64 protein-coding genes, 2 tRNA genes and 1 pseudogene are annotated in these 54,991 nt (G+C 72.8%); 55 read left to right on the top strand and 12 right to left on the bottom strand.

Going from position 1 to position 54,991, the window contains the following annotated elements; genetic code table 11:
* Positions 1-106 precede the first annotated feature (106 nt).
* From ACFU74_RS07940 to trxA, 3 genes are all read left to right on the top strand, one after another.
* Positions 107-1,033: an anti-sigma factor family protein gene (locus ACFU74_RS07940; RefSeq protein ID WP_380753477.1), complete on the top strand. Its 927-nt coding sequence runs from the start codon at positions 107-109 to the stop codon at positions 1,031-1,033.
* Positions 1,034-1,206: 173 nt separating this feature from the next.
* The gene (trxB, locus tag ACFU74_RS07945; protein ID WP_380753480.1) at positions 1,207-2,172 is read left to right on the top strand and encodes a thioredoxin-disulfide reductase; all 966 of its coding nucleotides are present in this window, start codon (positions 1,207-1,209) and stop codon (positions 2,170-2,172) included.
* 135 nt (positions 2,173-2,307) lie between these two features.
* Positions 2,308-2,634, top strand: coding sequence for a thioredoxin (gene trxA, locus ACFU74_RS07950; RefSeq protein ID WP_344330044.1), 327 nt, complete (start codon positions 2,308-2,310; stop codon positions 2,632-2,634).
* 93 nt (positions 2,635-2,727) lie between these two features.
* Here the strand turns inward: trxA and ACFU74_RS07955 are convergent, their stop codons facing one another.
* The 9 genes from ACFU74_RS07955 to rpmH form a co-directional block, all read right to left on the bottom strand.
* Positions 2,728-3,345 (bottom strand): GNAT family N-acetyltransferase, encoded by a 618-nt coding sequence (locus tag ACFU74_RS07955; protein ID WP_344330057.1) that lies wholly within the window; start codon positions 3,343-3,345, stop codon positions 2,728-2,730.
* 123 nt (positions 3,346-3,468) lie between these two features.
* Complete coding sequence (locus ACFU74_RS07960; protein WP_380753484.1) at positions 3,469-4,548, bottom strand: ParB/RepB/Spo0J family partition protein; 1,080 nt, start codon at positions 4,546-4,548, stop codon at positions 3,469-3,471.
* Positions 4,545-5,519 carry a ParA family protein gene (locus ACFU74_RS07965; protein WP_380753487.1) on the bottom strand — a complete coding sequence of 325 codons (975 nt, stop codon included), beginning with the start codon at positions 5,517-5,519 and terminating at the stop codon, positions 4,545-4,547. Before ACFU74_RS07965 ends, ACFU74_RS07960 begins: the two co-directional genes overlap by 4 nt.
* Before the next feature lie 258 nt (positions 5,520-5,777).
* A complete protein-coding gene (gene rsmG / locus ACFU74_RS07970; RefSeq protein WP_380753490.1) occupies positions 5,778-6,617 on the bottom strand; it encodes a 16S rRNA (guanine(527)-N(7))-methyltransferase RsmG in 840 nt (279 codons plus the stop codon).
* A 175-nt stretch (positions 6,618-6,792) separates the two neighbouring features.
* A complete protein-coding gene (locus ACFU74_RS07975; protein WP_380753493.1) occupies positions 6,793-7,323 on the bottom strand; it encodes a protein jag in 531 nt (176 codons plus the stop codon).
* A gap of 85 nt (positions 7,324-7,408) precedes the next feature.
* Complete coding sequence (yidC, locus tag ACFU74_RS07980; protein WP_380753495.1) at positions 7,409-8,584, bottom strand: membrane protein insertase YidC; 1,176 nt, start codon at positions 8,582-8,584, stop codon at positions 7,409-7,411.
* Positions 8,581-8,952, bottom strand: coding sequence for a membrane protein insertion efficiency factor YidD (gene yidD / locus ACFU74_RS07985; protein WP_380753498.1), 372 nt, complete (start codon positions 8,950-8,952; stop codon positions 8,581-8,583). The genes yidC and yidD overlap by 4 nt, the downstream gene beginning before the upstream one ends.
* The gene (rnpA, locus tag ACFU74_RS07990; protein ID WP_380753500.1) at positions 8,949-9,377 is read right to left on the bottom strand and encodes a ribonuclease P protein component; all 429 of its coding nucleotides are present in this window, start codon (positions 9,375-9,377) and stop codon (positions 8,949-8,951) included. The genes yidD and rnpA overlap by 4 nt, the downstream gene beginning before the upstream one ends.
* Positions 9,378-9,395: 18 nt before the next feature.
* Entirely contained in the window at positions 9,396-9,533 is a 138-nt protein-coding gene (gene rpmH / locus ACFU74_RS07995) for a 50S ribosomal protein L34 (RefSeq protein WP_030059672.1), read from the bottom strand.
* Between the two features lie 354 nt (positions 9,534-9,887).
* Between rpmH and dnaA the strand changes: the two genes are divergently transcribed.
* The 14 genes and pseudogenes from dnaA to ACFU74_RS08065 all read left to right on the top strand — a co-directional run bounded on the left by dnaA (position 9,888) and on the right by ACFU74_RS08065 (position 26,971).
* The gene (gene dnaA / locus ACFU74_RS08000) at positions 9,888-11,753 is read left to right on the top strand and encodes a chromosomal replication initiator protein DnaA (protein WP_380753503.1); all 1,866 of its coding nucleotides are present in this window, start codon (positions 9,888-9,890) and stop codon (positions 11,751-11,753) included.
* Positions 11,754-12,707: 954 nt separating this feature from the next.
* Positions 12,708-13,838 carry a DNA polymerase III subunit beta gene (dnaN, locus tag ACFU74_RS08005; protein ID WP_380753506.1) on the top strand — a complete coding sequence of 377 codons (1,131 nt, stop codon included), beginning with the start codon at positions 12,708-12,710 and terminating at the stop codon, positions 13,836-13,838.
* Between the two features lie 190 nt (positions 13,839-14,028).
* Positions 14,029-14,925: pseudogene (gene gnd / locus ACFU74_RS08010) on the top strand (phosphogluconate dehydrogenase (NAD(+)-dependent, decarboxylating)); the annotation flags it as partial.
* Between the two features lie 42 nt (positions 14,926-14,967).
* Positions 14,968-16,101: a DNA replication/repair protein RecF gene (gene recF / locus ACFU74_RS08015; RefSeq protein WP_380753509.1), complete on the top strand. Its 1,134-nt coding sequence runs from the start codon at positions 14,968-14,970 to the stop codon at positions 16,099-16,101.
* Positions 16,102-16,280: 179 nt separating this feature from the next.
* Positions 16,281-16,802 (top strand): DciA family protein, encoded by a 522-nt coding sequence (locus tag ACFU74_RS08020; RefSeq protein ID WP_350543082.1) that lies wholly within the window; start codon positions 16,281-16,283, stop codon positions 16,800-16,802.
* A gap of 251 nt (positions 16,803-17,053) precedes the next feature.
* Positions 17,054-19,084: a DNA topoisomerase (ATP-hydrolyzing) subunit B gene (gene gyrB, locus ACFU74_RS08025; RefSeq protein ID WP_380753512.1), complete on the top strand. Its 2,031-nt coding sequence runs from the start codon at positions 17,054-17,056 to the stop codon at positions 19,082-19,084.
* Between the two features lie 122 nt (positions 19,085-19,206).
* The gene (gyrA, locus tag ACFU74_RS08030; protein WP_380753678.1) at positions 19,207-21,747 is read left to right on the top strand and encodes a DNA gyrase subunit A; all 2,541 of its coding nucleotides are present in this window, start codon (positions 19,207-19,209) and stop codon (positions 21,745-21,747) included.
* A 150-nt stretch (positions 21,748-21,897) separates the two neighbouring features.
* Positions 21,898-22,632 carry a DUF3566 domain-containing protein gene (locus tag ACFU74_RS08035; RefSeq protein WP_380753515.1) on the top strand — a complete coding sequence of 245 codons (735 nt, stop codon included), beginning with the start codon at positions 21,898-21,900 and terminating at the stop codon, positions 22,630-22,632.
* Between the two features lie 276 nt (positions 22,633-22,908).
* Positions 22,909-24,303, top strand: a complete 1,395-nt coding sequence (locus ACFU74_RS08040; protein ID WP_380753518.1) for a class I SAM-dependent methyltransferase — start codon at positions 22,909-22,911, stop codon at positions 24,301-24,303.
* A 16-nt stretch (positions 24,304-24,319) separates the two neighbouring features.
* A tRNA-Ile gene (locus ACFU74_RS08045) sits at positions 24,320-24,396 on the top strand.
* Between the two features lie 142 nt (positions 24,397-24,538).
* A complete protein-coding gene (locus ACFU74_RS08050; protein ID WP_380753681.1) occupies positions 24,539-24,886 on the top strand; it encodes a DUF6191 domain-containing protein in 348 nt (115 codons plus the stop codon).
* A gap of 257 nt (positions 24,887-25,143) precedes the next feature.
* Complete coding sequence (locus ACFU74_RS08055) at positions 25,144-25,272, top strand: DLW-39 family protein (RefSeq protein WP_014137031.1); 129 nt, start codon at positions 25,144-25,146, stop codon at positions 25,270-25,272.
* Between the two features lie 190 nt (positions 25,273-25,462).
* A tRNA-Ala gene (locus tag ACFU74_RS08060) sits at positions 25,463-25,535 on the top strand.
* Between the two features lie 149 nt (positions 25,536-25,684).
* A complete protein-coding gene (locus ACFU74_RS08065; RefSeq protein ID WP_380753524.1) occupies positions 25,685-26,971 on the top strand; it encodes a tyrosine-type recombinase/integrase in 1,287 nt (428 codons plus the stop codon).
* 56 nt (positions 26,972-27,027) lie between these two features.
* On the opposite strand, the gene ACFU74_RS08070 is transcribed toward ACFU74_RS08065, so the two are convergent.
* Entirely contained in the window at positions 27,028-27,294 is a 267-nt protein-coding gene (locus ACFU74_RS08070) for a hypothetical protein (protein ID WP_380753527.1), read from the bottom strand.
* A gap of 115 nt (positions 27,295-27,409) precedes the next feature.
* Entirely contained in the window at positions 27,410-27,838 is a 429-nt protein-coding gene (locus ACFU74_RS08075) for a hypothetical protein (protein ID WP_380753530.1), read from the bottom strand.
* Between the two features lie 278 nt (positions 27,839-28,116).
* On the opposite strand from ACFU74_RS08075, the gene ACFU74_RS08080 reads away from it, so the two are divergent.
* From ACFU74_RS08080 to ACFU74_RS08265, 38 genes are all read left to right on the top strand, one after another.
* Positions 28,117-28,365 carry a helix-turn-helix domain-containing protein gene (locus ACFU74_RS08080; RefSeq protein ID WP_380753533.1) on the top strand — a complete coding sequence of 83 codons (249 nt, stop codon included), beginning with the start codon at positions 28,117-28,119 and terminating at the stop codon, positions 28,363-28,365.
* A 308-nt stretch (positions 28,366-28,673) separates the two neighbouring features.
* Positions 28,674-29,006 carry a hypothetical protein gene (locus tag ACFU74_RS08085; protein ID WP_380753536.1) on the top strand — a complete coding sequence of 111 codons (333 nt, stop codon included), beginning with the start codon at positions 28,674-28,676 and terminating at the stop codon, positions 29,004-29,006.
* Positions 29,003-29,614, top strand: coding sequence for a hypothetical protein (locus ACFU74_RS08090; RefSeq protein ID WP_380753539.1), 612 nt, complete (start codon positions 29,003-29,005; stop codon positions 29,612-29,614). Before ACFU74_RS08085 ends, ACFU74_RS08090 begins: the two co-directional genes overlap by 4 nt.
* On the top strand, positions 29,611-29,973 hold the full coding sequence (locus tag ACFU74_RS08095; protein WP_380753542.1) for a hypothetical protein: 363 nt from the start codon (positions 29,611-29,613) through the stop codon (positions 29,971-29,973). The genes ACFU74_RS08090 and ACFU74_RS08095 overlap by 4 nt, the downstream gene beginning before the upstream one ends.
* Positions 29,973-30,170 carry a hypothetical protein gene (locus ACFU74_RS08100; protein ID WP_380753545.1) on the top strand — a complete coding sequence of 66 codons (198 nt, stop codon included), beginning with the start codon at positions 29,973-29,975 and terminating at the stop codon, positions 30,168-30,170. The genes ACFU74_RS08095 and ACFU74_RS08100 overlap by 1 nt, the downstream gene beginning before the upstream one ends.
* Before the next feature lie 219 nt (positions 30,171-30,389).
* Entirely contained in the window at positions 30,390-30,821 is a 432-nt protein-coding gene (locus ACFU74_RS08105; protein WP_380753548.1) for a hypothetical protein, read from the top strand.
* Positions 30,818-31,300, top strand: coding sequence for a hypothetical protein (locus tag ACFU74_RS08110; protein WP_380753551.1), 483 nt, complete (start codon positions 30,818-30,820; stop codon positions 31,298-31,300). The genes ACFU74_RS08105 and ACFU74_RS08110 overlap by 4 nt, the downstream gene beginning before the upstream one ends.
* Before the next feature lie 81 nt (positions 31,301-31,381).
* Entirely contained in the window at positions 31,382-33,007 is a 1,626-nt protein-coding gene (locus ACFU74_RS08115; protein WP_380753554.1) for a hypothetical protein, read from the top strand.
* 26 nt (positions 33,008-33,033) lie between these two features.
* Positions 33,034-33,210: a hypothetical protein gene (locus tag ACFU74_RS08120; protein WP_380753557.1), complete on the top strand. Its 177-nt coding sequence runs from the start codon at positions 33,034-33,036 to the stop codon at positions 33,208-33,210.
* A complete protein-coding gene (locus ACFU74_RS08125) occupies positions 33,207-34,172 on the top strand; it encodes a hypothetical protein (RefSeq protein WP_380753559.1) in 966 nt (321 codons plus the stop codon). The genes ACFU74_RS08120 and ACFU74_RS08125 overlap by 4 nt, the downstream gene beginning before the upstream one ends.
* Positions 34,169-34,660, top strand: a complete 492-nt coding sequence (locus ACFU74_RS08130; protein ID WP_380753562.1) for a hypothetical protein — start codon at positions 34,169-34,171, stop codon at positions 34,658-34,660. The genes ACFU74_RS08125 and ACFU74_RS08130 overlap by 4 nt, the downstream gene beginning before the upstream one ends.
* A gap of 59 nt (positions 34,661-34,719) precedes the next feature.
* Positions 34,720-35,379 (top strand): hypothetical protein, encoded by a 660-nt coding sequence (locus ACFU74_RS08135; RefSeq protein WP_380753564.1) that lies wholly within the window; start codon positions 34,720-34,722, stop codon positions 35,377-35,379.
* Positions 35,380-35,441: 62 nt separating this feature from the next.
* Entirely contained in the window at positions 35,442-36,044 is a 603-nt protein-coding gene (locus ACFU74_RS08140) for a hypothetical protein (RefSeq protein ID WP_380753567.1), read from the top strand.
* A complete protein-coding gene (locus ACFU74_RS08145; RefSeq protein ID WP_380753570.1) occupies positions 36,041-36,334 on the top strand; it encodes a hypothetical protein in 294 nt (97 codons plus the stop codon). Before ACFU74_RS08140 ends, ACFU74_RS08145 begins: the two co-directional genes overlap by 4 nt.
* The gene (locus tag ACFU74_RS08150) at positions 36,331-36,549 is read left to right on the top strand and encodes a hypothetical protein (RefSeq protein WP_380753573.1); all 219 of its coding nucleotides are present in this window, start codon (positions 36,331-36,333) and stop codon (positions 36,547-36,549) included. The genes ACFU74_RS08145 and ACFU74_RS08150 overlap by 4 nt, the downstream gene beginning before the upstream one ends.
* Before the next feature lie 131 nt (positions 36,550-36,680).
* Positions 36,681-37,196, top strand: coding sequence for a hypothetical protein (locus tag ACFU74_RS08155; protein ID WP_380753576.1), 516 nt, complete (start codon positions 36,681-36,683; stop codon positions 37,194-37,196).
* Positions 37,197-37,198: 2 nt separating this feature from the next.
* Complete coding sequence (locus ACFU74_RS08160; protein WP_380753579.1) at positions 37,199-37,504, top strand: HNH endonuclease; 306 nt, start codon at positions 37,199-37,201, stop codon at positions 37,502-37,504.
* Entirely contained in the window at positions 37,501-37,719 is a 219-nt protein-coding gene (locus tag ACFU74_RS08165) for a hypothetical protein (RefSeq protein WP_380753582.1), read from the top strand. Before ACFU74_RS08160 ends, ACFU74_RS08165 begins: the two co-directional genes overlap by 4 nt.
* Before the next feature lie 89 nt (positions 37,720-37,808).
* Entirely contained in the window at positions 37,809-38,066 is a 258-nt protein-coding gene (locus tag ACFU74_RS08170) for a hypothetical protein (protein ID WP_380753585.1), read from the top strand.
* Positions 38,026-39,570: a terminase gene (locus ACFU74_RS08175; RefSeq protein ID WP_380753588.1), complete on the top strand. Its 1,545-nt coding sequence runs from the start codon at positions 38,026-38,028 to the stop codon at positions 39,568-39,570. Before ACFU74_RS08170 ends, ACFU74_RS08175 begins: the two co-directional genes overlap by 41 nt.
* Positions 39,567-39,788 (top strand): hypothetical protein, encoded by a 222-nt coding sequence (locus ACFU74_RS08180; protein WP_380753591.1) that lies wholly within the window; start codon positions 39,567-39,569, stop codon positions 39,786-39,788. The genes ACFU74_RS08175 and ACFU74_RS08180 overlap by 4 nt, the downstream gene beginning before the upstream one ends.
* The gene (locus tag ACFU74_RS08185) at positions 39,785-40,972 is read left to right on the top strand and encodes a phage portal protein (protein WP_380753594.1); all 1,188 of its coding nucleotides are present in this window, start codon (positions 39,785-39,787) and stop codon (positions 40,970-40,972) included. The genes ACFU74_RS08180 and ACFU74_RS08185 overlap by 4 nt, the downstream gene beginning before the upstream one ends.
* Before the next feature lie 2 nt (positions 40,973-40,974).
* On the top strand, positions 40,975-41,661 hold the full coding sequence (locus tag ACFU74_RS08190; RefSeq protein WP_380753596.1) for an HK97 family phage prohead protease: 687 nt from the start codon (positions 40,975-40,977) through the stop codon (positions 41,659-41,661).
* A 124-nt stretch (positions 41,662-41,785) separates the two neighbouring features.
* Complete coding sequence (locus ACFU74_RS08195; protein WP_380753599.1) at positions 41,786-43,279, top strand: phage major capsid protein; 1,494 nt, start codon at positions 41,786-41,788, stop codon at positions 43,277-43,279.
* Positions 43,280-43,341: 62 nt separating this feature from the next.
* Positions 43,342-43,611: a hypothetical protein gene (locus ACFU74_RS08200; protein ID WP_380753602.1), complete on the top strand. Its 270-nt coding sequence runs from the start codon at positions 43,342-43,344 to the stop codon at positions 43,609-43,611.
* 1 nt (position 43,612) lies between these two features.
* A complete protein-coding gene (locus ACFU74_RS08205) occupies positions 43,613-44,176 on the top strand; it encodes a hypothetical protein (RefSeq protein WP_380753604.1) in 564 nt (187 codons plus the stop codon).
* Positions 44,176-44,772, top strand: a complete 597-nt coding sequence (locus tag ACFU74_RS08210) for a phage gp6-like head-tail connector protein (protein WP_380753607.1) — start codon at positions 44,176-44,178, stop codon at positions 44,770-44,772. The genes ACFU74_RS08205 and ACFU74_RS08210 overlap by 1 nt, the downstream gene beginning before the upstream one ends.
* A gap of 17 nt (positions 44,773-44,789) precedes the next feature.
* Positions 44,790-45,239, top strand: coding sequence for a hypothetical protein (locus tag ACFU74_RS08215; protein ID WP_380753609.1), 450 nt, complete (start codon positions 44,790-44,792; stop codon positions 45,237-45,239).
* Positions 45,239-45,970, top strand: coding sequence for a hypothetical protein (locus ACFU74_RS08220; RefSeq protein WP_380753612.1), 732 nt, complete (start codon positions 45,239-45,241; stop codon positions 45,968-45,970). Before ACFU74_RS08215 ends, ACFU74_RS08220 begins: the two co-directional genes overlap by 1 nt.
* A gap of 13 nt (positions 45,971-45,983) precedes the next feature.
* Positions 45,984-46,394, top strand: coding sequence for a phage tail tube protein (locus ACFU74_RS08225; protein ID WP_380753614.1), 411 nt, complete (start codon positions 45,984-45,986; stop codon positions 46,392-46,394).
* The gene (locus ACFU74_RS08230; RefSeq protein WP_380753617.1) at positions 46,394-46,894 is read left to right on the top strand and encodes a hypothetical protein; all 501 of its coding nucleotides are present in this window, start codon (positions 46,394-46,396) and stop codon (positions 46,892-46,894) included. The genes ACFU74_RS08225 and ACFU74_RS08230 overlap by 1 nt, the downstream gene beginning before the upstream one ends.
* Positions 46,895-46,905: 11 nt before the next feature.
* Entirely contained in the window at positions 46,906-47,310 is a 405-nt protein-coding gene (locus tag ACFU74_RS08235) for a hypothetical protein (RefSeq protein ID WP_380753619.1), read from the top strand.
* A 164-nt stretch (positions 47,311-47,474) separates the two neighbouring features.
* On the top strand, positions 47,475-49,388 hold the full coding sequence (locus ACFU74_RS08240) for a phage tail tape measure protein (protein ID WP_380753622.1): 1,914 nt from the start codon (positions 47,475-47,477) through the stop codon (positions 49,386-49,388).
* Positions 49,389-49,405: 17 nt separating this feature from the next.
* Entirely contained in the window at positions 49,406-52,132 is a 2,727-nt protein-coding gene (locus ACFU74_RS08245; protein WP_380753624.1) for a hypothetical protein, read from the top strand.
* Positions 52,133-52,139: 7 nt separating this feature from the next.
* Complete coding sequence (locus ACFU74_RS08250) at positions 52,140-52,664, top strand: hypothetical protein (protein WP_380753627.1); 525 nt, start codon at positions 52,140-52,142, stop codon at positions 52,662-52,664.
* Positions 52,665-52,735: 71 nt separating this feature from the next.
* Positions 52,736-53,824, top strand: a complete 1,089-nt coding sequence (locus tag ACFU74_RS08255; protein ID WP_380753630.1) for a peptidoglycan-binding protein — start codon at positions 52,736-52,738, stop codon at positions 53,822-53,824.
* A gap of 12 nt (positions 53,825-53,836) precedes the next feature.
* The gene (locus ACFU74_RS08260) at positions 53,837-54,067 is read left to right on the top strand and encodes a hypothetical protein (RefSeq protein WP_380753633.1); all 231 of its coding nucleotides are present in this window, start codon (positions 53,837-53,839) and stop codon (positions 54,065-54,067) included.
* Positions 54,064-54,366, top strand: a complete 303-nt coding sequence (locus tag ACFU74_RS08265; RefSeq protein ID WP_380753636.1) for a hypothetical protein — start codon at positions 54,064-54,066, stop codon at positions 54,364-54,366. The genes ACFU74_RS08260 and ACFU74_RS08265 overlap by 4 nt, the downstream gene beginning before the upstream one ends.
* A 62-nt stretch (positions 54,367-54,428) precedes the next feature.
* On the opposite strand, the gene ACFU74_RS08270 is transcribed toward ACFU74_RS08265, so the two are convergent.
* Positions 54,429-54,605: a hypothetical protein gene (locus ACFU74_RS08270; protein ID WP_380753639.1), complete on the bottom strand. Its 177-nt coding sequence runs from the start codon at positions 54,603-54,605 to the stop codon at positions 54,429-54,431.
* Positions 54,606-54,991 lie beyond the last annotated feature (386 nt).

Raw genomic sequence — 54,991 nt, forward strand, 5'->3', positions numbered from 1 at the left:
CCGGGACCCTCCGCCCGTCGTCCGGGAACCCACCGGGGCCCCGTACCGTCACAGGGACAGCCCCTGATCCAGCCCGGCCGATTCTGGAAGGAGACGCGAGCACGCGATGACGGCGCCCCTCTCCTCCCCCGACCCCGCCGCGGGCGCGCACCCCGACGTCGACGAGCTGGCCGACCTCGCCGAGGACCTGCTCGCCCCCGCCGACGCCGAGGTGCTCCGGCGGCACCTGGCCGACTGCGCCGACTGCCGGGAGACCGTCGAGGCGCTCACCGAGGTGCGGACGCTGCTCGCCGGGGCCGGGAGCCCGGCCATGCCGGCCGATGTCGCCGCCCGGATCGACGCCGCCCTCGCGGCCGCGGCCCAGGACGCCCACCCCGTCCCCGCACCCGCCCCGGCCGTGCGGTCCCTCACGCCGTCCGTGCCGTCCGCTCCACCGGCCCGGCCCTCCGCCGCCACCGGCCCGGGCCGCACCGCCCGCCCCCGGCGCCGCAGGGCCCTGCTGCTCGGCTCGGCGGCCGCCCTGCTCGCCCTCGGCCTCGGCGGCGCCTTCCTGTCGCTCTCCCCCGACCAGCGGGGCGACGGCCTCACCGCCAACACCGTCGGCGCCCCCGCCGCCGCCTCGGCCGCCCCGGAGAGCGCCGCGGCCAAGGCCGACCGGGCTCCCGGCGGCACCGTCTACCAGGACGACCAGCTCGCCGCCCAGGTCCGGCAGCTGCTCGCCAGGGCCGGAGCGGCCACCGGACGGCCGGTGCTGCCCGTCAAGCCCTCCGCCGGCTCCGGCGCGACCGCCGTACCGCCCGCCGGGGGCGGTGAGGGCGGTGAGGGCGGCGAGGACCTGCCCGGCGGCCACCCCACCTCGGCCTGCCCGCCGCCCAGCACCGCCGCCCTGCTGGCCACCGACCTCGGCAGCTACGCCGGCGCCCCCGCCGAGCTCCTCGTCCACGCCCTGCCCGGCCACCCCGACCGGCTCGACGTCTACCTCCGCTCCCCCGGCTGCGCCGTCCTGCTGCACCGGGTCGTCCCAGCCGGCTGACCGATGGTTCCCGTGCGATCCATGCCACGGGCCGCACGACACTCCCAGAGTGCGGGCACCTGGTACTGATCCTCCTGGGAATGCGAGACACTGGTCAGTCGTTGTCCCGGGCGGCGGAGCAGGACCGCCCTCCCCGCAGCAAACGCGGGTCGCGATGCGAACCAGGAGATGCAGTGAGCGACGTCCGTAACGTGATCATCATCGGTTCCGGCCCGGCCGGCTACACGGCTGCGCTCTACACGGCCCGTGCCTCCCTCAAGCCGCTGGTCTTCGAGGGAGCCGTCACCGCCGGTGGTGCGCTGATGAACACCACCGAGGTCGAGAACTTCCCGGGCTTCCGGGAGGGCATCATGGGCCCGGAGCTGATGGACAACATGCGGGCGCAGGCCGAGCGCTTCGGCGCGGAACTGATCCCCGACGACATCGTCGCCGTCGACCTCACCGGTGACGTCAAGACCGTCACCGACTCCGAGGGCAACGTCCACAAGGCCCGCGCCGTGATCGTCACCACCGGCTCCCAGCACCGCAAGCTGGGCCTGCCCAACGAGGACAAGCTGTCCGGCCGCGGTGTCTCCTGGTGCGCGACCTGCGACGGCTTCTTCTTCCGCGACCAGGACATCGCGGTGGTCGGCGGCGGTGACACCGCCCTGGAGGAGGCGACCTTCCTCTCCCGCTTCGCCCGCAGCGTCAAGGTCATCCACCGCCGGGACACCCTGCGCGCCTCCAAGGCGATGCAGGAGCGCGCCTTCGCCGACGAGAAGATCAGCTTCGAGTGGGACAGCGCGGTCGAGACCATCCACGGCGACCCGAAGCTGTCCGGTGTCACCCTGCGCGACACCACCACCGGCGAGACCCGCGAGCTCCCGGTGACCGGCCTGTTCATCGCCATCGGCCACGACCCGCGCACCGAGCTCTTCAAGGGCCAGCTGGACCTCGACGCCGAGGGCTACCTCAAGGTCGAGGCCCCCTCCACCCGCACCAACATCCCGGGCGTCTTCGCCGCCGGCGACGTCGTCGACCACACCTACCGCCAGGCCATCACGGCCGCCGGCACCGGCTGCTCCGCCGCCCTGGACGCCGAGCGCTACCTGGCCTCGCTGGCCGACCTGGAGGCCCAGGCCGCCGCCGTCGCGGTCTGACCCCCACCGACCCCACCGTCCGGGTGGGCGTGTTCCACGTGAAACACGCCCACCCCCGCCGGGCCGAAACAGAACCGCTCCGCGCGGCGTTGTAGACCTGGCAGCCCCTCCCCCGTTCGACCCTTAGGAGTGATCGTGGCCGGCGCCACCACCACCGTGACCGATGCGACGTTCGATGCCGACGTCCTCAAGAGCGACAAGCCCGTCCTCGTCGACTTCTGGGCCGAATGGTGCGGCCCGTGCCGCCAGGTGGCCCCGGTCCTGGAGGACATCGCCTCCGAGGAGGGCGACAAGCTCACCATCGCCAAGCTCGACGTCGACGCCAACCAGCAGACCGCCGCGGCGTACAACGTCATCTCCATCCCGACCCTGATCCTCTTCAAGAACGGCGAGCCGGTGAAGCAGATCACCGGTGCCCGTCCGAAGGCCGCGCTGCTGCGCGAGCTGGACGGCCTGATCTGAGGCACGTCCCCAGCACGCCACGAGGGCGGGGCTCCCCACCGGGAGCCCCGCCCTCGTCCATCGGCACCCGGCGCCCGCCGGGGAACGCCGCGCTCAGAACGGCCGCAACGCCGGCTCCTTCCGCCCACCGCCCAGCAGCCGCTCCAGCGCCCCCTCGACGTCCCCCCGCCAGGAGAGCGTGGTGCGTGCCTCCAGCCGCAGCCGCGGGTAACGGTGGTGCGGGCGGACCGTCTTGAAGCCCACCGCCAGCAGGTGCTCGGCCGGCAGCACACAGCTCACCGGCTGCCGCCCCACCGCCCCGAACGCCTCGATCGCCCGGAAGCCCCGGCCCAGCAGGTCCTTGGCCACCGTCTGCACCAGCACCCGGCCGATCCCCTGCCGTTGGAAGCCCGGCAGCACCCGGCTGACCATCAGCTGAACGGCGTCCGAGGAGACCGGACTGGTCGGGAAGGACTGCGCCCTCGGCACGTACGCGGGCGGGGCGTAGAGCACGAAGCCGGCCGGCCGGTCGTCCACGTAGACCACCCGGCCGCAGGAGCCCCACTCCAGCAGGACCGCCGAGATCCACCCCTCCTTCTCCAGCTCCGGCTTGCCCGACTCGACCGCCGCCCGGCCACTGACCGGGTCCAGCTCCCAGAACACACAGGAGCGGCAGGTCGACGGCAGGTCCGCGAGGTTGTCCAGCGTCAGCGGAACGATCCTGCGTCCCATGCCCCGCACCTCCTCGTCCACTCCACAGTCGAGCATTCCCCCCGAACGCCGATGGGTGCATGTTTCACGTGAAACAGCGCTCACGCGGAACATGCACCCATCGGCACGCCAGGTCGACCCGGCTCAGCCCTGTGACAGCCGCAGCCCGTCGTCGCCGGGCGCCATGCTGTCCAGGATCCGGTTGAGGTCGTCCACCGAGCCGAACTCCAGGACCACCTTGCCCTTGCCGAGCTTGCCGCCCCGCTGCGAGACCTCGACCTTCACCCGGGTGTCGAAGCGGTCGGAGAGCCGGTCCGCCAAGTCGTTGAAGGCAGGAGAGAGGATCTTGCCCGCCTTGGGGGACGGCCGCTTGGGCTTCTCCTCGCGCTGCATCAGCGCGACGAGCTCCTCGGTGGTCCGCACCGAGAGCCCCTCCGTGATGATCCGCTTGGCCAGCTCCTCCTGCCGCTCGATGTCCGGAGCCCCCAGCAGCGCCCGGGCGTGGCCGGCCGTCAGCACCCCGGCGGCCACCCGCCGCTGGACCGTCGGCGACAGCTTCAGCAGCCGCAGGGTGTTGGAAACGTGCGACCGGGAGCGCCCGATCCGGTCCGCCAGCTCGTCGTGGGTGCAGGAGAAGTCCCGCAGCAGCTGGTCGTAGGCGGCCGCCTCCTCCAGCGGGTTGAGCTCGGCCCGGTGCAGGTTCTCCAGCAGGGCGTCCAGCAGCAGCTTGTCGTCCTCGGTGGCCCGGACGATCGCCGGGATCTGCTCCAGCCCGGCCTCCCGGGAGGCCCGCCAGCGCCGCTCGCCCATGATGAGCTCGAAGCGTCCCGGCGCCGCCTGGCGCACCACCACCGGCTGGAGCAGGCCCACCTCCTTGATCGAGGCGACCAGCTCGGCCAGCTTGTCCTCGTCGAACACCTCGCGCGGCTGACGCGGGTTCGGGGTGATCGCGTCCAGCGGCAGCTCGGCGAAGTAGGCGCCGGCCACCCGCGCGAGCTCCGCCTCGACGGCCTGCTCCCGCAGGCTCTCCGCGGCCGCCTTGGCCGCCAGCGTCCCCCGGCCGGACGGCAGCACCGGCACCGCGGTCGGCGAGACCGCCCCGGGCGAGGCCACCGGGGCCGCCGCCGGCTGCGCCGCGGCGCCGGTCCCGGCTCCGCCGCCCGCCGGGGCGGCGGGGCCGATCAGCGCCCCCAGCCCTCGTCCCAGACCCCTGCGACCACTCACCGATTGCCCTCCGTCGTACCGTGCTGTGCCCCCGGGGCACCCTGCCCCGAACCGTCCCGCTGCTGCCCCACCAACGAGCCGCCGGCCCCCACGGACACCGCCCGCTGCGCCAGCTCCCGGGCGGCCTCCAGGTAGGAGAGCGCACCGGTGGAACCCGGATCGTAGGTGAGCACCGTCTGACCGTAGCTGGGCGCCTCCGAGATGCGGACCGAGCGCGGGATCGCGGTGTGCAGGACCTCCTGCTGGAAGTGCGTCCGGACCTCCTCCGCCACCTGGGCGGCCAGCCTGGTCCGGGCGTCGTACATGGTGAGCAGGATGGTGGAGACGTGCAGCACCGGGTTGAGGTGCGCCCGGACCAGCTCGACGTTGCGCAGCAGCTGGCCGAGGCCCTCCAGCGCGTAGTACTCGCACTGGATCGGGATCAGCACCTCCTGGCCGGCGACCAGGGCGTTGACCGTCAGCAGGCCCAACGAGGGCGGACAGTCGATCAGGATGTAGTCCAGCGGCTGCTCGTAGGCGGCGATGGCGCGCTGCAGCCGGCTCTCCCGGGCCACCAGCGACACCAGCTCGATCTCGGCTCCGGCCAGGTCGATGGTGGCGGGCACGCAGAACAGCCCCTCGACCTCGACCACCGGCTGCACCACGTCGGCCAGCGGCTTGCCCTCCACCAGGACGTCGTAGATCGAGGGCACCTCGGCGTGGTGGTCGATGCCGAGCGCGGTCGAGGCGTTGCCCTGCGGGTCGAGGTCGATCACCAGGACGCGCAGGCCGTGCATGGCCAGCGAGGCGGCGAGGTTGACGGTGGTGGTGGTCTTTCCCACCCCGCCCTTCTGGTTGGCCACCACCATCACCCGGGTGGCGGCGGGGCGGGGCAGTCCTTCGCCCGCTCGGCCGATGGCCTGGACCGCAGCCTGGGCAGCACGCGCGATGGGCGTGTCATCGATCTGGTCGATGGTCTCCGAGTCCTGCATGGGGCTCAGTGTTTCACGTGAAACCGGAGCGGCAACAGTCGCCGCCCGGCTGCGCGCGAGGATTCCCGAGAGGAGAGAGCGACGTTTCACGTGAAACACCATGCCCGCAATGTCGGAATTCTGACGATGCGACACTCCGGTGGTCGGCTGTCGTCCTGCGGTCCGCCCTCCCGTCACCCGGACGCCGCCGCCCCCGGGAGACACCACGGGCGGGGTGGTCCGTGGACCACCCCGCCCGTGTCAGGCCTCACATCCGGCTCAGCGGCCGCGCCGCCGGGGGCTGCGGCCCCGGTCGCCGCCGCGGGCGGAGCCGCCGGCCCGGCCGGCCTTGGCCGCGGCCTTGGCCCGGCGGGTCGCCGCCTTCACGCCGCCCGGGCTCTCCCCGACCTTGACCTGGACCACCCGGGTCGAGGTCTCCAGGGTGCCCTCGCCGACCGCGATCACCGAGCACTCCACCGCACCGAGCTTCGCCAGCCCGGCCCGCGAGTCGGCCAGCTCCTGCTCCGCGCTGTCGCCCTTGAGCGCCAGCATCTGGCCGTGCGGCCGCAGCAGCGGCAGCCCCCAGCCGGCCAGCCGCTCCAGGGGCGCCACCGCGCGGGCGGTCACCACGTCCACCGCCAGCTTGCCGACCATCTCCTCGGCCCGGCCCCGGAGCACGGTGACGTTCTCCAGCCCCAGCTCGCGGACCACCTCCTCCAGGAAGGTGGTCCGGCGCAGCAGCGGCTCCAGCAGGGTCACCGAGACGTCCGGCCGCGCCAGCGCCACCGGGATACCGGGCAGACCGGCGCCGGAGCCGACGTCGCAGAGCGTCGTCCCGCCCGGCAGCAGCTCGGCGAGCACGGCGCAGTTCAGCACATGACGGTCCCAGAGCCGGGGCACCTCGCGCGGGCCGATCAGCCCGCGGGTCACCCCCGCGGTGGCCAGCAGCTCGGTGTAGCGGACCGCGGCGTCGTACCGCTCGCCGAAGACCTCCCGGGCCACGGCCGGCGGCGCGGGCGGCGGCTCGACCGCCGGGCGCCCGCCGACGGCCTCGCCCTCGGCACCCGGGCTCCCGGCGCCCGTTCCCGGCCCGCCGGCAGCCGCGCTCTCCGTGTCCATCTCGAACTCTCCGCTCCCCGGATCCACCGACCCGCTCCTGCACCGTTTCACGTGAAACATCTCTCGCCGGGCCACCGCCCCGCGAAGGGACGACGACCCCGCCCGCGCGTGGCGGACGGGGTCGGGTCCTCGTGTCGCTTGCCGACCGCCAAAGCCGCCGGCGGTCACCCTGCCGTCAGGCCGGCAGCACGACCACGCACCGCTGGGGCTCCTCGCCCTCCGACTCGCTGCGCAGACCGGCCGCGGCCACCGCGTCGTGGACGACCTTGCGCTCGAACGGGGTCATCGGGCGCAGCTTGACCTGCTCCCCCGAGCTCTTCACCTGCTCGGCGGCCTGGGCCCCGAGCGTCGCCAGCTCCGAGCGCTTGCGCGCCCGGAAGCCGGCGATGTCCAGCATGAGGCGGCTGCGCTCGCCGGTCTCCCGGTGGACGGCCAACCGGGTCAGCTCCTGCAGCGCCTCCAGCACCTCGCCGTCCTGGCCGACCAGCCGATGCAGGGCGCGGTCGTTGCCGTCACCGACGATGGAGACCAGGGCGCGGTCGCCCTCGACGTCCATGTCGATGTCACCGTCGAGGTCGGCGATGTCGAGCAGACCCTCCAGGTAGTCCGCCGCGATGTCGCCCTCCTGCTCCAGGCGGGCGACGAGGCTCTCGTCGGCGCTGGCGGCGGCCTCGGCCTCGACGGCGGAGGTGATGCCTTCCGTCACTGATGGACTCCTTAGGAGATCGGGCCCGGGTGGTGGGCCGGTAACGAGGTTCAGGGGGCCGCGGGAGCGGTCCGGAGTGGACCGGTCACTTCTTCTTCGGCCGCTGACCGCCGCGCTTGGGCTGCTGCCGGCCGCCCTGCTGGCGGGCGGCACCCGACTTGGCGCCGGTCGGACGGGCCGCGGTCTGCTTGGCGGCACCGGTGCCGCCCGACGAACCGGCGGCGCCGCTCTCGGCGGACTCCGCCGGGGCGGCGTCGTCGGGCTGCTCGGCCGGGGCGTCCTTGGTCAGGCTCGCCGCCGGGGCGCCGCCGTGCTGGCGCTGCGACTTGCTCTGCTTCCGCGGCTGCTGCCGGCGCACCTGCACCGACTCCTCGACCACGGCCTCGGCGGTGACGGCCGACTTCTTCGCGGGGAGCAGGCCGAACAGCGGGCCCTTGACGACCGAGCCGTCCGGGTTCAGCCGGCCGGCCTTCTTCAGCCGGTCCTGGCGCTCGTCCCAGGCCTTGCTGCCGGGCGTCGGGTTGTTGCGGATGACGATCAGCTGCTGGCCCATCGACCAGACGTTGGTGGTCAGCCAGTAGACCAGGACACCGACCGGGAAGTTGATGCCCATCACGGCGAACATGATCGGGAAGACGTACATCAGCATCTTCTGCTGCTGCATGAACGGCGTCTTCACGGTGAGGTCGACGTTCTTGGTCATCAGCTGGCGCTGGGTGACGAACTGCGACGCCGACATCAGGATGATCATCACCGCGACGACGATCTTGACGCTGACGTCGCTGCTGCCGACGAAGGTCGCCGAGAGCGGGGCACCGAAGATGTGGGCCTGCTGGGCGCTGTCGAGCAGGGTGCCGTCGATCACGCCGATCGGCTTGCCGTCGGCGACCTTGGCGAGCACACCGTAGAGCGCGGTGAAGAACGGCGCCTGCACGAGGATGGGAAGGCAGCTGGAGAACGGGTTGGTACCCGCCTCCTTGTACAGCTTCATCATCTCTTCGGACTGGCGCTGGCGGTCGTTCTTGTACCGCTCCTGGATGGCCTTCATCTTCGGCTGGATCGCCTGCATGGCCCGGGTCGCCTTGATCTGCTTCACGAAGAGCGGGATCAGGCAGATCCGGATGACGACCACCATCGAGGCGATGGCCAGACCCCAGGCCCAGCCACCGTTCGGATCGAAGACGTGGCTGTACAGCGAGTGGAACTGGACGATGATCCAGGACACCGCTGTGTACAGGGGGTTGAGGAAGGAGAAGGTCACCGGTCAGGCTCCTTGGACATTGGGATCGGCCCCACGGGACCAATGGTCGCCGGGCCCTCGGGGTCCGGACCGGCGGGGGGCGTGATCACCGGCTGGTCGGCGGCGGACCGGCCCTTCAGCCGGTCCCGCAGCCGGCGGTGCCACACCGGATGCTTGCGCGGCGGGACGTGATCGACCCCGCCGGGAGTCCACGGATTGCAGCGCAGGATGCGCCACACGGTCAGGGCGCCGCCCTTCACCGCCCCGTGCGTCTTCACGGCCTCGAAGCCGTAGTGCGAGCAGGACGGGTAGTAGCGGCACACCGGACCGAGCAGTGGGCTGATGGTCCACTGGTAGACCCTGATCAGACCCATCAGCAGGTACTTCATCGACCTGTTCCCGTCGGCGCCGAGGCGGTGTGCTCGGCCTTGAGCAGCCGCTTGAGCGCCGCGTCCAGGTCGCGTTCGAGGTCCTGGTACGAGGCGGACGCGGCCGGGGGCAGCGCACGCACCACTATCAGGCTACCGGCGGGCAGCCGGGACAGACGATCACGCACGAGATGGCGCAACCGGCGCTTGACCAGGTTGCGGGTGACCGCCGGGCCGACGGCCTTGCTCACGACGAAACCCGCACGCGCCGAAGGAGTCCCCTCGGCGACGTGCGGGCGGGTGTCGCTGGTTCGGTCGGTGCGGTCCCCGGTGGCGTCCTCTCTGGCGAGATGGACGACCAGCAGGGGCCTACCGGCCCGGCGACCGCGTTTCACCGCGGTCGCGAAGTCCTGGCGCCGCCGCAGCCGATTCTCGGAGGGCAGCACAGCAGACTCTGGTGCGGATCAGGCGGACAGGCTGGCGCGGCCCTTGCCACGGCGGGCGGCCAGGATGGCGCGGCCGGCGCGGGTACGCATACGCAGCCGGAAGCCGTGGGTCTTCGCGCGACGACGGTTGTTCGGCTGGAAGGTGCGCTTGCTCACTCGGGGGCTCCTGAGGTGAATCGTAGGATGACGGGGAGTCGCTTGGCCGTCACCGTGCGTCCGCGTGATCTCCCCTGTTACGGAAATCCGGCCCCGTCTCCCCAGTTCGGCTGGGGTTTGAGGCAATCCACGGCGCCCGTGCTGCGCGCCTTATGGAGCGGGTGGACCCGCGGACATGCGGCAGCGGCCATCGACAACTCGACCTGGTTACGGTACGCGGGACGGGGCGCGAGGGTCAAACCAGCCCTTCGGAGCCCGTTTACCCACAGCCTGTGGACAACGACTTGATCCGTCTCTGTTCGCTGACTACCGTTGCAGGACTTGTCTGGTTTGTTCATCGGAAAGCGTGCACCAGTGGCTGATGTCAACAGCGACCTCGTCCCGGTCTGGGCGAGGGTCGTCGAGCGGCTGGTCGGCGACCCGGACATCGGGGAGATGGACAAGCAGTGGGTGCAGCGCACCCAGCCCATGTGGATGATGCACGACACCGCCCTGCTGGCGGCCCCGAACGAGCGGGCCAAGCAGGTGCTGGAGGGCCGGCTGCTGCCGCAGCTGACCGAGGCGCTCTCCCGTGAGCTGGCCCGCCCGGTGCGGATCGCCGTGATGGTCGACGCCAACGCGATGCCGACCTCGCCCGCGCCCGGCCCGCAGGCCCCCGCCGAGCCGTACCCGAGCCCGTCCGAGCAGGACGCCGGCGGCTACGGCGAGCAGGGCTACCCGCAGTCCTACGAACAGGACTACCAGCAGGACTACAAGCAGGACTACAAGCAGGGCTACGAGCCGGAGTACGAGCAGGGCTACGAGCGGCCCCGCTACGACACCGGCGGCTACGAGCAGCACCGCCCGCCGTACGGCGCCCCGGCGGGCGGCAACCAGGCCTGGCCCGGCTACCAGGAGCAGCCGCCGGCCTACCGCGAGCCCGAGGAGCCGGCGCCCCGGCCCGCGCCGCGCCCCGTCCCCGCGCCGCCCTCGACCACCCAGGGCGACCTCTTCGGCGGCGCCTACGGCCCCGGCCCGGGCGAGCACCCGCGGACCGCCTCCGGCCGCCGCTCCCCCGCGGCCCGCCCGTCCCCCGCCCGTGGCGGGGAGAAGGCCCCCGCCGAGCGCGCCACCGACCGCCCGGCGGTCCCCGGCGTGCCCGCCCCGCCCGGCGCGCCCCCGGCCGGCGGCTCCCGCAAGGACGAGCCGGCCGCCCGGCTGAACCCCAAGTACCTGTTCGACACCTTCGTCATCGGCGCGAGCAACCGCTTCGCGCACGCGGCGGCGGTGGCGGTCGCCGAGGCCCCGGCCAAGGCGTACAACCCGCTCTTCATCTACGGCGAGTCCGGGCTGGGCAAGACCCACCTGCTGCACGCCATCGGGCACTACTCGCGCAGCCTCTTCCCGGGCACCCGGGTGCGGTACGTGTCCTCGGAGGAGTTCACCAACGAGTTCATCAACTCCATCCGGGACGGCAAGGCGGACACCTTCCGCAAGCGCTACCGGGACATGGACATCCTGCTCGTGGACGACGTGCAGTTCCTGGCGAGCAAGGAGTCCACGCAGGAGGAGTTCTTCCACACCTTCAACACCCTGCACAACGCCAACAAGCAGATCGTGCTCTCCTCCGACCGGCCGCCCAAGCTGCTGACCACGCTGGAGGACCGGCTGCGCAACCGCTTCGAGTGGGGTCTGATCACCGACGTCACCCCGCCGGAGCTGGAGACCCGGATCGCGATCCTGCGCAAGAAGGCGATCCAGGAGCAACTCAACGCTCCCGCCGACGTGCTGGAGTTCATCGCGTCCCGGATCACCCGGAACATCCGGGAGTTGGAGGGGGCCCTCATCCGGGTCACCGCCTTCGCCAACCTCAACCGGGCACCGGTGGACCTGGAGCTGGCCGGGATCGTCCTCAAGGACCTCATCCCGGGCGGCGACGAGGACGCCGGGCCGGAGATCACCGCCCAGGTGATCATGCAGCAGACCGCCGCCTACTTCGGGCTCGGAGTGGACGACCTCTGCGGATCCTCGCGCAGCCGCGTACTGGTGACCGCACGTCAGATCGCCATGTACCTCTGCCGGGAGCTCACCGACCTCTCGCTGCCGAAGATCGGCGCGCAGTTCGGCGGCCGCGACCACACCACCGTGATGCACGCCGACCGCAAGATCCGGTCACTGATGGCCGAGCGGCGCTCGATCTACAACCAGGTCACCGAGCTGACCAACCGCATCAAGAGCTAGCCGGCCGGCCCGTCGGGGGGACGGGCCCCCGGGTGGCCGGAAAAGGGCGTCAGGAGCGATCCTGACGCCCTTTCGGCATATCCACAGGTGTGCACGGCGCGACGGCGGGGCAGGGATGGCGGGGACGGACGCTCCGCCAGTCCACAGCCCGCGCCGAACATCTGACCGGGGATTCGAACGCCACCGGTGCGCGAGGCGGAAATCCACAGGTGGGGCGGGTTCTCCGTCGTCCACAGGCCGTGGCGCCGTGAGTTATCCAGAATTCCTCCACAGGGCCGCCGCCGCTACGCTCTTCCGCGCAGGTCAGGTGCCTGTGGACTTGTGCACAACCGTTATCCACAGGGTGTGGACAATTGCCGGCCCGTCAGTGGGCCGTCCGGGTTGTCCACCGGTTGTCCCCAGGCCGGGCGAGGTTATCCCCAGGTTGTCCACAGGCGTGTCCACAGTTCGACAACCTTCCGCCCTCGTTCACGCCCAGGTGTGAAAGCCGTCACGAAAAGTTGACCGGCGCCCGTGGATAACCACGCCCGGATCTGGGGACAGTGCTGGGGATAACCTGTGGATACTCAGCGTGGCCTGTGGGTAACGCTCCGCCGTCCACAGCGGGCCGTGTTCGTCCACAGCCGCCATCCACATGTCCTGTGGACAAAAAACCGGGCCTGACCTGCGCAAACAGGGTTATCCACGGTTTCCACAGGCCCTACTACTACCACTACACCTATAGACCGTTCGCCTGGTTCAAAAGCGGGTGGGCTCGAAATCTGTGGACAACCGCTCCCCGACATCCGTTCGAGTTGCTTCCGCCCGTCTGCCCCGTCTGTCGGTGGAGTACGTCAGACTGTCCTCGGCGACTGGAAGCGGAGCGGCGGAGCTCGGCGGACAGCCGCGCCGAAGACCAAGATCAGAAGAACCAGACGTGCGAGCGGGAGCGCTCGATCCAGGAGGCGGTTACCGGTGAAGTTCCGGGTGGAGCGTGACGTCCTCGCGGAGGCGGTGGCCTGGGCTGCCCGCAGCCTCCCGGCACGGCCGCCGGTGCCGGTGCTGGCCGGCCTGCTGCTGACGGCCCAGGACGGCAGCCTGGCGCTGTCCGGCTTCGACTACGAGGTCTCGGCCCGGGTCGAGCTGGAGGCCGACATCGAGGAGGCCGGCACCGTGCTGGTCTCCGGCCGGCTGCTCAACGACATCTCGCGCAACCTTCCCAACAGGCCTGTGGAGATCTCCACCGACGGCCAGCGGGTCAGCGTGGTCTGCGGCAGCTCCCGGTTCACCCTGCCCACCCTCCCGGTGGACGAGTACCCGGCGCTGCCCCAGATGCCGACCGCGACCGGCACCGTCCCGGGCGACGTCTTCGCCTCCGCGGTCAGCCAGGCCGCCGTGGCCGCCGGCCGCGACGACACCCTGCCGGTGCTCACCGGCGTCCGGGTCGAGATCGAGGGCGACCGGATCACCCTGGCCGCCACCGACCGCTACCGCTTCGCGGTCCGCGAGCTGCTGTGGAAGCCCGAGCAGTCCGACATCTCGGCGGTCGCGCTGGTCCCGGCCAAGACCCTCCAGGACATCGCCAAGTCCCTGGGCAGCGGCGACAGCGTCTCCATCGCGCTCTCCTCGGGCGGCGCGGGCGAGGGCCTGATCGGCTTCGAGGGCGCCGGCCGGCGGACCACCACCCGCCTGCTGGAGGGCGAGTTCCCCAAGTACCGCAGCCTCTTCCCGACCGAGTTCAACGCGATCGCGGCGATCCAGACCCAGCCCTTCCTGGAGGCCCTCAAGCGCGTCTCCCTGGTCGCCGAGCGCAACACCCCGGTCCGGCTGAACTTCGAGGAGGGCGTGCTCACCCTGGAGGCCGGCTCCGGCGACGACGCCCAGGCCACCGAGCGGATCGACGCCTCGCTGGAGGGCGACGCCATCTCGATCGCGTTCAACCCGGGCTACCTGGAGGAGGGCCTCAAGGCCATCGACTCCGCCTACGCCCAGCTGAGCTTCACCACCCCGACCAAGCCCGCGCTGCTCAGCGGCAAGGCCGCGGTGGACTCCGAGGCGGACGAGGCCTACCAGTACCTGATCATGCCGGTCCGCCTCTCGGGCTGAGCCGACACCGCTCCCGGGCCGGTCCGGCCGACACCGGACCGGCCCGGGAGCCGTTCGTCCACGGCTCCGTCCACAGCCCTGTGAACAAACCTGTGGAACCCTCCCCGGTCGGCCCGACCTCGCGGAGGCCCTTTCGCTCCAGCACGTAGGCTCAAGGTGGCGCGGCAACGGCGCCGCCCGCAGGGACGTCACCACAGGTAAGGATTTGGCTATGGAGCTCGGCCTCATCGGTCTCGGCAAGATGGGCGGCAACATGCGCGAGCGGATCCGCCGCGCCGGCCACACCGTCATCGGCTACGACCGCAACCCCGACATCTCCGACGTCGAGAGCCTCCAGGAGCTGGTCTCCGAGCTGCAGGGCCCGCGCGTCGTCTGGGTCATGGTCCCGGCGGGCGCCGCCACCCAGGCCACCGTGGACGAGCTGGCCGAGCTGCTCTCGCCCGGGGACGTGGTCGTCGACGGCGGCAACTCCCGCTGGACCGACGACATCAAGCACGCCGAGGCGCTGGCCGCCAAGGGCATCGGCTTCGTCGACTGCGGCGTCTCCGGCGGCGTCTGGGGCCTGGAGAACGGCTACGCGCTGATGTACGGCGGCGACGCCGAGCACGTGGCCAAGGCCCAGCCGGTCTTCGACGCGCTCAAGCCCGAGGGCGACTTCGGCTCGGTGCACGCGGGCGCCGTCGGCGCCGGCCACTTCGCCAAGATGGTCCACAACGGCATCGAGTACGCGATGATGCAGGCCTTCGCCGAGGGCTGGGAGCTGCTGGAGGCCGCCCCCGAGGTCACCGACGTCCGCGAGGTCTTCCGCAGCTGGCAGGAGGGCACCGTGATCCGCTCCTGGCTGCTCGACCTGGCCGTGCGCGCCCTGGACGACGACGAGCACCTGGCCAAGCTCAAGGGCTGGGCCGCCGACTCCGGCGAGGGCCGCTGGACCGTCGAGGCCGCGATCGACCACGCCGTGCCGCTGCCGGCGATCACCGCCTCGCTGTTCGCCCGCTTCGCCTCCCGCCAGGAGGACTCGCCGCAGATGAAGATGATCGCCGCGCTGCGCAACCAGTTCGGCGGCCACGCGGTCGAGTCGAAGTAGTCCCCGCAGTCCCTCCCCAGAAGGCGAGCGCAGTCCACCGTCATGCACGTCGCGCACCTGTCGCTCGCCGACTTCCGTTCCTACGCCCGGGCCGAGGTCGCCCTCGACCCGGGCGTGACGGCCTTCGTCGGCCCCAACGGCCAGGGCAAGACCAACCTGGTCGAGGCGGTCGGCTACGTCGCCACCCTGGGCAGCCACCGGGTCGCCGGCGACGCCCCGCTGGTCCGGCTGGGCGCCGAGCGCGCGGTGATCCGCACCTCGGTGGTGGACCGCGGCCGCTCCACCCTGGTCGAGCTGGAGATCACCCCCGGCAAGGCCAACCGGGCCCGGATCAACCGCTCCGACAACGTCCGCCCGCGCGATGTGCTGGGCCTGCTGCGCACCGTGCTGTTCGCCCCCGAGGACCTCGCCCTGGTCAAGGGCGACCCGGGGGAGCGCCGGCGCTTCCTGGACGAGCTGCTGACCGCCCGCGCACCCCGGCTGGCCGGGGTCCGGCAGGACTACGAGCGGGTGCTCAAGCAGCGCAACGCCCTGCTGAAGACCGCCGCGATGGCCCGCCGGGCCGGCGGCGGCAAGGGCGCCGACCTCTCCACCCTGGAGGTCTGGGACGGCCACCTCGCCAGGGCCGGCGCCGAACTCACCGCCTTCCGCCTCCAGCTGGTGGCCGCCCTCCAGCCGCTGGTCACGGCCGCCTACGGGCAGCTCGCGCCGGGCGCCGGCGACACCGCGCTGGAGTACCGCAGCTCCTTCGAGGGCGAGCTGCCGACCAGCCGCGAGCAGGCCGAGGAGCAGCTGTTGCAGGCGCTGCGGACGGTCCGCAAGCAGGAGGTCGAGCGGGGGATCACCCTGGTCGGCCCGCACCGCGACGAGCTGGTGCTCAAGCTCGGCCCGCTGCCCGCCAAGGGCTACGCCAGCCACGGCGAGTCCTGGTCCTTCGCGCTGGCGCTGCGGCTGGCGTCGTACGAGCTGCTGCGCTCCGACGGGGGCGAGCCGGTGCTGATCCTGGACGACGTCTTCGCCGAGCTGGACGCCGCCCGCCGCGACCGGCTGGCCGAGCTGGTGGCCGGCGGCGAGCAGGTGCTGGTGACCGCGGCGGTGGCCGAGGACGTGCCGAAGGCGCTGGTCGGCGCCCGGTACGCGGTGGCCGACGGCGAGGTCCAGCGCGTCGACGGCTGACCGCGCCCGACCGCGCCCCGCCCGTGCCCGACCGCCCGCCGCCGGCGCTCGCACACCCCTCGTCCGTACCTCCGTCTCCGTACCCCCGGGACCGCCCACCCGAGCCGCCGCGTGCCCGCCCGGCTCCCGTACGCTGGACGGCTCACCGTTGTCCACAGGGTGGGGATAAGGAGATCGCCGTGAGCGATTCGGCGGAGCACCCCGGGCCGACCGGTGCCGACCTGGCGCGTTCGGCGCTGCGGGCGGCCCGGGCGCAGGCCCGCCAGCGCGGTGAGCAGGTGCGCGAGAAGCGCGAGGCGAAGCGGCACGGCCTGCGCAGCGGGGCCCGCTCGGACGGCCGCGACCCGGTGCCGCTGGGGGCGGCGCTGACCCGGCTGCTGACCGAGCGGGGCTGGGAGTCCTCGGCCGCGGTCGGCGGGGTGATGGGCCGTTGGCCGCAGATCGTCGGGCCGGACATCGCCGCGCACTGCACGCCCACCGCCTACGACGACGAGGCCGCGGTGCTCACGGTGCAGTGCGACTCCACCGCCTGGGCCACCCAACTCCGCTGGCTCGCACGGCAGTTGGTGGCCCGTCTGAACCACGAGCTGGGCCACGGCACGGTCCGCACCATCAAGGTGCTCGGCCCCGCCGCCCCGGTGCGCGGCTACGGCCGGCTGCGCGCCCCCGGCAGCAAGGGCCCCGGCGACACCTGGGGCTGAGACCGGAGGGTCCGCGGGCGGAGCGGACCGTAATCCTCCGGAACCCCTGACGGCCCTGCCAGGCGCTCTGAGCCCCCCGGGCGAGTATCGGGACATGTCCCGAGGGGATTCAGGGCGCCATTTCTGCCCTCAGAGGCTGCCAAACGCCCATCGATGTCAGTCGTACCGGTAGACTGGGGGCCAAACACTGTTGCTAGTGGCAACCGAGTCGAAACGCCGTGGTCGCACGCCCGCCCGCAGAGGGAGCGGGGATGCGGCCCGCGCTGTGCCAGAGAGGGCGCTTCGTGGCCGATTCCGGCAACCCCAGCCAGATCCCAGACCAGACCGACCAGTCCGACAGGTCCTACGACGCGAGCGCCATCCAGGTGCTGGAGGGCCTCGACGCCGTCCGCAAGCGCCCCGGCATGTACATCGGCTCGACCGGTGAGCGCGGCCTGCACCACCTGGTGCAGGAGATCGTGGACAACTCCGTCGACGAGGCGATGGCCGGGCACGCGGACACCATCGACGTGAGGCTGCTGGCCGACGGCGGCGTGCGCGTGATCGACAACGGCCGAGGCATCCCGGTCGGCATCATGCCGGGCCAGGGCAAGCCGGCCGTCGAGGTCGTGCTGACGGTTCTGCACGCGGGCGGCAAGTTCGGCAACGGCGGCTACGCGGTCTCCGGCGGTCTGCACGGCGTCGGCGTCTCGGTGGTGAACGCGCTCTCCACCCGCCTCGCGGTGGAGATCCACACCGACGGCCACCGCTGGACGCAGGAGTACAAGGCCGGCACCCCGACCGCCCCGCTGTCCCAGCACGAGGCCACCGAGCGCACCGGCACCAGCGTCACCTTCTGGGCCGACCCGGAGATCTTCGAGACCACGGTCTACTCCTTCGAGACGCTCTCCCGCCGGTTCCAGGAGATGGCGTTCCTCAACAAGGGCCTGACCATCGCGCTGACCGACGAGCGCCCCGAGCACGTCGACGAGGAGGGCAAGCCGCTCTCCGTCACGTACAAGTACGACGGCGGCATCGCCGACTTCGTCGCCCACCTCAACTCCCGCAAGGGCGAGGCCGTCCACCCCTCGGTGATCGACTTCGAGGCGGAGGACAAGGACAAGGCGATCTCGGTGGAGATCGCCATGCAGTGGAACTCCTCGTACACCGAGGGGGTCTACTCCTTCGCTAACACCATCCACACCCACGGCGGCGGCACCCACGAGGAGGGCTTCCGCGCCGCGCTGACCGGCCTGGTCAACCGCTACGCGCGGGACAAGAAGCTGCTCCGCGAGAAGGACGACAACCTCTCCGGCGAGGACATCCGCGAGGGTCTGACCGCGATCATCTCGGTCAAGCTCGGCGAGCCGCAGTTCGAGGGCCAGACCAAGGACAAGCTGGGCAACACCGAGGCGAAGACCTTCGTCCAGAAGGTCGTCCACGAGCACTTCGGCGACTGGCTGGACCGCAACCCCAACGAGGCCGCGGACATCATCCGCAAGTCCATCCAGGCCGCCACCGCGCGCGTCGCCGCCCGCAAGGCCCGCGACCTCACCCGCCGCAAGGGCCTGCTGGAGTCCGCCTCGCTGCCCGGCAAGCTCAGCGACTGCCAGTCCAAGGACCCGGCCGAGTGCGAGATCTTCATCGTCGAGGGCGACTCCGCCGGCGGCTCGGCCAAGCAGGGCCGCGACCCGCGCACCCAGGCCATCCTCCCGATCCGCGGCAAGATCCTGAACGTCGAGAAGGCCCGGATCGACAAGGTGCTGCAGAACACCGAGGTCCAGGCGCTGATCTCGGCCTTCGGCTGCGGCATCCAGGAGGACTACGACGAGTCCAAGCTGCGCTACCACAAGATCGTGCTGATGGCCGACGCCGACGTCGACGGCCAGCACATCCGCACCCTGCTGCTGACCCTGCTGTTCCGCTTCATGCGGCCGCTGGTCGAGGCCGGCTACGTCTACCTGGCGATGCCGCCGCTGTACAAGATCAAGTGGGGCCGGGACGACTTCGAGTACGCCTACTCCGACCGCGAGCGCGACGCGCTGATCGCCGCCGGGGTCGAGGCGGGGCGCCGCCTGCCGAAGGACGACGCGATCCAGCGGTTCAAGGGTCTCGGCGAGATGAACGCCGAGGAGCTCCGGGTCACCACCATGGACGCCGAGCACCGCCTGCTGCTCCAGGTCACCCTGGAGGACGCCGCCCGCGCCGACGAGCTGTTCTCGGTCCTCATGGGCGAGGACGTCGAGGCCCGTCGCTCCTTCATCCAGCGCAACGCCAAGGACGTCCGCTTCCTGGACGTGTGACGCCCGCCCGCAGGGCCCCGCACGTACCAGTCCGCGTGAAAGGAAACTGACCACCAGTGGTCGACGACAACCGTCCCGAAGGCGAGCAGCCCGAGACCCCCGAGGCCGCCGCCACGGCGACCATGCGCATCGAGCCGGTCGAGCTCGAGACCGAGATGCAGCGCTCGTACCTCGACTACGCGATGAGCGTCATCGTCAGCCGGGCGCTGCCCGAGGTGCGCGACGGCCTGAAGCCGGTGCACCGCCGCGTGCTGTACGCGATGTACGACGGCGGCTACCGCCCCGAGAAGGGCTACTACAAGTGCGCCCGCGTCGTCGGCGACGTCATGGGCAACTACCACCCGCACGGTGACACCTCGATCTACGACACCGTGGTCCGCCTGGCCCAGCCGTGGTCGCTGCGGATGCCGCTGGTGGACGGCAACGGCAACTTCGGCTCCCCGGGCAACGACCCGGCCGCGGCCATGCGCTACACCGAGTGCAAGATGGCGCCGCTGGCGATGGAGATGATGCGCGACATCGACGAGGAGACCGTCGACTTCGCGCCCAACTACGACGGCCGCTCGCAGGAGCCGACCGTCCTGCCCGCGCGCATCCCCAACCTGCTGGTCAACGGTGCCACCGGCATCGCGGTCGGCATGGCCACCAACATCCCGCCGCACAACCTGCGCGAGGTCGCCTCCGGTGCGCTCTGGGCGCTGGAGCACCCGGAGGCCTCCGCCGAGGAGCTGCTGGACGCCCTGATCGAGCGGATCAAGGGCCCGGACTTCCCCACCGGCGCGCTGATCGTCGGCCGCCGCGGCATCGACGACTACTACCGCACCGGCCGCGGCTCGGTCACCATGCGCGCGGTCGTCGAGGTCGAGGAGATCCAGGGCCGGCAGTGCCTGGTGATCACCGAGCTGCCCTACCAGGTCAACCCGGACAACCTCGCGCTGAAGATCGCCGACCTGGTCAAGGACGGCAAGATCGCCGGCATCGCCGACGTCCGCGACGAGTCCTCGGCCCGCACCGGCACCCGCCTGGTGGTCGTGCTCAAGCGCGACGCGGTCGCCAAGGTCGTGCTGAACAACCTCTACAAGCACACCGACCTGCAGACCAACTTCGGCGCCAACATGCTGGCCCTGGTCGACGGCGTGCCGCGCACCCTGTCGCTGGACGCCTTCATCCGGCACTGGGTCAACCACCAGGTCGAGGTCATCGTCCGGCGCACCACCTTCCGGCTGCGCAAGGCCGAGGAGCGCGCCCACATCCTGCGCGCGCTGCTGCGCGCCCTGGACGTGATCGACGAGGTCATCGCGCTGATCCGGGCCTCGGCGAGCGCCGACGCCGCCCGCACCGGCCTGATGGAGCTGCTCTCGATCGACGAGCTCCAGGCCAACGCCATCCTGGAGATGCAGCTGCGCCGGCTGGCCGCCCTGGAGCGCCAGCGGATCACCGACGAGCACGACGAGCTCCAGCGCAAGATCGACGAGTACAACGCGATCCTGGCCTCGCCGTCCCGCCAGCGCGGGATCATCTCCGAGGAGCTCACCGCGATCGTCGAGAAGTACGGCGACGAGCGGCGCTCCACCCTCATCCCCTCCGACGGCGACCTCTCCATCGAGGACCTCATCGCCGAGGAGGACATCGTCGTCACGATCACCCGCGGCGGCTACGTCAAGCGCACCCGCTCCGACCTCTACCGCTCGCAGAAGCGCGGCGGCAAGGGCGTGCGCGGCGCGCAGCTCAAGCAGGACGACATCGTCGACCACTTCTTCGTGACGACGACCCACAACTGGATCCTGTTCTTCACCAACAAGGGCCGGGTCTACCGCGCCAAGGGCTACGAGCTGCCGGACGCCGGGCGCGACGCCCGCGGCCAGCACGTGGCCAACCTGCTGGCCTTCCAGCCGGACGAGCACATCGCCCAGGTGATGGCCGTGCGCACCTACGAGGACAAGCCGTACCTGGTCCTCGCCACCCGGGCCGGCCTGGTGAAGAAGTCCCCGCTGAAGGACTACGACTCCCCGCGCTCCGGCGGCCTGATCGCGATCAACCTGCGCCAGGACGACGAGGGCCGGGACGACGAGCTGATCGGCGCCGAGCTGGTCTCCGCCGAGGACGACCTGCTGCTGGTCTCCAAGAAGGCGCAGTCGATCCGCTTCACCGCCACCGACGAGGCGCTGCGCTCCACCGGGCGCGCCACCTCCGGCGTCAAGGGCATGGCCTTCCGCGAGGACGACGAACTGCTCTCGATGAACGTGGTCCGTCCGGGCACCTTCGTCTTCACCGCGACCGACGGCGGCTACGCCAAGCGCACCGGGGTGGACGAGTACCGTGTCCAGGGACGCGGCGGCTACGGCACCAAGGCGGCGAAGATCGTCGAGGGCCGGGGCTCGCTGGTCGGCGCCCTCGTCGTCGACGAGAGCGACGAGATCATGGCGATCACCCTGTCCGGAGGAGTGATCCGCACGAGGGTTTCCGAGGTTCGTGAAACCGGACGTGACACCATGGGCGTCCAACTGATCAACCTGGGCAAGCGCGATGCGGTCGTGGGCATGGCCCGCAACGCGGAGGCCGAGGACGAGGAGTCGGCGGAGGACGAGGTGGCGGGTACCGAGTCCACCGAGGTGGCCGAGGGTACGGAGACGGCGCCGGGCGGCGGGACCGCCCAGGCCTGACCTCGTACCGCGTCGGCCGGTACCGTCACGTCCGTACACGACGTGGCGGTACCGGCCGCCGACCAGTTCCGGGCAATCCCGCCGGGCGCTGGATGACGAGTGACGAAGCAGGGCGGTGACGCCGTCCTGGTGGGAAGTGCGGGAGGACCAGTGAGTGGAGCCACGGGTGCTGGGGGAGGCGCCACCGGCGGCCGTCCGGGCGCAGCACAGGGCGGCGCGTACGGCGTGCCGCAGCCGCCGGCCGAGCACCCGGCCGCGTCCACCTCGCTGATGCCCCCGGTCGGCGGGGCGGGCCAGGGCGGGACGTACGGCGGACAGTCGACGCCTCCTCCGCCGGGCGCCCCGGCGCCGGGCTCGGGCGGCTTCTCGCAGCCGACCACCTACGCCAAGGGGCAGCCGACCCCGCCCCGGGGCACCCGGGTCGGCGGCGGCAACACCCCGCCCGGCGGGACGCCCGCCGCGGGCACGCGCCGTCCGGCGGCCCCGCCGGTCTCCGGCGGCGGCCTGGGGCGGACCAGGAAGGCCCGGCTGCGGGTGACCAAGGCCGACCCGTGGTCGGTCATGAAGGTCAGCTTCCTGCTGTCGCTGGCCGTCGGGATCATCATCATCGTGGCGGCCGCGGTGCTGTGGATGACGCTGGACTCGCTCGGCGTCTTCGACTCGCTCGGCAAGACCCTGAAGGACGTCACGGGTTCGGAGAACAACGGCGGCGGCCTGAACATCATGGACTACGTGGGCTTCGGCAAGGTGATGACCTTCACCTCGCTGATCGCCGTGGTCGACGTGGTGCTGCTGACCGCGCTCTCCACCCTCTCGGCGTTCATCTACAACGCGGCGGCCGGTTTCACCGGCGGCATCGAGCTCACCCTGGCCGAGGAGGACTGATTCCCGGGGCGTGACCCCGGATCAGTTCCCGCCCCGCACGGGGCGTTTCCGTCCAGGGGCGGAATCAGCGGGCCCCACCGGCTGTTGCAGCCGGTGGGGCCCGTCGGCATTTCGGGTGACAGCCGCGGGGTGCGGCGTGCCGCCCGGAGGGGCCGGGGGCGCGGTGGGCTTAGCTTGGTCCGCCCGTTCCGCGTCACCCGGCCGGCGCAGGCCTCCCCGGTCTCCACCGGAGGGGTCCGGGACGGCTGTTCAGGCACGGCAGGACGGAGGCGCGCGATGGCGGAGCTCGCAAGGCGGCTGGTCGAGGCCCTGGACGGGCTGCTGGGGGTCCCGGTGCCGCTGCGGGTGCAGGCCTGGGACGGCAGTGTCGCGGGGCCGCCGGGGGCGCCCACCGTGGTGCTGCGCAACCGCCGGGCGCTGCGCCGGCTGCTCTGGCGGCCGGGCGAGCTGGGCCTGGCCCGCGCCTACGTCTCGGGGGACCTGGAGGTCGCCCCGGGCACCGAGCTGTACGACGTGCTGCGGGCCGTCGCGCAGTTCGCCGAGCTCCCGGAGATCCGCCGGCTGCGGCTGGGCCCCGGCGACGTGCTGGGCGGCAAGGGGCGCCGGGTGGCGGGCGCGCTGCTGCGGGCCGGTGCGCTCGGCCCCGAGCCGGTGCCGCCGCCGGAGGAGGCCCCGGCGGGCCGCGGGCGGTTGCACAGCCGCGGACGGGACCGCGCGGCCATCCACCACCACTACGACGTCGGCAACGGGTTCTACGGTCTGGTGCTCGGCCCGTCGATGGTCTACTCGTGCGCCTACTGGGAGCCCGCCGCGAAGAGCCTGGAGGCGGCGCAGGAGGCCAAGCTGGACCTCATCTGCCGCAAGCTCGGCCTGCGGCCCGGGATGCGGCTGCTGGACGTCGGCTGCGGCTGGGGCTCGCTGGTGCTGCACGCGGCCCGGCACTACGGGGTGACGGCGGTCGGCGTCTCGATCTCCGAGGAGCAGGTGGCGCTGGCCCGGCGGCGGGTCGAGGAGGCAGGCCTGGCGGACCGGGTGGAGATCCGGCTCCAGGACTACCGGGAGATCCCGGACGGCCCGTTCGACGCGATCTCCAGCGTGGGCATGGCGGAGCACGTCGGCGAGGCCCAGTACCGGGTGTACGCGGAGGGCCTGTACCGGTTGCTGGCGCCCGGCGGCCGGCTGCTCAACCACCAGATCGCCCGCCGTCCCGACCACCCCGGTGAGCCCTACCGGCCCAGCCCGTTCATCAACCGCTACGTCTTCCCGGACGGCGAACTGTCCCCGGTCGGTTCCACCGTCTCCCGGCTGGAGGAGGCGGGCTTCGAGGTGCGCGACGTCGAGTCGCTCCGCGAGCACTACGGGCTGACCCTGCGTGAGTGGGTGGCCAATCTGGAGGCGCACTGGACGGAGGCGGTCGGGCTGGTCGGACGCGGCCGGGCGCGGGTGTGGCGGCTCTACATGGCGGCCTCGGCGCTGGCCTTCGAGGAGAACCGGATCGGGGTCAACCAGGTCCTCGCGGTGCGCACCACGGCCGCGGGCGACGCGCGCCTCCCGGCGACCCGCGCGGAATGGCTGGCGGCCCCCGGCACCGTCTCCGACCTGCCCGTCCCGGAGGGTCCGGGCGCGGGCCCGGCCGCAACGGATTTGGGGGATCGGGGATCGGTCCGCTAATCTTTCAGTGCGGCAAGGGGCTATAGCTCAGACGGTTAGAGCGCTTCCCTGATAAGGAAGAGGCCACAGGTTCAAGTCCTGTTAGCCCCACCACCGCGAAGGGCCCGGAGCGACGCTCCGGGCCCTTCGGCGTTTTCGGCGTCCGTTCCCGGAACCACGGGCGCCCGCCGGTTGTTCTACCGGTGGAGGCCGGGCCAGGGTCCCGGCGGCGTCCGACGGTGAGGCGGTGGCACAAGTGGGTCTGGTCTTCGCGATGACCATCCCCGGACTGGTCTGCGTGCTGGTGGTGCTGGCCTTCGTCGACCAGCTGGCGCTCCGGGCGAGCCGCTCGCGCCTGGTGCCCTGGCGGGGGACCGGACGGGAGGGGCAGGTCTCGGCGACCGGCTTCGAGCAGTTGCACGCGCAGTTCGCGGCCGGCAAGCAGCACCAGCTCGACGAGCGGCGGAGCACGCTGATGCTGCGCGACGAGGAGGGCGACGGGGCTCCGCCGCGCACCCGGGTGGACCTGGCGTCCGGGGTGGCGGTGGTGGTGCCGCCGCCCGGTTCCCCGTCCGGTTCCCCGTCCGCCGGGCGGGAACGGTGACGGCTCTGCGGAGGCTCTGCGCCGGGCCGACCGTACGACAGGAGGTGTAACGTCAATCCTCCGGCCGGACCGGTCGGTTGGAGGCAGCGGTGGCTGGTCACGATTGGGACACCGGTGTGTATCATCGGCCGCAAGGGCAGTCCGGCATCCCGACCGCCCGTTCGTGCTCGTAACACAACCACGGACTCGTCGGCCCGATCGGAACGATCGGCGCCCGGCTGCTGAGTCCGTCAACGCAAGAAGGACGAGGTCCCGCGGTGAAGAAGCTTCTCCTGGTCGCCCTGGTCGCCCTCGGCGGCTTCTTTGTCTACCGTCAGGTCCAGGCGGACCGCGCCGAGCAGGACCTGTGGACCGAGGCCACCGACCCGGTCCCGGCCGGTCGCTGAAGCCCTCGGCGATCTGACGATCGACAGTCTTCGGAGGTGCCGCACGGCGCCTCCAGGGCCGGTCGGCCCGGTCGGGTGACCGGGTCGGCCGGCGGTTCCGGCCCCGCACGGCAGGAGTGCCGGGACGGGGCACCGGATTCGCGCCGGAACCGGGTACGCTAGTGTCCGGCGGTGCGCCTGGTGCCGCCCCGGGGCTTTAGCTCAGTTGGTAGAGCGCTGCCTTTGCAAGGCAGATGTCAGGAGTTCGAGTCTCCTAAGCTCCACATGCGCCCGCAGCAGGCGGGCAGTACCACAATGAAGGGTCTGACCAGCAGAAAGCTGGTCAGACCCTTCATGGTTTCCCGGCTCGGCCCGATGATCTGCCGCTGTCGTGACAGCACCGATTTACACACCACCGGCGTACTCTCATCGCATGGCATCGATTCGCGTTCGCGAACGCAAGACAGGCGGCACCACCTATACCGTCACTTGGCGTGAGGGCGGGGCCCGGACCGACCCGCCCCAGAGCGAGAAGTTCGACGACGAGGACGGCGCCAAGCGCTTCAAGGACCTCGTCAACGGGCACGGCCAGCACTGGCCGCCCAACTGGGTCAAGGGGGTGGGCTTCGTGGACCCGGCGGCCGCCGAGCCGGAGACGATGGCCGTCGACCCGGCGCACATGTTCGAGGCCTACGCCGAGAAGCATGTGAGCCTCCTCACGGGCATCGAGGGCGGGACCAAGCGGAAGTACTACCGGATGGTCCGCGACGTCATGGTCCCGTGGTTCCGAGACAAGACGATCACCGACGGGCCAGACGCCATCACCGAGGAGGACGTGAAGGCCTGGCTCCTCGCCCTCAAGGAGGGCACATCGGCCCCGCACGACCCGTCCGACCGGAAGCGCACGGCGTACTCCGCCAAGACCGTGAGAGACCACCACGGCCTCCTCAGCGCGATCCTCGGATCGGCCACACGGGGTCAGATCCCGCTCCGCCGGTACAACCCCTGCTCGGACACGAAGCTGCCGCGGACCGACGACGGCGACAGCGAGGAGAAGACCTTCCTGGAGCACTGGGAAGCCGGCCTCATCCTGCGGCATCTCGCCGCCGACGCCGTCGACCTGGTCCAGGTCATGCTCGGCACCGGGCTGCGGTGGGGCGAGGTGTCGGCGCTCCAGGTGCGAGACGTCGACCACGTCGGCGGCCGGCCCGTCCTAAGGGTGTCCCGTACGTGGAAGGGTGACGAGAACGGCAAGCGGTTCACCGGCGCGCCCAAGAGCGTCAAGTCCCGTCGGACGCTCATCCTGACGCCCTACCTCGCCTCGCTCCTCGCCCGCGCCAGCCGGGGGAAGAAGAAGACGGACCTGCTGTTCCGCGCCGTCGAGGGTGGCCCCTGGCTCCCTGGCACATTCCGCCGACTGCGGTGGCTCCCCGCCATCGAGGCCGCCGCCGCCGAGGGCATGCTGAAGCAGCCGAGGTTGCACGACTGCCGGCACACCCATGCCGCGTGGCTCGTCGCCCGGAACGTGCCGCTCCCGGCCATCAGCGCCCGACTCGGGCACGAGAGCATCCAGACCACCATCGACGAGTACGGCCACCTGCTCGCGATCCTGGACGACGACCTGGTCGCTGCTGTCGAGTACAGCATGGGTGCCGCTCTGGACCCGGTGATCCCGGACGACGTCCGCGGCGCGTTGGAGCTGGAGGCCGCGCTGGTGTAGCCGAAGACGCCGCTGCGCCCCGCGTCGACGAGCGGGGCGCAGCGGCGTTGTCTGGGTCAGGCTGCGGCGTGGCCGGATGCCTGGGGGAGCGTGAGGGCGCCGGCGGCGATCTGGCGTACGCGCGAGGCGAGGATTTCCGCTGCGCGGTCCGGCGTCGTGCCGGTGTCCGTCATCCACCGCCCGACTAGCCTTGCAGCCTCGGTCGCGGTGGCACCCGGCACCACCCGGGGGTCGGTCAGCAGCAGGAGCCGGCCCCGGATGACCAAGATCGAGACGGGGGCGCCGTCATCGAGCAGGGCAGACACGGTCTCCACGGTTTCCACACAACCCCCTTGCCCGGCGGCCGTGCCGCCCTGTTTCGCGAGGCCGGGATCGAACGTACACCCGTTCGAGGGGCGAAAACAGGAGGTATCTGCTCCGCATCAGCATTGCTTAGATTTAAACATTTCTTGAGCGAGATTTTTCATCCTCTGCTGCAATGAGCGCCTCGATCACCGCCCTGGTTCGAGGTAGATCGGTCGGGTCCATGTCAGCAAGGTGTCCGACAATGGCCCTCACGTCCGGCGGGAGGTCCGCCAGTTCCGTCGGGATGTACTCCAGGAATTCCTCGGCGGCTGCCGCTTGCACCTGCCGCAGCGGGAGTCTGATGCCGGTGGCGAGAGCGCGGAGCACCTGGGGCTCGGGGGCTCTCGTGATCTTTCCCTTCGAGAGCTTGTTCAGATAGCTCAACCCTGGGACGTAGCCCGACTCCGGGTCCACCGCCGCTTCGGCGAGCTCTCGGAAGCTCATACGGGTCAGGGCATCACTCACCAGGGCTGACAGTGGCCCGAGCCTGGGTGAGGGGTCGCTGGTCCTGGCCTCTGGCATGGCTCCTCCTTCGCGCGCTTCCCCGCCGTCCGCTGCCCTAGGCGGGTACTCGGGCTGGCCTGTGGGGCGTGCCCGTCCCCGGACACGCTACAGGCGCCGCTGTGCCAGCGGACACGTGATCTCGCCAAAGATCGGTTCCGTACCCGAACGCGGATCTGCCCCTGCCGTGGTGTTCTCGATTGAGAACGGTTATGCTCCGTTCCGGAACGTGAGGCGCACCGAGTGACATCGATCGTCATCGAGCGGCCTCGCGCGGCACGAGAAAGGAGGCCGCTCCCATGACCACCCTCACTCTGGTCCGTCCGCTCAACTACGCCGAGCTGGCGGAGTACCTCGGCATCGAGGAGAGCTGGCTGCGCCGGCGCATCAAGCGCCTGCCCCACCAGAAGTACGGCCGAGAGGTCCGCTTCTCGGCGGACGACATCGAGGCGATCCGCCGGATGCACACCCACACCCCGGCGCCCGTCGCGCCGAATGGACTGCCCGGCGCGCTGGTCCCCCGCAAGGCCGGTCGGACGGCGGGCTGACGGTGACATCTCGCCCGTCTCCCCCGGGCGCAGCGCCCGCCAGCACCGCGCGCATCCGGCTCGACGGCCGTCCCGACGACGTCGAAGCCATCCTGCGGGCTCTCGGTGGTGCGGCCGGCCTGGCTGTTGTCCGCGTATCTCGGCCCGCCGACGGCGACCGCACCGACGAGATCCGCCAGTACGTCAGGGTCCGGCTCGCTTCCCAGGCAGCTCAAACCGCGACGTAAACACAAGGGCCGCTCGCCCTGGCATCGACTCCAGGGGCGGCGGCCCGGCCCTACCCACCACTCACACGGAAGTAGGACCCGATGAAGAACAGTACCGGCCCGAACGCCCTCCGGGCGCAGCATGCCGCGCTGCGCACCATGCTGCGGCTCCTGGAGGCCGCGGCAATCCGGCGGGCGCCGGCGCCCGAGTGGACCGTCACACCGGACGGCGCCGTCCAGGCCCAGTTCGTCGGCCCGGACGCGGTCGTCGCCCTCAACGCGTGGCGCGACGCGATCCCGGCCGCCGCGATGTCGGCGGTTCGCGTGGCCGGCGGCCTGGAGTACGGGCTGACGATCGTCCAGGGCGACGTGTCCGTGACCATCTCCGCGTACGCGCCGCACCGCGTCACGGCCCCGGTGGCGGTGCCCGCATGAACGAGACGACCGCCATGACCCGCGACCAGGCCGTCGCCGTCCTCGCCGGCGTCCGCTCGACCGACGGTTCCCCGTCGGTGGAGCGCCTCGCCGCCATCTACACGGGCGACCTCGACACCATCGTTCCCCGCGCGCTCACCTGGGCGCAGCGCACCCGCCGCACGGCACACCGCCTGCTGCGCACCGTGCTGCCGGTGCTGCGGGAGCTCGTGGCCGAGATCGTCGTGCAGGACCGCGCCGTCCAGGAGGCGCAGCAGCAGATCGAGGTCCTCCAGGCGCGGCCGGTGCCGCTCACCTCCGAGTCCAGCGCGCACGCGCGGCTCGCCGCCGCGCACGACGTCGCGCGGCGGCTGACGGAGCGCCTCCAGCCGGCGCCCCGGTCGGTCACTGTCGAGAACACCCCGCATGCGCCTCGGCCTGTCGTCATCGCGCACGCGCTCGACGACGGCCCCGCCGTCGAGGCGTGGGCCTCCATGCTCGGCGTGCCGGCCGCGCGGACCGTGCACGGCGGCGGCTACACCTACGTGACCGCGACGTGCACCATCGACGGCGTCGACGTCAGCCTGGAGACCACCATCCTGTCGCGCCCCACCGAGGTGACGGTGTGACGGGCGAGCAGCACATCGTGCACACCGCCGAGCTCGTCGTCCAGGCGCAGCTCGGCCAGGACCCGACGCCGGCCGCGATCGTGCGGGCGCTGGAGTCGGCCGGCCTGCTGCGCACCACGCCGCTGACGGTGTACCGGGCGGAGTGGGACACCGAGCCGCTCGGCCTCTACACCTCCCGAGAGGTCGCGCAGGGCCGCTGTCTCCTCGACGCCATCGACCAGCAGCCGGACGCGCGGATGGCCTGGGCGCCGGTGGAGGAGGACGCCCCGGACGGCGAGGAGTACCTCTCCGCCGACGGTGCGAACACCGAGTACTACGTCGTCCCGATCCGGTTGCGGCGGACCGCGGAGGAGATCTGATGCTCCGCTGGCTCCTCGCCCTGTGCATCATCGCGGCTCTGTGTGTCGTGGCCGCGTGGATCGAGCAGCTGGTCGCCGAGGCCCGGCTGGCGCGGGCGCAGCAGGCCTGGCAGGCCGAGCACGCCGAGGACGACCTGGTCGCTCTTCCGGCCCGGGCCGTCGCCGACGGCCCCAGACCGGTCCGGTCCCGCCGATGACCCCGGACCCGGGCACGACCCGCGACCTCCTCGTCGGGCTGCACGTCGTGTTCGGGTCCGGCCCCCCGTACGGGCCGCATCGGCCCCCGACCGCGGACTACGACTGCCCGTGCGGTCACCGCGATGCCGCGCTCGGCGCGGCCGCCGTCCGGCACCTGGTCCACGTCACCGGGCCCGAACACCTCACCACCTGCCCCCTCCGCCCCCGAGAGGACACCCATGCCCCTGCCCCCCGTTCCCGCCGCCGCTGACACCCTGCCCTTCTCCGGGCCCGTCACCGGCCCCGAGCACTACCGGTTCGCCCAGCAGCGCCTCCTGATGGCCTGGGAGGAGGACCGCTCTCCGGAGAACGTCGCGCACCTGGTCGCCGAGGCCGGCGTGCACGCCACCCTCGCGCTCGCCGCCGCGACCGCGCTCGGCTCGCCCGCGACGTCCGGCATGGACCTCGCCGACTACGACGAGTGGGTCCAGACCTCGTCCGAGACCCGCACCCCGGCGCCGGCCCCGAGCGTGCCAACCCGCAGCCTGCACGACGTGCTCGTGGATGCGCTGTTGCGGTACCGCCACCCGTACGAGCGCTCCGGGCCGGAACACCTCGCCACGCACCTCACCGACTTCCTGAACGCTGCCGGATACAAGGACGCCCGATGAGCACCACCCCGACCACCGCCCACGTCGACCTGCACACCGGCGTGGTCGACGTCCCCGACCCTGCCCCGTTCGCCGAGGTCCTCGCCCAGCACATGGGCGGCCGCGTGCACGACGCCGCGAGCGCCGAGCTCCACCAGCTCCTCGGCGCCGTCGCCCAGCACCGCAAGAAGGGGTCGCTGGCGCTGCTGATCGTCGTCGAGCCGCCGAAGGGCGCCGTCGAGGACGGGCCGCTGTCCGTCGCCATGTCCACGGTCCTCAAAGCACCCAAGGGCGAGACGCCGGCGAGCACGTACTACCTCGACCGCGACGGCCGCCCGACCCGGCGGGACCCCCGGCAGGACGCCCTGTTCGACGACGCGCCGATCGAGGCCCGGCAGGCGGTGCTGCGCGCCGTCCTCGCCCGCGCCGGTGTCGATGTCGACGACGCCGACGGCCTGGCCGCCGCGCTCGACGCCGCCGGCTACCGCCAGCAGCAGTAGGCACCCGCCCCTGTACGGCCGGTGGGCGCGGCGGCACCGTCCCGCGCCCACCGGCACCACCCCCGGACCACCTGGAGCACCATGCCGCGGCCCGCCGTCGCCGTCGCCGCCGCCGTCCAGCCCGATCCGTCCACCGGCACCGGGCAGACCCCGGCGCCCGACACCACCTCCCCCGTCTCCTCTCCGTTCTGGAGCCGGGTCCCTCACCACTGGGTCGCGCAGGTGACCGGCGATCACCTGCGCGCGATCATGCTGACCGGCGACTACGCGCGCCTTCGCGACGGCTACTGCTGGGCCGCCGACCGCACCCTCGGCGAGGCGCTCGACCTCCACCCGGACACCGTCGGCAAGGGCCTGCGCCGCGCAGAGGCACTCGGCATGCTCCGCTCGGTCCAGCGCTCGGGAGGCACGTCCGCGCGCGTCCTCGTCCTGCCCTCCGAGGACGACGACGTGCTGTGGGTGTGCGTCAGCGCCTACGCCCGCAACACCCTCAGTGGCGGCCACTTCTCCGTCTACTGCGTGCTGTCCGTCCGCTCGCACCTCGACGAGCCCACCAGCATGGGCCTCATAGCCAGGCTGGCCGGCGTCGGCGAGAAGGAGGCCCGGGCCGCCGTCGCCGACCTGGTCGCGGACGGCTGGATCACCCGGGCCGACTCCTCCGGCCGCGCCGCCCGCTACACCGTCCACCACGCCCCGATCGCCGGCGTCCCCACCCAGCTCCTCCTCGACGTCCCGCTGCCCCGCCAGACCAAGTCCCGCCGCTGCGCCCCGCCAGCGCCCGCGCCGCACGCCGAGATCGACGGCCAGATCGCCCTGTTCGACCTCGACGAGCTGGCCGCGACCCCTGCCGGATCGACCGTCACCACCCCTGCCGGATCGACCGCGACCACCCCTGCCGGATCGACCGGACGAACAAGCTCCTCCCAACAAGATCTCTTCAACAGGCCCCGCGCCGTCGGGGTTGGTTTGTCCGGCGGAGCCGATACCGCCGTACCGCGCGTCACGGGCGCGCCCGCGAGCACCCGCGAGGCCGCCGCCGGGCCCGGCCGCGCATCGGCTGCGCCGGAACCCCGAACCGCCCCCATGCCCCCGCTGCTGATCACCGCCGCCGCCTACCAGGTCCTGGCCCAGGCCCCCGGCCTGGTCGCCCGGATGGGCCGCTGGGAGCAGCGGGAGGCCGCCCGCGCCATCGGGCGGGCGATCGAGGACGTCGACGATGTCCAGCGGGTCGCCGACCGCCTCGCCCGCCGCTGGGCCACCGCCGATCCGGACGACGTCCGGCGCCCGTACGGCTGGCTGGTCCGACGCGGCCTGGTCCGCCGCGGCTGCGACGACCCGTGCTGCGAGTCCGGCTGGGACACCGCCCGCCAGGCGGACTGCCGGACCTGCGTGAAGCAGCTGGACCAGGCCCGCGAGGCCGCCGCGGCCCGCCGGGCGCAGCACCGCCCGCGCCCCGTACCCGCGCCCCGACCGGCCCCCGCCCCGGCGTCGGCGCCGGCCGCCGTCCCGGCGCCGCGCCGCTTCTGCCCCGCCCACCGCGCGACCACCCTGCCGTGCGCCCTGTGCCAGGCCGCGGCCGCCGTCCCGCCCGCCGAGCCGGACGCCGCCCACATCGGCCGCGCCTACCGCGAGCAGCTCGCCGCCCGCCGCCTCGCCCGCGAGAGCGCCGCAGACGCGGACTGGGCGAGCCGGCACGGCATCGCCTGACCGCCTGACCCACCGAGGAGACCACCGTGCCCGACACCACGATCCGCGAGCACACCCCGACCACCATCCCGGGCCGCCCGGACCCCTGGGGCCCGCCCGTCTGCCACTGCGGCGACTGGTGGCCGTGCGCCCCGCTCGCCCAGGCCGCCAAGATCACCCCGATCGGCGGCGGCTGGACCATCACGCCCAGGAGCAGCTCGTGACCGTCCCCGCGTGGATCGTCCTCGCCGTCTGCGCCCCGGCCGCCCTGGTCGGCATCGTCGTCCTGCGCCGCCGGGCCCGCCGCGCCCGCACCGCACACATCCCCCGCCCCCGCCCCACCCAGGCCGCCTGGAACGCGGACGCGCGGATCATGCTGCGCCGTCTCGATACCCACCCGCTCGCCCCAGAGCCGCCCATCAGCCGCACCACACGCCGAGCACCCACCACTGGAGGAACCATGCAGCACCAGCCCTGCCCGCACTGCCCCGACGGGCACCGGCCCCCCGCCTCGGGCACCTGGCACGCCCACGTCGACCCGGACCGGGACGGCGACGGCCAGCCGATCCGGATCACCGTCGCACGGCCCGCCGGCGCCCACGTCGCCGACAGCGACGCCGAGTGGATCAGCCGCCGACTCAACTCCCACGTCACCGCCACCGACGACCCGCGCTCGCCCGCTCTCGCCGCGTTCATCGCCTACGGCCTGGAGACCGGCGGCCTCACCCACGACGGACAGCCCATCCCGGACTGGGACGGGCTCGGTCCCCGCATCCAGCGCGCCTGGGCCGCCGCCGCCCAGGCCGCCCTCGACACCGCCCCCGACGCCCGCACCGGCGACCAGGCCGAGGCCGCCCGGCCACGCGTCAAGCCGGCACTTCCCGCCCGGGCGTTCGGCCCGTGGCCCCGCATCCCCGTCGACACCGGCGAGGGCACGGACGCCGCCCGCCTCCTCCGCCTCGCCCACTCCGCCGCCACCGACTGGGCCATCAGCGACACCGGCGTCTACAAGGACCCGACGCTCACCATGGCGGCCATCGTCGACCACGTCCTCCGGGAGGGCCTGCTGCACCTGCTGGAACTCGGCCTGATCGACATCGACACCGACCGGATGCGCGCCGCCAAGGGGATCCCGCTGCGCCGCAGCGACCTCCTGCCCGCCAACCCCGACGAGCTGTGGCCGTGACCCGCGAGCACACGCCCCGACCGGGCGTCACCTGGATCATCACCGTCGATCGGGTCGAGACCGTCGTCTCCGACACCCTCCCCGATGCGGAGCTGCCCCGCCCGAACCGCGCCGCCCGCCGAGCCCGAGCCCGAGCCCGCGGACTGGAGGCCGAGAACGCGCGGCTCCGCGCCGAGCCGCACATCACCCGCACCGGGCACCGAGCCCCCTCCCAAGGAGCCGCCACCGTGGCGACCACCACCCACACCTGCGTCAGCGCCAAGTGCGACAACTGCACGATCAGCGTGACCAACAGCGACGAGATGCTGCTGCACTTCGACACCGCCGCCGAGGCCGTCAGCGAGGCCAAGGCCATGGGCTGGCAGCAGACCGACGAGGGCCGGCTGCTGTGCGAGAACTGCGCGGACCCGCTGCCGAAGTGCCCGACCTGCGGCCCCGACTGCACGAACCGCACCCACGACCGGATCTACCGCACCTGCGGCTACTGATCCCGCCCGCCGCCCGGCCTTCCCGGCCGGGCGGCCCGCACCACCAGGAGGAGCCCACCGTGGCCTGCCAGCTCTGCCCCCGGGACACCGCCGGTCGACTCTGCACCCCGTGCGCCACCCGCCTCGGCCGGCACCTCGCCGACCTCCCGCCCCTCTACGCCGCCCTCGCCGCCTACCTGCGCCCCTCCGCCCAGGCGGCCGACCGCCTCGGCACGCGCCCCACCGCCCCGGCCGACGCCCCGCTGCCGGTCGACCTGGACGTCCTCGACCTCATCGGGCCGGGCGGCGCCGTCACCGTGTTGGAGACCTGGCGTCAGGCTCTGCACGAGGACCTGGAGCTGCACTGGCCGGACCCCTGGGGCCACCCGGACGGCCGCCTGCTGCGCGCCGCCCGCGGCCTCCACCAGCACATGGGCTACATCCGTCTGGACTGGCCCGCCGCCGGCGACTTCGCCCGCGAGGTCCGCCAGCTGCACGCTGCGGCCACCCGCCACGTCGCCCCCACCGACCGCCTCACCGACCGCCCCACCGTCGTCGGGCACCACCCCGACCCGCGCCCCGGCGACAGCGCCCCGTGCGGCGGCCGCCTCGAACTCCCGCACGGCGCCGCTCACGTGCGCTGCGCCCGGTGCGGCGCAGCGTGGGGCCCGCTCCAGTGGCTCCAGCTGCGCCGCGCGCTCGAACACGCCCGCGCCGAGGCCGGACAGCTCGCCGCCTGACCCCCGTCGACACCGCTCACCCCCACCGGGTGAGCGCCCTCACCCACAGGAGCAGCCCCACCGTGAGCACTCTCACCATCGGCGGTGTCTACACCGCCCGCATGACCGGCATCGCCGGCCCCTGGACCACCCACGGCCACGCCACTCTCTGGGACGTCGAGACCGCTCCCGACGGAACGCCCGTTCTCCTCCTGGAGATCACCGACGCCCCCACCCCCCACCACGTGGGAGGACCCGCCCACCACACCACCTACGCCGCCGGGCAGGTGACCCGGCTCCCCTCCGGCGGCCGCCGCCTGCTGCGCCCGCTCACCCCGGCCCCCGGCCCCACCTGCATAGCTCTCGGCTCGACCCTCCAGACCCGCCGCGACCCCGGCGACGCCGCCCACCACATCGAGATGGCCGGCAAGATCTTCGCGGACTGGGCGCCGGTCCCTGACGACGGCTCACCCCTGGACGTGAGCGCGCTCCCCCACCTCGCCCGCGCCGCCGCCCGCGCCGCCGCGCTGCGCCGCGTTGAGGGTGAGCGCGACGACCTGGTCCGCCGACTGCGCGCCGGCGGCGTCGCCCGGGACCTCGTCGCCCAGACCGACGGCCGTGACCCGTCCCGGATCACGCAGCTCTGCCGCCCGTCCGGTGCCGGCCGTGCCAAGGCGGACGCATGAGTCACCGACCGATCCTCAGCTTCATCGCCTCTGCGTGCCGCACGGGACTCCGGGCCGCCATTGACCGGGAACTCAAGCGGGCACAGCTCCGCTCCACGGCACGGGCGCTCGGCCTCGCACCCGAGCGGGCGGACGCCCTCCTCGTCCAGGCGCAGGGCCTGTGTGCCGGCAGCACCCCGACAGACGAGGACTTCGCCGCCGCCCGCTCGCTGATCATCACCGAGGCGATGGGGCCGGCGCCCACCCACCCCGATCCCCTTTCGCTCCTCGGCCGGTGGGACCCCGAGTGACGACCGGCCCCCGGGACCGGGTCCCGCTCCCCGGCCGGATCACCCGGGCCCAGCTGGAGGCGCTGGGCGTGCCCGCCTCAACCGTCCGGGGCTGGGTGCTCCACCGCCGCCTGGTCCGGATCGGGGGGTCCGCGCGGTACCCCGAGTACGACGCCGACCAGGCCCTCGCCCTCGTCGAGGCCTGGCAGCCCCGGCCCCGGCAGAAGTCCGCTTGACGCTCGCCGTGACGCGATGCAACGATCTTGGCACCACCCGTGTGTCCAAAACCGGGTGAACAGGACCACCACGAAGGGCCTCGCAGCGCTGCTGCGGGGCCCTTCGCCGTTCCCCGGCGGAGGTACAGCCCATGACCGACGACCAGCACCAACCCCCCGCTGCGCCCAGCGTCCCGGCCGGCGTGCCCGACACGGTGACCCGCGAGCAGGTCCGCGCCGCACTGCGCCTGCTGGGCCTGCCCGCCGATGCGATCTCCTCGGTCTACATCTCCACGGACGTCATCAGCCTGACCGTCCTGGTGCGCAGCGCGACCGGCAGAATCTGGGCCCGGGACAACGGCGAGCCGCTGACCGCCACGGCCTACGTGGACGTCGTCGACGACCCGCGCCCGCAGCGCCCGCCCGCCGGCGGCACGATCAGCCCCCGGGTGTTCGTCGACCCCGAGCACGGCACGGACGGCTGCGTCATCCCGCCGGCCGCCGCCAGCACCCGGACCGCCGACGGAATCAAGGTCCGTCTGTCCGTCAAGGACCCCGGGCGCGACGCGTTCAAGCGCCTGCTCCTCAACGAGATCGTCCCCGCCCGCGCGGCCCAGGCCGACGCCGACGACGACGCTGACGCCGACGACCTTCCCACCGAGGGGTAGCGGTGGCGGGGCGCAGCGAGCTGGGGCACCGGGCGTACCGGCGGATGCGGGCGCAGGTGTTGCGGGAGTCGGACGTGTGCATCCTGTGCGGGCACGGCGGCGCGGATACCGCGGACCACATCATCCCGGTGTCCAAGGGCGGCCCCCGGCTGGATCCGACGAACCTCGCCCCCATCCACGGGGTGGACGGCTGCCCGACGTGCGGGCGCAAGTGCAACAACGAGAAGGGCGACAAGCCGCTCGCGGCGGTCGCGATGCGGACCTCGGTCGACTGGTACGCCGGCCCGCCGCCGGAGGGAGCAGCATGACGACGGACCACCGGCCGGGCGTGCACCGCGAGGCGGTGCTGACCGGCAGCACCCCGGAGGGCTGGGCCCTGTTCGAGCCGGGCCCGAGCGCGCTGTGGTGCAGCTGCGGCGCCGAGCTGGGCGACCGCCTCACCTCGGAGCAGCTCGTTCCGACGTTCGATGCTCATCTCGTCGAGGTCGGTGCGAAGGCCGGCTCGTCCCTCTCCGATTTTTGAGCCGGGGCCGCCGGCTGGCCTCGCGCCCAGCTTTTCTTTTTCTCCCCCCGGCGTGATCCCAGGCCGGATGATCATGGAAGGGGGGCGTCATGGCGCGCTCCGCCGGACCCATCGAAGAGGCCGTGCGCGAGGACATCGAGGCGCTCGGCGACCTGCTCGGCGTCGAGGCCTCGCTCGCGGCCATGGCCATCCGGCTCGCGGTGGAGCTCGACGCCGGCGGCGGCGAGGACGGCCGGCAGGTGCCCGCCCTCAACCGGGAGCTGCGCTCGACGCTGAAGCAGTTGGTCGACGGGCGGGGGGTCGCGGATGACGATGACGACCTCGGAGACCTGGGTACCCCCGAGTGAGCTGGCCGAGCAGTGCATGGAGCTGTACGCGCTGCGCTGCCCGCCGTACTGGGGGCCGCCGCGGCGCCTGGACTGGCCGACCCTGGGCGGGAAAGCGGCGCGCGCCATGGAGGCGCTCGGCCACCCGCCGATGCCGTGGCAGCGCTACACCCTGGACGTCGGGCTGGAGATCAACCCGGCGACGGGCCGGTTCGCCTACCGCGAGGTCGGGCTGTCGGTGCCGCGTCAGCAGGGCAAGACCGACCAGATCCTGACCCTGATGCTCCACCGGATCATGGCGTGGCCGCGGCAGAACGTCGTCTACGCGGCGCAGACCAGGGGCATGGCGCGCATCCGGTGGGAGGACGAGTTCCTCACCGCGATGGAGGGCGCCCCGAAGCTGCGCGGAAAGTTCACGACGCGCAAGAGCAACGGCAACGAGGCGATCATCTGGACCCGCACGCGGTCCAAGCTGGGTATCACCGCCAACACCGAGAAGGCCGGCCACGGCCCGCCCCTGGACCTCGGGGTGATCGACGAGGCGTTCGCGCACGAGGACGACCGCCTGGAGCAGGCGTTCTCCCCGGCGATGCTGACCCGGCCGATGGCTCAGCTGTGGTGGGCGTCGGCCGGCGGCACCGAGCGCTCGACCTTCCTCAACAAGAAGCGCAGGTCCGGGCGTGAGCTGATCGAGCGGGCGTGGGCGTCGGGGGAGTGGCCGTCGGTCGCCTACTTCGAGTGGTTCGCCCCGGACCACCTGGACCGCACCGACCCGGCCACCTGGTACAGCTGCATGCCGGCGCTCGGGCACACGGTCACCGAGGACGTCGTCCGCGGCGAGCTGGAGCGCCTGGACGTGGCGGAGTTCGACCGCGCCTACCTCAACCGCACCCGCAAGCACACGCCGCCCGAGGACCCCAACGTCCCGAAGGCGCAGTGGCCCAAGGTCATGGACGAGGAGTCGCGGCCGGTGCGCGACGTCGCGTTCGCCGTGGACGTCTCGCCGCTGCGGGACTGGGCCTCGATCGCCTCGGCCTCGCGGCGCCCCGACGGCCGGATCCACCTGGAGGTCGTCGAGCGCCGCCCCGGGACCGACTGGGTGACGGCCGCGCTCGAACGGCTCGCCGAGCTGTGGCGGCCGGTCGTCGTCACCCTCGACGCGAAGGGCCCGGTCGGGTCCCTGGTCAACGACCTCGCCGACATCGGCATCAGCGTGTCCGAGGACCCGGAGCACCCCGAGCGCGGCGACCTGCTGATCCCGCGCACCGGCGACGTCGTGGCGGCGTGCGGCCAGCTCGCCGACGCGATCCGGCAGGGCACCGTCGTCCACGTCGACCAGGGCCCGCTCACCACCGCGGTGAACGGCGCCCGCACCCGCCCCCTGGGCGACGCCTGGGCGTGGCACCGCCGCAACGCCCAGACCGACATCACTCCGCTGGTCGCCGTGACGCTGGCGCGCTGGGCCCTGCTGGCCCGGCTCCCCGCGATCGACGACCCCTACGACCCGGTGGCGAACGTCTGGTGAAGAACCTCCTCCTCCAGCTGGCCGGCCCGGCCGGCCGCGCGGCCGCCTGGCTGCTCGACAACGCGCCCGGCCTGCTGGCCGTCCTGCTGATCTCCGCCGGCGCCTGGCTGATCTACCCGCCCGCCGGCCTCATCACCGCCGGCGCGCTGCTGCTCGCCGACCGCGTCGCCGACCGCTACCCGCCCCGCCGCGACCAGCCAGGAGGTGATGACCGGTGAGCCTGCTGTTCGGCCGCAGCGCCCGGCCCGGGCGCGAGCACCGCGCCGCCGCGTTCTCCGAGCGGCCGATCCCCGGCCCGGCCGAGACCGGCTCGACCAGCTACGCCGCCATCGACCTCTCCCGCGCCGAGGCCTCCCTTCAGCAGGTCGCCATCTGGGCGTGCATCGACCTCACGTGCTCGGCCATCGAGACGATGCCGATCGACTGCTTCCGCAACACCTCCGACGGCCCCAAGTCGATCACCACCCCCGGCTACCTGCTCGACCTCGGCGGCGAAGGACACGGCACGGGCGACTGGCTGTGGCAGGCCCTCTACTCGTGGATGACGCGCGGCAACCAGGTCGGCACCGTGCTGGCCCGCTCGCCGGCGGGCACGCCCACCCAGGTCGTCCTCCACCACCCCGACGACGTCCGGCCGCTGCGCCTGGACGACGGCACCTACGAGTGGTTGATCAACGGCCGCCGCGTCGACGCCTCCAGCGTCTGGCACAAGCGGGTGTTCCCCGTCCCGGGCCACCTCATGGGCCTGTCCCCGATCGGCATGCACGCCCTGACGATCGGCACCGGCCTGGCCGCCGCCCGGTTCGGCGCCGCCTGGTTCGAGGACGGCGGCCACCCCTCCGCCCTGCTCACCAACACCGAGACGGCCCTGGACCAGCAGCAGGCCGCCACCGTCAAGGCCCGGTTCCTCGCCGCGCTGCGCGGCACCCGCGAGCCCGTCGTCATGGGCAAGGGCTGGAAGTACGAGGCCATCTCGGTCCCCGCCAACGAGTCCCAGTTCCTGGAGACGATGGGCTACAGCTCGGCCGAGTGCTGCCGCATCTACGGGCCCGGCTACGCCGACGTCTTCGGCTACGAGACCGGCGGTTCCCTCACCTACTCCAACGTCGAACAACGCAGCTTGGACCTGCTGACCTACGCCATCAACCCGTGGCTGGTCCGCCTGGAGAGACTCCTGTCCTCCCTGCTGCCGCAGCCGCAGTACGTCCGCTTCAACCGCGACTCCCTGGTGCGCACCGACCTGCTGACCCGCTACCGGGCGCACGAGATCGCCCTGCGCAACCAGTGGGCCGTCGTCAACGAGGTCCGCGTCCTGGAGGACTCCGGGCCCGTCCCGTGGGGCGACCAGCCGAACGGCCCGACCACCGCGCCGCCGCCGGCGCCCGCACCCGAGGAGGGCTGACCATGCCCGACATCACCGACCGCGCCCGCCCCGCCGGCATCGAACGCCGCGCCTGGCGCGTCGACCTGGAAGTCCGCACCGCCCCCGACAGCGACGGCACCGGCCCGGTGACCGTCGAGGGCTACGCCTCCGTCGTCAACCAGCCATTCCAGATGTGGGACTGGGCCGGCGAGTACAACGAGGTCGTCCGCCGCGGCGCCTTCGGCAAGACCCTCGCCGAGACCCCCCAGGTGCAACTCCTCCTCAACCACGGCGGCCTGGCCATGGCCTACACCAAGGCCGGCACCCTGCGCCTGTCCGAGGACTCCACCGGCCTGCACATGGCCGCCACCGTCAACCCCGCGCGCGGCGACGTGCGCGACATGCTCGCCGCCCTGGAGGACGGCGACGTCGACGAGATGAGCTTCGCCTTCCGCGTGACGCGCCAGCAGTGGTCCCCGGACTGGGCGCAGCGCGACATCCTGGAAGTCGACCTCCACCGCGGCGACGTCAGCGTCGTGAACTTCGGCGCCAACCCCGCGACTTCAGTCTCCCTGCGCGGGCTGGACCTGCCCGCGCTCGACCGCCTCGCCGAGGACGACGCCCGCGCCCTCTACGAGCGGCTCGGCGCCCGCCTCGCCGCCCCGGCCCCGGCGGCCGGTGCACCGCTCGGGCTCTACCTCGCCCAGGCCGAGGCCCTCGCCCTGTAGACCACTGCCCCCAGCACGCGCCGGAGTCCACGCCGGAGCCCCGCCCGGGCCGCCACCTGGACCACCACCCGCGCCGGACGCAGCACCACCCCACCCCTTCACCGTGACCCGAGAGGACACCCCCATGCGTGACCACCTGCGCCGGCGCATCGAGGCCCTGCTGGAGCAGCGCGCCCAGCTGAAGACGGAGCTCGACGCCGTCCTCGCCGCGCCGAGCGCCGCCGACCGCAACCTGACCGCCGACGAGCAGCGCGCCTTCGCCGAGAAGCGCGAAGCCATCCGGGTCGTCGACACCGACCTCGACACCGCGCGCACCCAGCTCCAGGACCTCGACGAGGAGGAGCAGCGCGCCGCCGCGGCCGCCGAGCTCCGCGCCACCCTCGGCACCGGCCGCCCGACCGCCGGCGCCCGGATCGTCTCCGAGCCCGTCACCTACCACCGGACCGGGGCGCACTCCTACTTCCTCGACCTCGCGCGCGCCGAGCTCGGCCGCGGCGACGGCGACGGCGGCCACGCGGCCGCCCGCGACCGCCTCCAGCGGCACGCCGCCGAGCTGGACGTCGAGCTGCCCAAGCGCCAGGCCCGGCTCGACGCCGCCGCCGAGGGCGCCGTGCGCGGACTGGAAGGCGTCAACGAGCGGGCCGCCGAGTCCGCGTTCGAGCGGCGCGTCGCCCCCAACCGCACCGACGGGCAGGGCGGCTACTTCGTGCCGCCGCTGTGGATGGTCGACCAGTACATCGACCTGCCGCGGTTCGGGCGCACCATCGCCAACAGCGTGCGCAACATGCCGCTGCCGTCCGGCACCGACAGCATCAGCCTGCCGAAGATCGCCACCGGCACGGCCACCGGCGTGCAGACCGCCGACGGAGCCGCCGTCACGAGCCAGGACCTCACGGACACCAGCGTCACCGCGCCGGTGCGCACCGTCGCCGGTCAGCAGGACGTGGCCATGCAGCTGCTCGACCAGAGCCCCATCGCCTTCGACGAGGTGATGTTCGCCGACCTCATCGCGGACTACAACCAGAAGATCGACGTCCAGGTGATCGCCGGATCCGGCGCGGCCGGCCAGGCCCGGGGCATCCTCAACACCCCCGGCATCAACTCGGTCACCTACACCGACGCGACGCCGACGCTGCCGGAGATGTGGCCGGTCTTCGCCCAGGCCGCCTCGCAGGTCGCCAAGAACCGCAAGCTGCCGGCGCTGGCCACCTTCATGACCCCCTCGCTCTGGTACTGGATCGTCTCCCAGCTCGACACCGCCGGCCGCCCCCTGGTCCAGGTGGAGCCCGGCACCGGCTTCAACATCGCCGCCCTCCAGACCGGCGCCGTCGCCGAGGGCCCGGCCGGGCGGATCGTCTCCCTGCCCACGCTGCTCGACGGCAACATCCCCAGCAACCTCGGCGCGGGCACCAACGAGTCGCGGATCATCACCGCCCGCACCTCCGACCTCTACCTGTGGGAGGGCAGCATGCGCACCCGCGTCCTCCAGGAGGTCCTCTCCGGCACCCTCCAGGTCCGCTTCCAGGTCTGGAACTACTTCGCGTTCATGGCCGACCGGCGGCCGGAGTCCGTGTCGGTCATCTCCGGGACCGGCGTGATCCCGCAGGCCGGTTTCTGACCCACCCGGGCGGGCGCGCACCCGGCGCGCCCGCCCCCGCTCCCGAGGACTGGAGGACCCCCGTGTCGCACGACCTGCTGGCCGAACTGGCCGGCTACCGCAACGAGCTGGCGGGCGCGAAGGCCCGCGGCTCCGCCCGCGCCGACGACATCGCCGCCGAGGTGAAGCGCGTCACGGCCGCCGTCGCCGAGCGCGCCGCCGACCTGACGGCCGAGGCCAAGACCCACCAGGACGCCGGCCGCGACGTCGCCGCCGTCGCCGCGCTCTCCGAGGCCCGCCGCCTGCGCGAGGCCCTGCGCCCGGCGCCCGCCCGCAAGACCGGAGGGAAGTGACATGCCCCTCGTCTCCGGGAAGTACCCGGTCCGCAACCCCGAGAGCCTGCTCAACGCCGGCGCCCAGCCCCGCTCCAACCTCCCCCGCCACGCCGTCGTCTCGGACTTCGCGATCCTCACCTCACAGGTGATGCTGTCCACCGCCCTCTACCTCCAGGCCAGCGACACCGTCACCTCGCTGACGTTCAAGTCCGGCTCGACGGCGGCGGACACCCCCACCAACTGGTGGTACGCCCTCTACGACGACGCGGCCACCCCCGCGCTGATCGGCCAGTCCGCCGACCAGCTCACCGCCGCCTGGGCCGCCAACACCGCCAAGACCCTGCCCCTCCAGGCCCCGGCGCAGATCACCCGCACCGGCATCTACCACGCCGCGATCATGGTCAAGGCGACCGCGCCGCCCAGCCTCCTCGGCGCCGCCACCCTCCTCGGCGCCGTCGCCGGCTACGTCGCCGGCGACGTCCCGCTCACCCGCTCCAGCGGCGCCGCCCTCACCACCACCGCCCCCGCCACCATCGCCGCCCCCACCCCCGTGGCGTACGTCCCGCGCGTCGTGGCGCTCTGATGACCGACCCGGTCTACGTCCCCCTCGGCACCCTCAAGAGCGCCCTGAAGATCACCGACACCGACCGGGACGACCTGCTCACCCAGGCCCTCCAGGCCGCCAGCCGCGGCGTCGAGAAGATCGCCGGCCGCCGCTTCTGGCTCGACCCCGCCCCCGTCGCCCGCATCCTCAACCCGCGCGGGCGCACCCTCGACGACGCCGACGGCGGCCACCTGCTGACCGCCGACATCGGCACCCTGGACGGCCTGGTCGTCGAGACCGGCACCACCGGCGCCTGGAGCACCGCCCCCGACATCGAACCCGAGCCCACCGACGCCCTCGACGAAGGCCGGCCCGTCACCTCCCTGCTGCGCCTGGGCGCGCCCTGGCCCGCCGGGGCCCGGCAGCGGGTGCGGGTCACCGCCCGGTGGGGCTGGCCGGCCGTCCCGGACGAGGTCGCCCAGGCCACCCTCATCCAGGCCAACCGCCTGTTCCGGCGCAAGGACAGCCCCGACGGCGTGGCCGGGTCGGCCGAGTGGGGCGTGATGCGCCTGGGCCGGGTGGACCCCGACGTCGACGCCCTGATGAAGCCGTTCGTCCTGCCCGGCATGGCCTGACCCGAGAGGAGCCCCCGATGCAGATCGCCCCCATCCGCGCCGCCATCGCCGCGGCCGCCGCAACCGTCGTCCTACCGCCCGGCACCGGCGCACTCACCGCCACCGGCTACACCCCCGACAGCATCGCCGAGCCCCACTTCTTCACCGCCGAGGTGAACGTCGACTTCGACAAAACCATGGGCCGCGGGCTCGACGAGCTGGAGATCACCTGCCGCGTGCTGGTCGGCCGCGGCGACGACCGCGCCGCCCAGCAGCTACTCGACGCCCTGCTGTCCGGCGCCGGACCGGCCAGCCTCAAGCAGGCGATCGAGGCGGCCCGCGGCGCCCCCGGCGAGTACGCCCTCGGCGGCCTGGCCCACGACCTGCGGGTCGAACGCGTGCAGGGCTACCGCTGGTACGAGCACGCCGGCGTCCAGTACGTCGGCGCCGAGATGACCATCCGCGTCATCGGCGACGGGAGGACCTAATGAGCGCCCAAGTCCTGACCGACGTACGCCTGTTCACCGGCGGCGCCGACCTCACCAGCGCCTCCAACAAGGTGGAGCTGACCACCGAGGTCGAGGAGAAGGACCGCACCACCTACGGCAGCGGCGGGTGGAAACGGGTGCAGGGCGGCCTCGGCTCCAGCAAGGTCAGCGCCGAGGGTCTCTGGGAGGCCGGCGACCCGGGCCTCATCGATGACGCCGCCTGGGCGCAGCTCGGCGGCGTCGGCCCCTGGACCATCTGCCCCCACCTCGCCACCGTCGGCTCCCTCGCCTACCTCACCCAGGCCCTGCGCGCCGACTACACCCTCGGCGGGCAGGTCGGCGACCTCGCCCCCTGGAGCAGCAGCGGATCCGGCAGCGGCCTGACCGCGCGCGGGCAGATCGCCCACCCGCCCGGCACCGCCCGCTCCAGCAGCGGCGCCGGCACCGCCCTCCAGCTCGGCGCCGTCCCGGACGGCCGCGCCCTCTACGCCGCGCTGCACGTCCTCTCGGCGGCCGGAGCCGGGCCCTCGATCACCGTCCGCATCGAGTCCGACGACAGCGCCGCGTTCGCCGACCCCACCACCCGGGCGACGTTCACCGCCGCTACCGGCCTCGACGGCCAGGCCCTCGCCGTCCCGGGCCCGGTCACCGACACCTGGTGGCGCGTCGCCTGGACGGTGGCCGGCACCGGCCCTTCGTTCACCTTCGTCGCCGCCCTCGGCCTCGCCTGAAAGGAACCCCCACATGCCCACCATGGTCCTCACCGGCGAGTACCTCAACATCGCCGGCAACGTCCTCAACGAGTTCACCAAGAAGGCGGAGCTCGCCGTCGAGGTCGAGGAGAAGGACGTCACGCACTTCGCCTCCAACGGCTGGAAGTTGCTCATCGGCGGCCTCAAGTCCGGCACCCTCGGGTGCGAGTTCCTCCAGGACTTCGCCGCTACCAAACTCGACTCGATCATGTGGCCGCTGCTCGGCAGCGTGGTGACCTTCGAGGTCCGCCCCACCCAGGCCGCCGCCAGCGCCTCCAACCCCAGGTACACCGGCAACATCCTGATCAAGGAGTGGCAGCCGATCAGCGGGTCGGTCGGCGACGAGGCGACCGTCGGCGTCAGCTACCCCACCTCGGGCGAAGTCGTCCGGGCCACCGCCTGATGGCCGGCCGCAACCCCGTCGACGTCTCGGTGAGCCTGGAGGGGTTCGACGCCCTCTCGGCCGCCCTCAAGGCCGAGGAGGACGGCAAGGCCCTGCGCAAGGACCTCGCGAAGAACCTCCGCGAGGCCCTCAAGCCGGCCGCGCAGCAGGCCAAGACGGGCATCATGTCGATGTCCGCCAGCATGACGGAGTCCCCCGCGCTGCGCTCGGCCATCGCCCAGAAGATCAAGCCCGAGGTCAAGCTGGGCGGCCGCTGGTCCGGCGCCCGCGTCAAGGCCCGCAAGATCCGGGGGATCCGCGACTTCCCCAACGCGCCCAAGCGCACCCAGAGGCCGGGCGGCTGGCGCGTGCAGATCTTCGGCCGCGACGTCTGGCGCACCCAGCGCGGCAAACCGGATTGGTTCGACCGCGCGATGCAGGGCGACACCGCCCGCTACCGCCAGGCCATCCACGAAGCCATGGAAGCAACGGCCCGGCGGATCGCCGACCGGGCCCGATAGGAGACCCCACCATGTACCTCGTCTACAAGCCCGAGGGCAGCGACGAGCCCCAGCGCTTCAAGTACCAGCCGACCAAGCTCATGTCGGCCGAGCGCGAGCGCCTGGAGAAGCTCACCGGCCGCGACTTCAGCGACTTCACCAAGGCCGTCATCTCCGGCAACTCGCTGTGCCGCAGGGCCCTGCTGTTCGTCTTCCTCAAGCGCGAGCACCCGACGACGCGCTTCGACGACGTCGACTTCGCCTGGGACGAACTGACCCTGGAGCACAGCAAGGCCGAGCTGGAGGAGATCCGCGCCGAGGCCGCCGAGAACGTCCCGGCCGACCACCGGGCCGCAGTCCTCGCCAAGCTCGACGCCGAGATCGCCGAGGCCTACGAGGAGCCCGAGGGAAAAGCCCTGCCGCCGATCGCCGGCTGAGGCGACTCGGCGACGCCGCACACCTGCTCGGCGTCCGCCCCTGGGAGTGGCCCCTGCTCACCGTCGAGGAGGCGGAGCAGCTGCACGCCTGGATCGACGCCTACGAGAAGCACGTCGACGAGGCCAACCAGGCCGCGACTCGCAGAAGGTGAGGTGATCCCCTCGTGGCATCGGACACCTCACTCGTGTTCAACCTGGTCGCCAAGGACCAGGCGTCCGAGACGCTCGGGCGGATGAAGGAGAAGCTCAGCACGGCGGCGGCCGGCATCTCCGCGGGCGTCGCCGGGGCGCTCGGCGTCGGCGTCGCCAGCGCCCTCGACATGTCCGCCGCCAGCAGCAAACTCCAGGCGCAGCTCGGCGTCGGCACGGAGCGCGCCGCCGAGCTGTCGAAGGTGTCCGCGAACATCTACAAGCAGGCGTGGGGCGAGTCGGCGGCGGACGTCAACGAGGCCATCAAGGGCGTCGTGCAGCAGATCGGCGGCGACGCCGCGGGCGCCGGCCTGGAGAAGATCACCACCAAAGCGCTCGCGTTGTCCAAGACGTTCGATGTCGACGTCGCGGGGTCGACGGCGGCGGTCGGCCAGCTCATCAAGACCGGCCTGGCGAAGGACGCCGAGCAGGCCTTCGACATCATCACCGCCGGTTTCCAGGGCGGCGTGGACAAGTCGGGCGACTACATCGACACGCTCACCGAGTACTCGACGCAGTTCCGGCAGCTCGGTCTCGACGGGCAGACCGCTACGGGCCTGCTGGCGCAAGGCCTCAAGGCGGGCGCGCGCGATGCCGACACCGTCGCGGACTCGCTGAAGGAGTTCACGCTGATCGCCCAGTCCGGGTCCAAGGCGAGCGCGGAGGGGTTCAAGGCACTCGGCTTGAACGCCAAGGAGATGCAGCGGGCGTTCATTGAGGGCGGGCCGGGGGCCGCCACCGCGCTGGACCAGGTCTTCGACAAGCTCCGCGCCGTGAAGAACCCGGTCGAACAGTCGGGCATCGCGCTGGCCCTGTTCGGGACCAAGGCCGAGGACATGCAGAAAGCGTTGCTGGCCCTCGACCCGTCCTCGGCGACGTCCGCCATCGGCCAAGTCGCCGGTGCGGCGGACAACATGGCCCAGACGGTCGGGGACAATCCCGCGGCGGCGATCGAACGCTTCAAGCGCGAGGCCACCGTGAAGTTGGCGGAGGTCGGCGCCACGCTGATCGCCTTCGGACAGGAGCACTCGGCGTGGCTCCAGCCGATCGCCATCACGCTGGGCGTCATCGCCGGGGCGATCCTGCTGGTCCAGGGCGCCACGATGGCGTGGACCGCCGCCCAGGCAGTCTGGACCGGCGTCCAGGCCGTGAGCACCGCCGCCCAGTGGGCATGGAACGCGGCGATGTCTGCCAACCCCATCTCGCTGATCATCATCGCGGTCGTCGCCCTGGTCGCCGCCGTCGTGCTGCTGTGGCAGCGCTCCGAGACGTTCCGCGACATCGTGACCGGCGCCTGGCGCGTCGTCTGGTCCGGCATCAAGTGGGTGTGGGACTGGGTCTCCCAGAACTGGCCGCTGCTGCTCGGGATCCTGACCGGGCCGATCGGGTGGGCGGTGCTGGCGATCACCCGCAACTGGGACAGCATCAAGGCCGGCGCGTCGACCGTGCTGGACTTCCTGACCGGCCTACCCGGCAAGATCGCCTCCGGGTTCGCGACCCTCGGCGAGATCCTGACCGCCCCCTTCCGGTGGGGCTTCAACCAGATCGCGTCCCTGTGGAACAGGACGGCCGGCAAGCTGTCGTTCACGCTGCCGAGTTGGATTCCCGGCGTCGGCGGGCAGGGCTTCTCCCTGCCCAAGATCCCGATGCTCGCGGCCGGCGGGCACATCACCGGGGCCGGCACCGTGCTGGTCGGCGAGGCCGGGCCGGAGCTCCTCAGCCTGCCCGGCGGGGCGACCGTCACCCCGCTCGCCCGCGCCGCCGCCGGCGGGGGCGGCACCGTGCGGGTCGTCATCGACGTCACGGGCGCCGATACCCAGATGCGCCAGATGCTGCGCAACATGGTCCGCCTCGACGGCGGCGGCTCCGTCCAGAAGGCCTTCACGTAGAGAGAGGGGACCACCGCATGGCCTTCCCGGCCACACCGCTCGGCGTCCAGGTCGAACTCCAGGTCAGCGGCACCTGGACGGACGTCACGGGCGACGCGTACCTGCGCGACCCGATCACCATCGAGCGCGGCCGCCCCGACGAGGGCAGCCGCATCGACCCCGGCAAGTGCCCCATCACCCTGGACAACCGCAGCGGCACGTACTCGCCGCGCAACCCGATGAGCCCGTACTTCGGGCTCATCGGGCGTAACACGCCGGTGAGGGTGTCGGTCGCCGATCCGGCCCTGCCGACCTACCTCGACCTGCCGGGCCCGGGCAGCTACGCCTCCACCCCGGACACCGCGGTGCTCGACCTCACCGGCGACTTCGACGTCCGCATCGACCTGACCCTGCCCGCCACCCAGGCTGGCATCGTCGAGGTCGCCGCCAAGTACACCGTGACCGGGAACCAGCGGTCGTGGCAGCTCACCCTCCAGGACGACGTCCCCACGCTGCGCTGGTCGACCGACGGCACCGCGGTCATCGACCGCACCGCCACCCTGCCGCTGCCACTGCCCGCGTCCGGCCGCCTCGCCATCCGGGCCGCCCTCGACGCCGACACCGGCACCGGCGGCCACGCGGTCACCTTCTGGACCGCGCCGACAATCGCCGGCCCCTGGGCGCAGCTGGGCGACGTCGTCACCGCCACCGGCACGACCAGCGTCTACGCGTCCACCGCGCCGCTGACCCTCGGCGACAACCCCGGCCAGACCGTGGTCGCGCCGGTCGGCCGCGTCCACGCCTTCCAACTGCGCGGCGCCGGCGGCGCCCTGGTCGCCGCGCCGGACTTCACCGCGCTCGCGCCCGGCACCACCGCCTGGAGCGACACGGCCGGCCGGGCCTGGACCCTGGCCGGCGGCGCGACGATCCCGCCCCGGCGGAGCGTCAGGTTCACCGGCGAGGCGTCGGCCTGGTCCCCGCGCCGCGACGTCTCCGGCCAGGACCGGTGGGTGCCGATCGAGGCGGCCGGCATCAAGCGCAGGCTCGGGCAGGGCACCGACCCGCTCGCCTCCACCCTGCGCCGCTCCCTGACCGCAGCCGCGCCGGTGGCGTACTGGCCGATGGAGGACGCCCGCGGCGCCAGCCAGGCGTTCTCGCCGATCCCCGGCTGCCCGCCCCTGGTGGCCACCGGGCTGGAGTTCGCCGCCGGCGACGGGCCGACCGGGTCCCTGCCGCTGCCCCGGGTCAGCCACGGCGCCACCATCAGCGCCCCCGTCCCCGACAGCCCCGCCCTCGCCGCGGGCTGGCGCGTCGAGATGGTCTACAACCTGCCTGCCCTGCCGACCGCGGGGGTGTTCCCGCCGGTGCTGCGCATCGCCACGACCGGCAAAGCGGTGCAGTGGTTCGTGGCGATCGACGCCGCGTTCGTCACGGTGTTCGCGACGGACGGCGCCGGCGGGGTCGTCACCAACACCGGCACAGCGCCCGCCGGTCACGCCTCGGGCGGGTGGGCGCGGCTCCAGCTGGACGTGTGGGACGACGGCGCGGGCGGCACGGCCTGGGAGGTGCGGTTCTTCCTCATCGGGTCCGCCGCTCTCGGGTCTGTGTGGAACACCCACGCGGGCCCGCCCGGCGTCCCGACCGCGATCGACACGCTGTTCGACGAGGCGCTGGGCGACATGCAGCTCGGCCACCTCAGCGTCATGCCCACCAGCGCGGGCGACGCCTACGGGCACGCCGACAACGGGTTCGAGGGGAACCGGCCCGTCGAGCGGATCGCGCGGCTGTGCACGGAGGAGGCCGTGCCGTTCACCAGCATGGGCCTGGTGGACCCGCAGATCGCCCTCGGCCCGCAGCAGGCCGCGCCGCTGCTCGACCTCCTGGAGGAGGCCGGCGAGGTCGACGGCTCCTACCTCGTCGAGAGCAGGCAGACGGCAGGGCTGCACTACCGGCCCGCCTACCTCAGCTACAACCAGCAGCCGGCCCTGGTCCTGGACTACGCGGCCGGCGACGTCGCCCCGCCGCTGGAGCCGGTCGACGACGACCAGAGCACCCGCAACGACATCACCGTGACACGGCGCGGCGGCAGCTCGGCGCGGGCGGTCGCCGAGGACGGCCCGCTGTCCGTCCAGGCCCCGCCCGCCGGGATCGGCCGCTACGCGGACACCCCCGAACTCAACCTTTACCGCGACCACCAGCTGGCCGACGTCGCCGGGTGGCGCCTTCACCTCGGAACCTGGGACGCCGCCCGCTACCGGCGGGTGCGCGTCGACCTCGCCGCCTGCCCGCACCTCATCCCGGCGGCCGCCGCCGTCGAGGTCGGCGACATGATCCGCATCATCAACCTCCCTGCGGAGGACGGCCCCACGACGGTCGACCTCATCGCCCAGGGCTACACCGAGCAACTCGGCGCCTACGACTGGGCCCTGGAGTTCACCACCACCCCGGCCGGGCCCTGGTCGGTCGCGGTGACAGACGACCTGGTCCTCGCGAGCGCCGACACCGCCGGCAGCACCCTCGCCACCGGCGCCACGGCCACCGCCACCACCCTGTCCATCGCCACCACCGGCCCGCTCTGGTCGACCGACCCGGCCGACTACCCGCTCGACCTCGCGATCGCCGGGGAGCGGGTCACCGTCACCGCCATGGCCGGCACCACCAGCCCGCAGACCGCCACCGTCACCCGCAGCGTCAACGGCGTCTCGAAGCCCCTGCCGGCCGGGGCCGACGTCCGGCTGTGGCAACCCGCGATCCTCGCCCTGTAGGAGACCCATGACCACCTACCCCCCGTGGGCCGCCGGCCAGCGCATCACCGGCGAGGCCCTGCGCGCCGGCCTGCCCGACTGGATCGACAAGCCCATCGACGAACCCCGGACCAGCACCTCCACGCTCCAAGCCGACCTCCATCTGACCCTGCCCGTCGCAGCCGGCGCCCGGTACACCTTCACCGCACAGCTCTTCATCGGCGCAGCCGACAGCGCCGCCGACATCAAGGCCGGGTTCGCGTTCCCCGCCGGCAGCACCTGCCACTTCGGCGGCACCGGTGCACACACCGGTGCGCTCACCAGCGGCACGTCCGGCGTCGACGAGCACTTCGCCATCCGCGACGCCGTCAGCGCGTCCTCCGTGCTCGGATTCGGCGTCTCCTCCGGAGCCCCCACCTGGGCCCGACTGGAGGGCGTCCTGACCGCCGCCGCGGCCGGCTCGCTCACCCTCTGGTGGGCCCAGAACGTGCCCGCCGGGACGGCCACCAAACTGCTGGCCGGGTCGTGGCTGGAGCTGCGCCGCCGCGCCTGACCACCCCGTCCGACCATCCGCCCCCGGCGCCACCCGGCCCGGGGGCTCCCCTATGCCTGGAGGCACCCATCATGCAGTTCGTCAGCCGCGCCGAGTGGGGCGCCCGCCCGCCCCGCAACGGGCACCAGTCCGTGGCGGCCAACCGGGGCGTCAAGGTGCACTACCTCGGCGGCCCGTACAGCGCGGACGAGCACGGCACCTGCGCCGCCTACATGCGCAAGGTCCAGAACAGCCACATGGACGGCAACGGCTGGTCGGACTTCGCGTACAACCTCGCCGTCTGCGAGCACGGCTACGTCTTCGAGGGCCGCGGCCGCAACGCGCAGAACGCGGCCAACGGCAGGCCCGCGCTCAACCGCGACCACTTCGCCGTCCTCGCCTTCGTGGGCGACAGCGGCCACACCTCGCCGACCGCCGAGCAGGTCGCCGGCCTGCGGGACGCGATCGCCTACCTGCGCGCCAACGGCGCCGGCCGGGAGATCCGCGGCCACCGCGACGGCTACGCCACCGACTGCCCCGGCGCAGCGCTGTACGAGCTGGTGACCTCGGGCGCCCTGGAGCCCGACGCCGCACCGGTCCCGGGCCCGGCGCCCGGGCAGCCTGCCGAGCCGACGCCGGCCCGCTACCGCACGACCATCAACGGCCTGGAGTACGGCTACGGCGCGCACGGCGACCACGTCACCGCGGTGGGCGAGGCCCTCGTCCGGAACGGGTACGGCGGCCACTACCAGCAGGGTCCGGGCCCGGCCTGGACCGACGCCGACACCCTCAACTACCAGGCCTTCCAGCACAGCCTCGGGTACAGCGGGCCGGACGCCGACGGTGTGCCGGGCCTGGTCACCCTCCAACTGCTGCTCGGCCGCATCCCCGGCCAGCCCACCGTCTCCCTCGCCCACGTCGTCGAGGCGGCGCGCACCGACCCGGGCGCCGCCCAGGGCCACCAGACCCACGCCGCCGAGGCGCGGCTGGTGGAGCAGGCCCTGGCCGACGAGGGCCTCCTGGAGCAGCGCTGGGTGGACGGCTCCTTCGGCACTCGCACCGTGCAGGCCTACGCCGCGTTCCAGCGCTCCCTCGGCTACGCGGGCGCGGACGCGGACGGCGTCCCCGGCCGCCGCTCCCTGGAGCGCCTCGGTACCGGGCGCTTCACCGTCACCGACTGATCGGAGATCACCATGCTTCGCATTCCCCGTTTCGTCGTCGACCTGGCCGAGCGCACGGGTGCGACCGCAGGCGAGGCCGGCTTGTCGTACCTCATCGTCGAGCTGGGCAACCTGCCCTTGTGGTGGGTGCCACTGCTGACGCCGACGTTCGCGGCCGCGAAGGGCTGGCTTGCGCGCTTCGTGGGCCGGCCGGATACGGCGTCGCTGCTGTCGGCCCGCCGTGACCCGGCGAGCCGCCAGTGACTGGGCTGGCCGAGACCGGCGTCCTCCAGGTCGACGCGCTCGCGGCCTGGGCCACCGCTCTCGGCGCCCTTCTGGCCCTGGTCGCCGTACTCTGGCGCACTGTCCGCCGCCTGCACGCGGCTCTCGACGCCTGGAGCGAGGACTGGCAGGGTGCACCGGCCCGACCCGGTGTTCCCGCCCGGCCGGGCGTGATGGAACGGCTGGCGTCGATCGAGCACGAGTTGCGGCGTAACGGCGGCGGCAGCCTGCGGGACGCGGTCGACCGCGTCGAGGAGGCCGTCAAGGAGCTCCAGGGTTGAACCACTACGCCCCCCGCTCGGCCACGGCCGGGCGGGGGGCGTTTCGTCGTGCCCGGGCTCGGTCAGTACGACGGGCAGATGTGCGTCCGGACCGCGGCCAAGATCTTGGCGGACTTCTCCGGGCCGAACCCCTGCGGGTGACCCGGTGAGATGAAGCGCTTACCGGTGAGCTCCACCAGCTTGGGCTGGTCCGTGGGGTACTGGGCGACGGACGTGCACTGGTCCCGGCCTCTGGACACGGCCTTGTCCGGCTTGTCGTTGACGATCTCGGGGTCGATCGCGGTGAGGGCCGCGATGTACTTCGTCGTCGTGATGGTGTCGGGCTTCGGCGGCAGCCCACGGCCCGGTCGCCGCCGGCGCGGCCGCGGTCGTCCCGGCGGGCGCCGGCGCCTGGGTGGTCGCGGCGGCCTCGGGCGCAGCGGCGGCGGGCGGTGCCGAGTTGGGCTCCGCGGCGGCCGGGGTGGGCGCCTTCGCGTCGGTGGTCGTCGCCGAGCTGGAGCAGGCGGTCAGCCCGGCGGCGAGCAGGGCGGCTGCCGCGACGGCGACGGCGGTGGTACGGGTGCGCATGGTCCCCCCTGGGACGCGTGGGGTGTGGTGAGGGGACCCTACCGGCCTACGGGTAGCC

The organism is Kitasatospora sp. NPDC057500 (assembly GCF_042802195.1).
GTDB lineage: Bacteria > Actinomycetota > Actinomycetes > Streptomycetales > Streptomycetaceae > Kitasatospora.

Bases quoted from the DNA above. Each gene is read 5' to 3' on its own strand.
- ACFU74_RS07940 (WP_380753477.1), top strand. From the start codon at position 107: ATGACGGCGCCCCTCTCCTCCCCCGACCCCGCCGCGGGCGCGCACCCC.
- ACFU74_RS07955 (WP_344330057.1), bottom strand. From the start codon at position 3,345: ATGGGACGCAGGATCGTTCCGCTGACGCTGGACAACCTCGCGGACCTG.
- ACFU74_RS07965 (WP_380753487.1), bottom strand. From the start codon at position 5,519: ATGCAGGACTCGGAGACCATCGACCAGATCGATGACACGCCCATCGCG.
- rsmG (WP_380753490.1), bottom strand. From the start codon at position 6,617: ATGGACACGGAGAGCGCGGCTGCCGGCGGGCCGGGAACGGGCGCCGGG.
- yidD (WP_380753498.1), bottom strand. From the start codon at position 8,952: ATGAAGTACCTGCTGATGGGTCTGATCAGGGTCTACCAGTGGACCATC.
- recF (WP_380753509.1), top strand. From the start codon at position 14,968: ATGCACGTCGCGCACCTGTCGCTCGCCGACTTCCGTTCCTACGCCCGG.
- gyrB (WP_380753512.1), top strand. From the start codon at position 17,054: ATGCGGCCCGCGCTGTGCCAGAGAGGGCGCTTCGTGGCCGATTCCGGC.
- gyrA (WP_380753678.1), top strand. From the start codon at position 19,207: ATGCGCATCGAGCCGGTCGAGCTCGAGACCGAGATGCAGCGCTCGTAC.
- ACFU74_RS08040 (WP_380753518.1), top strand. From the start codon at position 22,909: ATGGCGGAGCTCGCAAGGCGGCTGGTCGAGGCCCTGGACGGGCTGCTG.
- ACFU74_RS08065 (WP_380753524.1), top strand. From the start codon at position 25,685: ATGGCATCGATTCGCGTTCGCGAACGCAAGACAGGCGGCACCACCTAT.
- ACFU74_RS08075 (WP_380753530.1), bottom strand. From the start codon at position 27,838: ATGCCAGAGGCCAGGACCAGCGACCCCTCACCCAGGCTCGGGCCACTG.
- ACFU74_RS08080 (WP_380753533.1), top strand. From the start codon at position 28,117: ATGACCACCCTCACTCTGGTCCGTCCGCTCAACTACGCCGAGCTGGCG.
- ACFU74_RS08085 (WP_380753536.1), top strand. From the start codon at position 28,674: ATGAAGAACAGTACCGGCCCGAACGCCCTCCGGGCGCAGCATGCCGCG.
- ACFU74_RS08090 (WP_380753539.1), top strand. From the start codon at position 29,003: ATGAACGAGACGACCGCCATGACCCGCGACCAGGCCGTCGCCGTCCTC.
- ACFU74_RS08100 (WP_380753545.1), top strand. From the start codon at position 29,973: ATGCTCCGCTGGCTCCTCGCCCTGTGCATCATCGCGGCTCTGTGTGTC.
- ACFU74_RS08105 (WP_380753548.1), top strand. From the start codon at position 30,390: ATGCCCCTGCCCCCCGTTCCCGCCGCCGCTGACACCCTGCCCTTCTCC.
- ACFU74_RS08110 (WP_380753551.1), top strand. From the start codon at position 30,818: ATGAGCACCACCCCGACCACCGCCCACGTCGACCTGCACACCGGCGTG.
- ACFU74_RS08115 (WP_380753554.1), top strand. From the start codon at position 31,382: ATGCCGCGGCCCGCCGTCGCCGTCGCCGCCGCCGTCCAGCCCGATCCG.
- ACFU74_RS08145 (WP_380753570.1), top strand. From the start codon at position 36,041: ATGAGTCACCGACCGATCCTCAGCTTCATCGCCTCTGCGTGCCGCACG.
- ACFU74_RS08155 (WP_380753576.1), top strand. From the start codon at position 36,681: ATGACCGACGACCAGCACCAACCCCCCGCTGCGCCCAGCGTCCCGGCC.
- ACFU74_RS08165 (WP_380753582.1), top strand. From the start codon at position 37,501: ATGACGACGGACCACCGGCCGGGCGTGCACCGCGAGGCGGTGCTGACC.
- ACFU74_RS08170 (WP_380753585.1), top strand. From the start codon at position 37,809: ATGGCGCGCTCCGCCGGACCCATCGAAGAGGCCGTGCGCGAGGACATC.
- ACFU74_RS08175 (WP_380753588.1), top strand. From the start codon at position 38,026: ATGACGATGACGACCTCGGAGACCTGGGTACCCCCGAGTGAGCTGGCC.
- ACFU74_RS08190 (WP_380753596.1), top strand. From the start codon at position 40,975: ATGCCCGACATCACCGACCGCGCCCGCCCCGCCGGCATCGAACGCCGC.
- ACFU74_RS08195 (WP_380753599.1), top strand. From the start codon at position 41,786: ATGCGTGACCACCTGCGCCGGCGCATCGAGGCCCTGCTGGAGCAGCGC.
- ACFU74_RS08205 (WP_380753604.1), top strand. From the start codon at position 43,613: ATGCCCCTCGTCTCCGGGAAGTACCCGGTCCGCAACCCCGAGAGCCTG.
- ACFU74_RS08210 (WP_380753607.1), top strand. From the start codon at position 44,176: ATGACCGACCCGGTCTACGTCCCCCTCGGCACCCTCAAGAGCGCCCTG.
- ACFU74_RS08215 (WP_380753609.1), top strand. From the start codon at position 44,790: ATGCAGATCGCCCCCATCCGCGCCGCCATCGCCGCGGCCGCCGCAACC.
- ACFU74_RS08220 (WP_380753612.1), top strand. From the start codon at position 45,239: ATGAGCGCCCAAGTCCTGACCGACGTACGCCTGTTCACCGGCGGCGCC.
- ACFU74_RS08225 (WP_380753614.1), top strand. From the start codon at position 45,984: ATGCCCACCATGGTCCTCACCGGCGAGTACCTCAACATCGCCGGCAAC.
- ACFU74_RS08230 (WP_380753617.1), top strand. From the start codon at position 46,394: ATGGCCGGCCGCAACCCCGTCGACGTCTCGGTGAGCCTGGAGGGGTTC.
- ACFU74_RS08235 (WP_380753619.1), top strand. From the start codon at position 46,906: ATGTACCTCGTCTACAAGCCCGAGGGCAGCGACGAGCCCCAGCGCTTC.
- ACFU74_RS08245 (WP_380753624.1), top strand. From the start codon at position 49,406: ATGGCCTTCCCGGCCACACCGCTCGGCGTCCAGGTCGAACTCCAGGTC.
- ACFU74_RS08250 (WP_380753627.1), top strand. From the start codon at position 52,140: ATGACCACCTACCCCCCGTGGGCCGCCGGCCAGCGCATCACCGGCGAG.
- ACFU74_RS08255 (WP_380753630.1), top strand. From the start codon at position 52,736: ATGCAGTTCGTCAGCCGCGCCGAGTGGGGCGCCCGCCCGCCCCGCAAC.
- ACFU74_RS08260 (WP_380753633.1), top strand. From the start codon at position 53,837: ATGCTTCGCATTCCCCGTTTCGTCGTCGACCTGGCCGAGCGCACGGGT.